Source organism: Hymenobacter bucti, assembly GCF_042681145.1.
Taxonomy (GTDB): Bacteria; Bacteroidota; Bacteroidia; order Cytophagales; family Hymenobacteraceae; genus Hymenobacter; species Hymenobacter bucti.
Map to the genome: position 1 here is coordinate 229,784 of NZ_JBHUFD010000003.1, position 54,364 is coordinate 284,147.

At 62.2% G+C, this 54,364-nt stretch carries 57 protein-coding genes (2 of these 57 cut by a window edge); 29 read left to right on the forward strand and 28 right to left on the reverse strand.

The window, feature by feature from the left end:
• From ACFSDX_RS08660 to hemG, 5 genes are all read right to left on the reverse strand, one after another.
• On the reverse strand, positions 1–877 hold the 5' portion of the coding sequence (locus ACFSDX_RS08660; protein ID WP_382312928.1) for an MATE family efflux transporter. Its footprint begins 506 nt before the window's first position; the window shows 877 of its 1,383 coding nt (coding positions 1–877); the start codon lies at positions 875–877; the stop codon falls past the left edge of the window.
• Positions 878–1,045: 168 nt separating this feature from the next.
• Positions 1,046–2,008 carry an L-histidine N(alpha)-methyltransferase gene (egtD, locus tag ACFSDX_RS08665; RefSeq protein WP_382312929.1) on the reverse strand — a complete coding sequence of 321 codons (963 nt, stop codon included), beginning with the start codon at positions 2,006–2,008 and terminating at the stop codon, positions 1,046–1,048.
• An 80-nt stretch (positions 2,009–2,088) separates the two neighbouring features.
• On the reverse strand, positions 2,089–3,015 hold the full coding sequence (locus ACFSDX_RS08670; protein ID WP_382312930.1) for a TerC family protein: 927 nt from the start codon (positions 3,013–3,015) through the stop codon (positions 2,089–2,091).
• 102 nt (positions 3,016–3,117) lie between these two features.
• Entirely contained in the window at positions 3,118–3,873 is a 756-nt protein-coding gene (locus ACFSDX_RS08675; protein ID WP_382312931.1) for a polyprenol monophosphomannose synthase, read from the reverse strand.
• 177 nt (positions 3,874–4,050) lie between these two features.
• Entirely contained in the window at positions 4,051–5,415 is a 1,365-nt protein-coding gene (gene hemG / locus ACFSDX_RS08680; RefSeq protein WP_382312932.1) for a protoporphyrinogen oxidase, read from the reverse strand.
• A gap of 96 nt (positions 5,416–5,511) precedes the next feature.
• Between hemG and ACFSDX_RS08685 the strand changes: the two genes are divergently transcribed.
• On the forward strand, positions 5,512–6,015 hold the full coding sequence (locus ACFSDX_RS08685; protein ID WP_382312933.1) for a D-glycero-alpha-D-manno-heptose-1,7-bisphosphate 7-phosphatase: 504 nt from the start codon (positions 5,512–5,514) through the stop codon (positions 6,013–6,015).
• A gap of 78 nt (positions 6,016–6,093) precedes the next feature.
• On the opposite strand, the gene ACFSDX_RS08690 is transcribed toward ACFSDX_RS08685, so the two are convergent.
• From ACFSDX_RS08690 to ACFSDX_RS08700, 3 genes are all read right to left on the reverse strand, one after another.
• On the reverse strand, positions 6,094–7,002 hold the full coding sequence (locus ACFSDX_RS08690) for a TIGR01777 family oxidoreductase (RefSeq protein WP_382312934.1): 909 nt from the start codon (positions 7,000–7,002) through the stop codon (positions 6,094–6,096).
• A gap of 100 nt (positions 7,003–7,102) precedes the next feature.
• Positions 7,103–7,786, reverse strand: a complete 684-nt coding sequence (folE, locus tag ACFSDX_RS08695; protein WP_382312935.1) for a GTP cyclohydrolase I FolE — start codon at positions 7,784–7,786, stop codon at positions 7,103–7,105.
• Positions 7,770–8,186, reverse strand: a complete 417-nt coding sequence (locus ACFSDX_RS08700; protein WP_382312936.1) for a 6-pyruvoyl trahydropterin synthase family protein — start codon at positions 8,184–8,186, stop codon at positions 7,770–7,772. The genes folE and ACFSDX_RS08700 overlap by 17 nt, the downstream gene beginning before the upstream one ends.
• A gap of 222 nt (positions 8,187–8,408) precedes the next feature.
• Here ACFSDX_RS08700 and ACFSDX_RS08705 point away from each other — a divergent pair, with 222 nt between their 5' ends.
• The 3 genes from ACFSDX_RS08705 (at position 8,409) to ACFSDX_RS08715 (ending at position 10,751) form a co-directional block, all read left to right on the forward strand.
• Positions 8,409–9,116, forward strand: a complete 708-nt coding sequence (locus tag ACFSDX_RS08705; RefSeq protein WP_382312937.1) for a hypothetical protein — start codon at positions 8,409–8,411, stop codon at positions 9,114–9,116.
• Between the two features lie 184 nt (positions 9,117–9,300).
• Positions 9,301–9,699 carry a hypothetical protein gene (locus ACFSDX_RS08710; protein ID WP_382312938.1) on the forward strand — a complete coding sequence of 133 codons (399 nt, stop codon included), beginning with the start codon at positions 9,301–9,303 and terminating at the stop codon, positions 9,697–9,699.
• A gap of 116 nt (positions 9,700–9,815) precedes the next feature.
• A complete protein-coding gene (locus ACFSDX_RS08715; protein ID WP_382312939.1) occupies positions 9,816–10,751 on the forward strand; it encodes a D-2-hydroxyacid dehydrogenase in 936 nt (311 codons plus the stop codon).
• A gap of 65 nt (positions 10,752–10,816) precedes the next feature.
• Here ACFSDX_RS08715 and ACFSDX_RS08720 read toward each other — a convergent pair whose 3' ends face one another.
• Positions 10,817–11,344, reverse strand: coding sequence for a hypothetical protein (locus tag ACFSDX_RS08720; RefSeq protein ID WP_382312941.1), 528 nt, complete (start codon positions 11,342–11,344; stop codon positions 10,817–10,819).
• Between the two features lie 255 nt (positions 11,345–11,599).
• On the opposite strand from ACFSDX_RS08720, the gene ACFSDX_RS08725 reads away from it, so the two are divergent.
• The 3 genes from ACFSDX_RS08725 (at position 11,600) to ACFSDX_RS08735 (ending at position 13,981) form a co-directional block, all read left to right on the forward strand.
• Positions 11,600–11,959, forward strand: coding sequence for a hypothetical protein (locus tag ACFSDX_RS08725; RefSeq protein WP_382312943.1), 360 nt, complete (start codon positions 11,600–11,602; stop codon positions 11,957–11,959).
• A 27-nt stretch (positions 11,960–11,986) separates the two neighbouring features.
• Complete coding sequence (locus ACFSDX_RS08730; RefSeq protein WP_382312944.1) at positions 11,987–12,880, forward strand: PAS domain-containing protein; 894 nt, start codon at positions 11,987–11,989, stop codon at positions 12,878–12,880.
• 129 nt (positions 12,881–13,009) lie between these two features.
• The gene (locus ACFSDX_RS08735) at positions 13,010–13,981 is read left to right on the forward strand and encodes an NAD(P)H-quinone oxidoreductase (protein ID WP_382312945.1); all 972 of its coding nucleotides are present in this window, start codon (positions 13,010–13,012) and stop codon (positions 13,979–13,981) included.
• 132 nt (positions 13,982–14,113) lie between these two features.
• Here the strand turns inward: ACFSDX_RS08735 and ACFSDX_RS08740 are convergent, their stop codons facing one another.
• Positions 14,114–14,599: a TlpA family protein disulfide reductase gene (locus tag ACFSDX_RS08740; RefSeq protein ID WP_382312947.1), complete on the reverse strand. Its 486-nt coding sequence runs from the start codon at positions 14,597–14,599 to the stop codon at positions 14,114–14,116.
• 126 nt (positions 14,600–14,725) lie between these two features.
• Here ACFSDX_RS08740 and ispG point away from each other — a divergent pair, with 126 nt between their 5' ends.
• Positions 14,726–16,723 carry a (E)-4-hydroxy-3-methylbut-2-enyl-diphosphate synthase gene (ispG, locus tag ACFSDX_RS08745; protein ID WP_382312949.1) on the forward strand — a complete coding sequence of 666 codons (1,998 nt, stop codon included), beginning with the start codon at positions 14,726–14,728 and terminating at the stop codon, positions 16,721–16,723.
• Between the two features lie 2 nt (positions 16,724–16,725).
• The gene (locus ACFSDX_RS08750; RefSeq protein ID WP_382312951.1) at positions 16,726–17,010 is read left to right on the forward strand and encodes a hypothetical protein; all 285 of its coding nucleotides are present in this window, start codon (positions 16,726–16,728) and stop codon (positions 17,008–17,010) included.
• Between the two features lie 49 nt (positions 17,011–17,059).
• Here ACFSDX_RS08750 and ACFSDX_RS08755 read toward each other — a convergent pair whose 3' ends face one another.
• From ACFSDX_RS08755 to ACFSDX_RS08765, 3 genes are all read right to left on the reverse strand, one after another.
• A complete protein-coding gene (locus tag ACFSDX_RS08755) occupies positions 17,060–17,200 on the reverse strand; it encodes a type II toxin-antitoxin system HicA family toxin (protein ID WP_382312952.1) in 141 nt (46 codons plus the stop codon).
• A 5-nt stretch (positions 17,201–17,205) separates the two neighbouring features.
• Positions 17,206–17,403, reverse strand: a complete 198-nt coding sequence (locus ACFSDX_RS08760) for a type II toxin-antitoxin system HicB family antitoxin (RefSeq protein ID WP_382312954.1) — start codon at positions 17,401–17,403, stop codon at positions 17,206–17,208.
• A 73-nt stretch (positions 17,404–17,476) separates the two neighbouring features.
• Positions 17,477–17,944 carry a nuclear transport factor 2 family protein gene (locus ACFSDX_RS08765; RefSeq protein WP_382312955.1) on the reverse strand — a complete coding sequence of 156 codons (468 nt, stop codon included), beginning with the start codon at positions 17,942–17,944 and terminating at the stop codon, positions 17,477–17,479.
• Between the two features lie 89 nt (positions 17,945–18,033).
• Between ACFSDX_RS08765 and ACFSDX_RS08770 the strand changes: the two genes are divergently transcribed.
• The 5 genes from ACFSDX_RS08770 to ACFSDX_RS08790 all read left to right on the forward strand — a co-directional run bounded on the left by ACFSDX_RS08770 (position 18,034) and on the right by ACFSDX_RS08790 (position 20,871).
• A complete protein-coding gene (locus ACFSDX_RS08770; protein ID WP_382312956.1) occupies positions 18,034–18,765 on the forward strand; it encodes a phytanoyl-CoA dioxygenase family protein in 732 nt (243 codons plus the stop codon).
• 183 nt (positions 18,766–18,948) lie between these two features.
• The gene (locus tag ACFSDX_RS08775) at positions 18,949–19,125 is read left to right on the forward strand and encodes a DUF6728 family protein (RefSeq protein WP_382312957.1); all 177 of its coding nucleotides are present in this window, start codon (positions 18,949–18,951) and stop codon (positions 19,123–19,125) included.
• Between the two features lie 9 nt (positions 19,126–19,134).
• On the forward strand, positions 19,135–19,506 hold the full coding sequence (locus ACFSDX_RS08780; RefSeq protein WP_382312958.1) for an MmcQ/YjbR family DNA-binding protein: 372 nt from the start codon (positions 19,135–19,137) through the stop codon (positions 19,504–19,506).
• 94 nt (positions 19,507–19,600) lie between these two features.
• Positions 19,601–20,575: a 23S rRNA (adenine(1618)-N(6))-methyltransferase RlmF gene (rlmF, locus tag ACFSDX_RS08785; protein WP_382312959.1), complete on the forward strand. Its 975-nt coding sequence runs from the start codon at positions 19,601–19,603 to the stop codon at positions 20,573–20,575.
• Positions 20,576–20,628: 53 nt separating this feature from the next.
• The gene (locus ACFSDX_RS08790) at positions 20,629–20,871 is read left to right on the forward strand and encodes a hypothetical protein (RefSeq protein WP_382312960.1); all 243 of its coding nucleotides are present in this window, start codon (positions 20,629–20,631) and stop codon (positions 20,869–20,871) included.
• A gap of 200 nt (positions 20,872–21,071) precedes the next feature.
• On the opposite strand, the gene ACFSDX_RS08795 is transcribed toward ACFSDX_RS08790, so the two are convergent.
• Entirely contained in the window at positions 21,072–23,963 is a 2,892-nt protein-coding gene (locus ACFSDX_RS08795) for a leucine--tRNA ligase (RefSeq protein ID WP_382312961.1), read from the reverse strand.
• A 382-nt stretch (positions 23,964–24,345) separates the two neighbouring features.
• Between ACFSDX_RS08795 and ACFSDX_RS08800 the strand changes: the two genes are divergently transcribed.
• On the forward strand, positions 24,346–25,017 hold the full coding sequence (locus ACFSDX_RS08800; RefSeq protein WP_382312962.1) for an LEA type 2 family protein: 672 nt from the start codon (positions 24,346–24,348) through the stop codon (positions 25,015–25,017).
• 604 nt (positions 25,018–25,621) lie between these two features.
• On the opposite strand, the gene ACFSDX_RS08805 is transcribed toward ACFSDX_RS08800, so the two are convergent.
• A complete protein-coding gene (locus tag ACFSDX_RS08805) occupies positions 25,622–26,623 on the reverse strand; it encodes a hypothetical protein (protein WP_382312963.1) in 1,002 nt (333 codons plus the stop codon).
• Between the two features lie 316 nt (positions 26,624–26,939).
• Between ACFSDX_RS08805 and dnaG the strand changes: the two genes are divergently transcribed.
• The 7 genes from dnaG (at position 26,940) to ACFSDX_RS08840 (ending at position 36,215) form a co-directional block, all read left to right on the forward strand.
• The gene (dnaG, locus tag ACFSDX_RS08810) at positions 26,940–29,018 is read left to right on the forward strand and encodes a DNA primase (RefSeq protein WP_382312964.1); all 2,079 of its coding nucleotides are present in this window, start codon (positions 26,940–26,942) and stop codon (positions 29,016–29,018) included.
• A gap of 111 nt (positions 29,019–29,129) precedes the next feature.
• On the forward strand, positions 29,130–30,149 hold the full coding sequence (locus ACFSDX_RS08815; RefSeq protein WP_382312965.1) for a potassium channel family protein: 1,020 nt from the start codon (positions 29,130–29,132) through the stop codon (positions 30,147–30,149).
• 102 nt (positions 30,150–30,251) lie between these two features.
• Positions 30,252–31,418, forward strand: a complete 1,167-nt coding sequence (locus ACFSDX_RS08820; protein WP_382312966.1) for a glycosyltransferase family 4 protein — start codon at positions 30,252–30,254, stop codon at positions 31,416–31,418.
• A 23-nt stretch (positions 31,419–31,441) separates the two neighbouring features.
• Positions 31,442–33,880, forward strand: a complete 2,439-nt coding sequence (locus tag ACFSDX_RS08825) for a glycosyltransferase (RefSeq protein ID WP_382312967.1) — start codon at positions 31,442–31,444, stop codon at positions 33,878–33,880.
• A gap of 85 nt (positions 33,881–33,965) precedes the next feature.
• Complete coding sequence (locus ACFSDX_RS08830; protein WP_382312968.1) at positions 33,966–35,189, forward strand: bifunctional 3,4-dihydroxy-2-butanone-4-phosphate synthase/GTP cyclohydrolase II; 1,224 nt, start codon at positions 33,966–33,968, stop codon at positions 35,187–35,189.
• Between the two features lie 80 nt (positions 35,190–35,269).
• Positions 35,270–36,022: a hypothetical protein gene (locus tag ACFSDX_RS08835; protein WP_382312969.1), complete on the forward strand. Its 753-nt coding sequence runs from the start codon at positions 35,270–35,272 to the stop codon at positions 36,020–36,022.
• Positions 36,023–36,059: 37 nt separating this feature from the next.
• Positions 36,060–36,215, forward strand: a complete 156-nt coding sequence (locus ACFSDX_RS08840) for a BLUF domain-containing protein (protein ID WP_382312970.1) — start codon at positions 36,060–36,062, stop codon at positions 36,213–36,215.
• A 173-nt stretch (positions 36,216–36,388) separates the two neighbouring features.
• On the opposite strand, the gene ACFSDX_RS08845 is transcribed toward ACFSDX_RS08840, so the two are convergent.
• Together ACFSDX_RS08845 and ACFSDX_RS08850 are read right to left on the reverse strand one after the other, a co-directional pair.
• Positions 36,389–36,553 (reverse strand): hypothetical protein, encoded by a 165-nt coding sequence (locus tag ACFSDX_RS08845; protein WP_382312971.1) that lies wholly within the window; start codon positions 36,551–36,553, stop codon positions 36,389–36,391.
• 158 nt (positions 36,554–36,711) lie between these two features.
• Positions 36,712–38,508 carry a M14 family metallopeptidase gene (locus ACFSDX_RS08850; RefSeq protein WP_382312972.1) on the reverse strand — a complete coding sequence of 599 codons (1,797 nt, stop codon included), beginning with the start codon at positions 38,506–38,508 and terminating at the stop codon, positions 36,712–36,714.
• Positions 38,509–38,604: 96 nt separating this feature from the next.
• Here ACFSDX_RS08850 and surE point away from each other — a divergent pair, with 96 nt between their 5' ends.
• The gene (gene surE / locus ACFSDX_RS08855; RefSeq protein ID WP_382312973.1) at positions 38,605–39,465 is read left to right on the forward strand and encodes a 5'/3'-nucleotidase SurE; all 861 of its coding nucleotides are present in this window, start codon (positions 38,605–38,607) and stop codon (positions 39,463–39,465) included.
• A gap of 78 nt (positions 39,466–39,543) precedes the next feature.
• Here surE and ACFSDX_RS08860 read toward each other — a convergent pair whose 3' ends face one another.
• Entirely contained in the window at positions 39,544–39,735 is a 192-nt protein-coding gene (locus tag ACFSDX_RS08860; protein ID WP_382312974.1) for a hypothetical protein, read from the reverse strand.
• A 159-nt stretch (positions 39,736–39,894) separates the two neighbouring features.
• The gene (gene corA / locus ACFSDX_RS08865) at positions 39,895–41,109 is read right to left on the reverse strand and encodes a magnesium/cobalt transporter CorA (RefSeq protein ID WP_382312975.1); all 1,215 of its coding nucleotides are present in this window, start codon (positions 41,107–41,109) and stop codon (positions 39,895–39,897) included.
• A gap of 111 nt (positions 41,110–41,220) precedes the next feature.
• On the opposite strand from corA, the gene ACFSDX_RS08870 reads away from it, so the two are divergent.
• The 3 genes from ACFSDX_RS08870 to ACFSDX_RS08880 all read left to right on the forward strand — a co-directional run bounded on the left by ACFSDX_RS08870 (position 41,221) and on the right by ACFSDX_RS08880 (position 44,545).
• Entirely contained in the window at positions 41,221–42,225 is a 1,005-nt protein-coding gene (locus tag ACFSDX_RS08870; RefSeq protein WP_382312976.1) for a hypothetical protein, read from the forward strand.
• A gap of 17 nt (positions 42,226–42,242) precedes the next feature.
• Positions 42,243–43,520: an MATE family efflux transporter gene (locus tag ACFSDX_RS08875; protein ID WP_382312977.1), complete on the forward strand. Its 1,278-nt coding sequence runs from the start codon at positions 42,243–42,245 to the stop codon at positions 43,518–43,520.
• Positions 43,521–43,636: 116 nt separating this feature from the next.
• Positions 43,637–44,545 (forward strand): glycosyltransferase, encoded by a 909-nt coding sequence (locus tag ACFSDX_RS08880; RefSeq protein ID WP_382313777.1) that lies wholly within the window; start codon positions 43,637–43,639, stop codon positions 44,543–44,545.
• Positions 44,546–44,573: 28 nt separating this feature from the next.
• Here ACFSDX_RS08880 and ACFSDX_RS08885 read toward each other — a convergent pair whose 3' ends face one another.
• On the reverse strand, positions 44,574–44,933 hold the full coding sequence (locus tag ACFSDX_RS08885; protein WP_382312979.1) for an Imm51 family immunity protein: 360 nt from the start codon (positions 44,931–44,933) through the stop codon (positions 44,574–44,576).
• 514 nt (positions 44,934–45,447) lie between these two features.
• Here ACFSDX_RS08885 and ACFSDX_RS08890 point away from each other — a divergent pair.
• Positions 45,448–45,861 (forward strand): hypothetical protein, encoded by a 414-nt coding sequence (locus tag ACFSDX_RS08890; protein WP_382312980.1) that lies wholly within the window; start codon positions 45,448–45,450, stop codon positions 45,859–45,861.
• Between the two features lie 38 nt (positions 45,862–45,899).
• On the opposite strand, the gene ACFSDX_RS08895 is transcribed toward ACFSDX_RS08890, so the two are convergent.
• From ACFSDX_RS08895 to ACFSDX_RS08925, 7 genes are all read right to left on the reverse strand, one after another.
• A complete protein-coding gene (locus ACFSDX_RS08895) occupies positions 45,900–46,409 on the reverse strand; it encodes a hypothetical protein (RefSeq protein WP_382312982.1) in 510 nt (169 codons plus the stop codon).
• A gap of 83 nt (positions 46,410–46,492) precedes the next feature.
• Entirely contained in the window at positions 46,493–47,035 is a 543-nt protein-coding gene (locus ACFSDX_RS08900; protein WP_382312983.1) for an RNA polymerase sigma factor, read from the reverse strand.
• Positions 47,036–47,132: 97 nt separating this feature from the next.
• On the reverse strand, positions 47,133–47,795 hold the full coding sequence (locus ACFSDX_RS08905) for a cytochrome b/b6 domain-containing protein (RefSeq protein WP_382312984.1): 663 nt from the start codon (positions 47,793–47,795) through the stop codon (positions 47,133–47,135).
• A gap of 15 nt (positions 47,796–47,810) precedes the next feature.
• Positions 47,811–49,049 (reverse strand): pyridoxal phosphate-dependent aminotransferase, encoded by a 1,239-nt coding sequence (locus ACFSDX_RS08910; protein ID WP_382312985.1) that lies wholly within the window; start codon positions 49,047–49,049, stop codon positions 47,811–47,813.
• Positions 49,050–49,178: 129 nt separating this feature from the next.
• Positions 49,179–49,811 (reverse strand): bifunctional nuclease family protein, encoded by a 633-nt coding sequence (locus ACFSDX_RS08915; RefSeq protein ID WP_382312986.1) that lies wholly within the window; start codon positions 49,809–49,811, stop codon positions 49,179–49,181.
• A gap of 241 nt (positions 49,812–50,052) precedes the next feature.
• The gene (locus ACFSDX_RS08920; protein WP_382312987.1) at positions 50,053–51,030 is read right to left on the reverse strand and encodes an electron transfer flavoprotein subunit alpha/FixB family protein; all 978 of its coding nucleotides are present in this window, start codon (positions 51,028–51,030) and stop codon (positions 50,053–50,055) included.
• A gap of 115 nt (positions 51,031–51,145) precedes the next feature.
• Entirely contained in the window at positions 51,146–51,886 is a 741-nt protein-coding gene (locus ACFSDX_RS08925; RefSeq protein ID WP_382312988.1) for an electron transfer flavoprotein subunit beta/FixA family protein, read from the reverse strand.
• A 162-nt stretch (positions 51,887–52,048) separates the two neighbouring features.
• Here ACFSDX_RS08925 and ACFSDX_RS08930 point away from each other — a divergent pair, with 162 nt between their 5' ends.
• Both ACFSDX_RS08930 and ACFSDX_RS08935 read left to right on the forward strand, forming a co-directional pair.
• Positions 52,049–52,390: a tetratricopeptide repeat protein gene (locus ACFSDX_RS08930; protein ID WP_382312989.1), complete on the forward strand. Its 342-nt coding sequence runs from the start codon at positions 52,049–52,051 to the stop codon at positions 52,388–52,390.
• 98 nt (positions 52,391–52,488) lie between these two features.
• Complete coding sequence (locus ACFSDX_RS08935; protein WP_382312991.1) at positions 52,489–53,172, forward strand: response regulator transcription factor; 684 nt, start codon at positions 52,489–52,491, stop codon at positions 53,170–53,172.
• A gap of 101 nt (positions 53,173–53,273) precedes the next feature.
• Here ACFSDX_RS08935 and ACFSDX_RS08940 read toward each other — a convergent pair whose 3' ends face one another.
• Positions 53,274–54,364: the 3' portion of a RagB/SusD family nutrient uptake outer membrane protein gene (locus tag ACFSDX_RS08940; protein ID WP_382312993.1), read on the reverse strand. Its footprint extends 442 nt past the window's final position; 1,091 of the gene's 1,533 nt are visible here — the last part of the coding sequence; the start codon falls outside the window, past its right edge — the gene reads right to left on this strand; its stop codon occupies positions 53,274–53,276.

Genomic DNA, 54,364 nt, shown 5'->3' on the forward strand with positions numbered 1-54,364 from the left:
CCGCCGCCGCAATGCCGGTGGCCGCCATATAGGTAACGGAGGCCACGTTGATGGCAATCTGGTGGGCGGCCTGGGGCGTCACGCCAATCCAGCCTATCATCAGGTACGATACGCTGAAGGCGCCCACCTCCAGCATCATTTGCACGCCGATGGGCAGGCCCAGGGCCAGCTGCCCGCGCAACTCGGCCAGGCCCGGCCGCAGCCACTGGCCCGCGTCGGCGGGGCGCCGGCTGCGGAGCTGCTCGCTCCGTAGCACGAACTGCGCCATGAGCACGGCCATGCCGATGCGCGAAACCAGCGTGGCCCAGGCCGCGCCCATCAGCCCCATGGCCGGGGCGCCGAAGTGCCCAAAAATGAGCGCGTAGCACAGCAGCGCGTTCACCACGTTGCCCGCAATGGAAAGCTGCATGGCCTGCTTGGTCAGCCCCAGGCCCTCGGCCCACTCGCGGAAGCCCTGAAACACCATCAGCGGCAGCAGCGACAGACCCACCACGCGCACCCAGGGCGTGGCCAGCGCCACCACCTCGGGCGCCTGCCCCAGGCGGGGCAGCAGCAGCGGCAGCAGCTGGCTGAGGCCCAGCAGCGCCACGCCCACCAGCGTATTCATCCAGACGGTGCCCACCAGCAAGCGGCCCAGAAACTCCTCATCGCCGCGCCCGTTGGCCGCCGCCACCCGCGGCACCGAGCCCATGCTGATGCCCAGGCCCAGCACCAGCAGCAGCGTGGTCACGCTCACGCCCATGCCCACGGCATCGAGCGGCAGCTTGCCCAATTGACCCACCATCACCGAGTCGCACACGCCCACCAGCACGTGGCCGAGCTGGCTGAGCACGACGGGGTAGGCTAGCAGAATGGTAGGGCGAAAGTGCTTTTTCAAAACGGACGTATTTAGATGGAAGTAGCTGTAAACAAACGTGTCATGCTCACGAAGGAAGTATCAGGCATGGGCAGCTAACCTCTAGGTGTAGAAATTGCTGCGCCACGCGAGATGCTTCCTTACGTCAGCATGACACGTTTGTATTATTTCTGAAACTGAAAAGCAAATTTACGCCCGCGCCAGTACCACGTCGGCAAAGTCGCCGGCCTCGTCCTGAAAAACCTCGACCACGCGCAGGCCCGCCGCCAGGGCCAGCGCCGCAATCTGGGGCAGGGTAAACTTGAAGGAGTTTTCGGTGTGAATGGCCTCCCAGGCCGCAAAATCAAACGCCTGCCCACCTAGGGCGGCTACCCGTACGGTTTGGGCGCGGCGGCTCACCAGCCACGAGCGCATGGCCCCGGTGCTGGGGTCGTAGTCGGGGTAGTGCTGCCAGGCATCAAGTTGAAAATCAGCCCCTAGCTCAGCGTTGAAGCGGCGCAGCAGGTTGAGGTTGAACTCAGCCGTGATGCCCTGGGCATCATCATAAGCAGCCCGGATGCGGCGCGGGTCCTTGCAGAGGTCGAAGCCCACCAGCAGGCGGTCGGCGGCTGTGAGCGGGGCGGCCAGCGCTTGTAGGAAGTCACGCTGGTCAGCGGGCCCAAAGTTGCCGATGTTGGACCCCAGGAACAGCACCGCCTTGGCACCCGGCCGCTGGGCCAGCGTGGCGAGGGCGGCGGTGTATTCGGCCGCCAGGGGCTCGGTGGGCAGGGTGGGTAGCTCCTCGCGCAGCGAGGCCACCAGCTCCTCCAGCGCCGAGGGCGAAATATCGACCGGTACGTAGGTGAAGGCGGCCGACTGCGCGAGCAGCTCGCGTAGCAAAATCTTGGTTTTCAGACCATCGCCGGCGCCTAGCTCCACCACAGCCAGCGCTTGGCCGGTGGGCGCATCGGCCGCGCCCGCTTGCAGCGCCCGCACGATGGCCGGGCCCTGCGTTTGGAAAATGGCGAGCTCGGTGCGAGTGGGGTAGTACTCGGGCAGGGCCATTATCTGCTGAAACAGCCGGCTGCCCGCCGCGTCGTAAAAGTACTTGGAAGATAAGGACTTAGGAGTTTGGGCGAAGCCGTGGGCTACGTGGTCGGCCAGGGTGGACAAGGGGAAGGAAGCAGGAGGTGAAACGTCGGCATAGGAAAGCCGCGAAGGGCCGGATATGTTGGGAAAGGTAGCCTAGGTGGCTACGCGGCCGGCTTTTGCGGCCACAACAGCGAGGCCGCCACAGAGCCCAGTAGCAGCACGCCCACTGCACCCAGCGCCACGGGCATCGGAAAGGGGTACACGTCTTCGAGCAGCAGCTTAGCGCCAATAAAAATCAGAATCAGCGCCAGACCATAGTGCAGGTAATGAAAGAGTTGCATGAGGCTGGCCAGTGCAAAGTACAGCGCCCGCAGCCCCAGCAGCGCAAACACGTTGGAAGTGTACACCACGAACGTATCGCGCGAAATGGCCAGAATGGCCGGGATGGAATCGGCCGCGAACACCACGTCCGTGGTTTCTATCAGCACCAGCACCACCAGCAGCGGCGTGGCAAAGCGCACACCCTCGCGCCGCGTAAAAAACTTGCCGCCATCGAGCTGCCGGCTGATGGGAAAGTGCCGGCCCAGGAACCGCACGATGGGGTTGCCCTCGGGGTCAATGTCGGGCTCGCTACTGCTGCTCAGGCCCATCCGCACGCCTGTGTACACCAGGAAGGCACCTAGGACGTAGAGCAAAAAGTGAAATTTGGCCAGCAGTGCCGCGCCTGCTAGAATGAAAATGCCCCGCAGCACCAGCGCCCCCAGCACGCCCCAAAACAGAATGCGGTGCTGGTGCTCAGCGGGGACCTTAAAGTAGGTGAAAATGAGCAGGAACACGAACAGATTGTCCACGCTCAGGGCCTTCTCCACGAGATAGCCCGTGAGCCACTCTACCCCCGCCTGGTGGCCCATGGTGCGGTACACGAAGTAGTTGAAGCACAGCGACAACGTGACCCAAAAAGCGCTCCAGCCCAGCGCCTCCTTCAGTTGGATGGCGTGCGCCCGGCGGTTGAGCACCAGCAAATCGAGCAGCAACAGCCCGATTACGAACAGATTAAAGAGAATCCAGAACAGCGGGGTATTTTCCATACGGCAGGGTCGGTTCTCTTACGAGGAATTAGAAATTATGAATTATAGATTAAAAATTGCTGATTTAATTCAACAAATTTTTAATCTACAATCCCTGATTTTTTAATTCTCCGAAGAAAGCCGCCGCGGCGGGTGCACCCAGCTGCTGAGCTTCATCTGGACGACGCCGAAGAGGGCTTCCTTAAAAATGCCCGACGACATTTTGGAATGCCCCCGCGTGCGGTCGGTAAAAATGATGGGCACTTCCTTGAGCCGAAACTTCAGGCAGTAGGCCAGCCATTTCATCTCAATCTGGAAGGCGTAGCCCACAAAGTGTATTTTGCTGAGGTCGATGGCGCGCAGCACGCGGGCCGCGTAGCATTTGAAGCCGGCCGTGGCATCGTGAATGGGCATGCCCGTGATGCCGCGCACATACTTAGAGGCGAAATAGGACATGAGCACCCGGTTCATGGGCCAGTTCACCACATTCACGCCGTCGCTGTAGCGCGAGCCGATGGCCAGGTCGTAGCCCTGCACGGCGCAGGCCTCGTGCAGGCGCAGCAGGTCCTGGGGGTTGTGCGAGAAGTCGGCATCCATCTCAAAGATAAAGTCGTAGCCGCGCGCTAGGGCCCAGCGAAAGCCGAAAATGTAGGCCGTGCCCAAGCCCTGCTTGCCCGCCCGCTCTTCCAGAAATAAGCGGCCCACAAACTCACCTAGGAGCCCGCGCACGATGGCGCCCGTGCCATCGGGCGAGCCATCATCGATAATCAAGATGTGAAAATTCTTGGGTAGGCCTAACACCGCCCGAATAATCAATTCAACGTTTTCCCGCTCGTTGTACGTCGGAATCAGGACCAGTCCGGCGGCCAGTATACTCATGGCGGGCAAAGATAAGGCGGGTGGGTAGGTGGGTGGTGAAGTACCCGGTACAAGCTTGGCCAGTTTTTGCCGGCATGCGGCAACCAACCGGGCTTTCTGGCGAGTAGCGGAAAGATGCTATAGCAACCAGGAAGATTGCATGGCCGTGCCTTGGCGAAGCAGAAAATAGCCGCTATTTCACGCCACCTGGCCCGCCAGCTCGTCACTCACCCGGCGCGCGTGCTTCACGCAGTCAGGCACGCTCACGCCGGCCTGCCAGTTGGCCACGGCCACGATGCCGGCCGCCGCGAGCGGCGCAAAAGCCGCCCGCGCCGCCTCTAAGTGCTGGTCGAACTGTGGAATGCTGCGTGGCCAGTAGTAGCGCCCCTGCCAGCGCGGCGCCCCCTCAATGCCGTAGAGCCGGCTCAGCTCCTGGTGTACGGCCGCTAGCTGAGTGGCCTCGGGCTCCTGCGCCTGCCGGGCAAATTGCGCCCCGCCCACGAAGCTGGTAAACAGCACCTGCCCGGCGGGCGCCCGGTCGGGAAAGAGCGAGCTGGTCCAGATGGAGCCGGCCGAGTACGTGCCCTCCACCCGCGGGTTCAGCGCCCCGAAGCCCGCCAGCGGGTGCGTCACGGCTGCTCGGTCGTAGGCCGAGTACACGAGCGTCATGGGCGGGTAGCGCACGGCAGCCAGCGCGTCGGCCGCGGCCAGGTGCAGCGGGCGCAGCAGCTCAGCAGCCGCGTAGGCTGGCACTGCCAGCGCCAGGTGCGAGTAGGTAAGCGGTGACAGTTGATTATTGATTGTCAGGCGGTAGTCGGGCGAGTTGAGCTGCTCTTGGCTCCTTGCTAATTGTTCATTGCGCACTGCCGTAATGGGCTGCCCTAGGTGGTAGTGGGTGAGGCGGGCGGCCAGGGCATCGGTGAGCGTTTGCACGCCGCCGCGCAGCGTAATGGTGCGCCGCCGGGCGCCGCTTTTGCCTTTTTGCGACGCCGCGAAGCCCCGCAGCACCGAGCCATATTGCGCTTCCAGCGCGGCTAGCTGCGGAAAGGTGAGCGCCAGCAGCAGCTCCCGAGGGTCTCCGGCGTAGATGCCGGCCACGAAGGGATTGACGGCGTAGTCGACCACTTCAGACCCGAAATGCCGCTCGAAAAACGCCGCGATAGTTTCGCCCGGCACGGGCGGCGCGGGGCGGCGCACCAGCTCGCGGAGCAGCCCTAGCTTGGTTTTTAAGCTGAAAAAAGAGCTGGTTAGCAGCTTGGGGGGCGAGGCGGGCAGCGCCTGGTAGGCGCCGCGGCGCAGCACGTACCGGTGCTGGCTCACGGGCGCCGCCTCCTGAATAGCCTCCTGCAAGCCTAGCTCGGTCAGTAGTTCTTCCAGCTCAGCGCTAAGTAGCAACGAGTTGGGGCCGGCTTCGAGCTGGTAGCCGGCTAGGTTTTGGGGCGAGTGCAGGTTGCCGCCCGGCCGCTCGCTGGCCTCAAACAGGTCGTAGGCCACGCCCGCCTGCTGCAAGTAATAAGCCAGCGTAAGGCCCGTGAGCCCGCCGCCGATAATGGCAATGCGCATATTTTTTAGCTGTTGGCTGATAGCTAGTAGCTGATAGCTTTGCGTTTTGTTTCAAGAAAACCAAAAGCTAGTAGCTGCCAGCTAACGGCCAAAAACATGAACAAAGCCGTATTTCTGGACCGCGACGGAGTCCTCAACGAAGAACTGGGCGACTACGTCTGGGCGCCTGAGCGCTTCCGCATTGTGCCCGGCGTGCCCGAGAGCCTGCGCCGGCTCAAGGCCGCTGGCTACCGCCTTATTGTGGTTACCAACCAGGCGGGCATCGCCAAAGGCCTCTACACCCGCGCCGCGGTGCAGGAGTGCCACAGCCTCTTGCAGCAAGCCTGCGGGCACGTTATCGACGCGCTGTACTTCGCCGAAAACCACCCTTCGGTGAGCGAGTCCATCCTGCGCAAGCCCGATTCGGGGATGCTCGAAAAGGCCATGGCCCGCTTCGCCATCGACCCCGCCGCCAGCTGGATAATCGGCGACCGCGCCCGCGACCTCGAAGCCGGGGCCAGGGTAGGGGTACGCGGCATTCTGGTGGGCCACAGTGAGGCACTGGCGCATTCGCCTCGCGTAGGGGACTTGGCAGCGGCTACCGAGTTGATTCTGGGATAGTACCGCGAACCCTGCGGGTCCGCGTGTGGGTAGCAACGACCAGACGAGACGACGCGCGGACCCGCAGGGGCCGCGGTACTACTCGTAGAACGATTCCAGCGCCGCCCGTAGTTCGGGGTACTCAAACTGGAAGCCCTGGCTCAGCACTTTGTCGGCGCTCACGCGCTGCGAGCCCAGCACAATCTCGCTCATTTCGCCCATGGCCAGCTTCAGGCCAAAGGCAGGCACTTTGGGCAGTACTAGCGGGCGGTGCATCACCTGGGCCAGCGTTTCGGTAAACTCCTGGTTGGTAACCGGGTGGGGCGCCACGGCATTGTACTCGCCTTGCCAGAGCTCGTCTTGCACCATCTGGCGCAGCAGGCGGCACAGGTCGTCGAGGTGAATCCAGCTCATGTACTGCCGGCCCGAGCCCAGCGGGGCACCGGCCCCGTAGCGCACGGTTTTGGCAATGGGCACCAGCGCGCCGCCCTCGGGGCTAAGCACGATGCCGATGCGCGGAAGCACCACCCGCAGGCCCGGCGCCGCAATGGCGCGGGCGCCGGCTTCCCATTGCAACACCACGTCGGCCAAAAAATCGTCAGTGGGCGCGGCCGTGGGCGAGTTTTCGTGCAGTAGCTCATCGCCCCGGTCGCCGTAAATACCAATGGCCGAGGCTGATACTAGCGTGCGTACGTGGTGGCCGGGCTTGGCCAGCTCGCGCTGCAACAGCTCGAGGCCGTCGAGGCGGCTGCGCAGGATTTCGTGCTTGCGGCTAGTCGTCCATTTGCCGTCGGCTACGCTGCTGCCCGCCAAGTTTACCACGTAGTCGGCGTAGGGCACGGCGGCCGGGTCGATGGTGCCGGCCGCGGGGTCCCAGCCAAAGAGGCGATAGTGGCTGCTTTTGCCGGGCTCGCGGGTCAGAAGCGCCACGTCGTGGCCGTGGTCGAGCAGCAGCTCGGCTAAGCGCTGGCCAATCATGCCCGTGCCGCCAGTGATGAGGATTTTCATAGTAATTAAGTCAGGCGGTTGGCTATGGGCTACGGGCTGTTAGCTTCTGAATAACGATGCAATAAACACGAGCGGCGCGAAAAGCTAACAGCTCAAAAGCCTACTTGCCAATCTGCCGCAAAAACTCCGACCGCAGCTGGGCATCTTCCTGAAAGCGGCCGCCGTACTCGCTAGTGAGCGTCGAGCTGCTGGTGTCGTTCACACCACGGCTCATCACGCAGAGGTGGTCGGCCTCGATGAGCACGGCCACGTCGGGGGTACCTAGGCTGTGGCGCAGGTGCTCGGCCACCTGGCGCGTGAGGCGCTCCTGCACCTGCGGCCGGCGGGCGTAGTACTGCACCACGCGGTTGAGCTTGCTGAGGCCCACCACGTGCTTGCCCGGCAGGTAGGCCACGTGCGCCTTGCCGATGATGGGCACGAAGTGGTGCTCGCAACACGAAAACACCGTGATGTCGCGCTCTACCAGCAGCTGCTGGTACTCATAGCGGTTCTCAAACAGGCGCACCTCGGGCCGGTGCTCGGGGTTGAGGCCCTTAAACCACTCCTGCACGTACATTTTGGCTACCCGGCGCGGGGTGCCGGCCAGGCTGTCGTCGGTGAGGTCGAGGCCAAGCTCGTCCATTATAGCCCGGAAGTGGCCGGCAATAGCTTCTATTTTTTCCTCATCGGGCCGCGCAAACGCGTCGGGGCGCAGGGGCGTGCGCAGGCCGGGTGGCAGGTGGTCATCGGGACCAAGGCCGGTGGGGTGCTCGGGGTGGGCCGGCGGGTTAGTCTCCTCCATCATAGTCTACAAAATTACGGTCCGTCTCGTAGAGCGTGACCGCGAGCTTTAGGGTGGCGGGCAGCGCGGGGCGCAGCCGGCGCCAGATAACAACCGCGATATTCTCGGCCGTTGGGTTCAGGTTTTTAAAGTCCGCCACGTCCAGGTTCAGGTTGCGGTGGTCGAAGTGGTCGAGCACTTCGCGCTTCACGAGCGTACCTAGGGCCTTGAGGTCGAAGACGTAGCCCGTTTCGGGGTCGGTGGGGCCGGTGAGGCGCACTATCAGGTTATAGTTGTGGCCGTGGTAGTTAGGGTTGTTGCACTTGCCAAATACTTGCTGGTTGCGAGCCTCGTCCCAGGCGGGGTTGTGCAGGCGGTGGGCCGCGTTGAGATGCTCGGTGCGGCAAATGGTGAGCTCAGGCATAGACGGTTTAAACTAGGGCAACGGATTTTTGTTCGGCGGGCCGAGCCAGGGCGCCGGGCGCAGTGAATAGTATTTAAATAATAAAAAATCGGACTCGTAAAAAAAATTATAGATTTCTTGGTTTTGCACAGATTATAACGCTTAAATTTGACCACTCGAAAGAATTAGCGAGTACTCTACCTTCGTTTTATCACATTTTCTATTTTAATCATTTTAATCGTTATGAACCGAAAAATACTGTTGGTGCTCCTACTGGTACTGGCCGGCCTGCGCGCATCAGCCCAGCGTTCGCCAGTCGATGAAGCCGATATGTCTATCAACAACATTCCGCGCAAAGGCCAGCGCGTAAGCATGCAGCTTGACAACAAGCGGGTCGAAACGTCGTGGGTAAAGCAGCTGACCGAGCAATTTCCGGGGAAGGTAAAAAACAACAAAGGCATAGTGACGATGGATGGCGTGGTCATCCCCGAAATTTCGGCTACCCCGGTGCGCGTTATTAGCCGCGTTGATGCGCTGCCCACCGGCACCGGCGTGTGGTGGAGTATCGACCTCGGCAACGCCTACCTAGGCCGCGAATCGACCCCCAGCCAGTGGAAAGCCGCCGAGAAATACCTCAAGGATTTTGCCCGCTCGATGTACCGCGAAGACCTGATGGCCCAAATCGCTGACGCTGAAAAGGCGCTGGTGAACTCGCAGAACAACAACATGTCGGTTATCGAGAAGTCCAACACCATCAAAAAGGACATCGAGAAGAACAAGGTGCGCAAGGTCGAGATTCAGCAGCAGCTGGCGGCCAACGCGGCCGAATTGCAGCAGTACAACAACATGATTGACACGAACTTGAAGGAGCAGGAAGCCGCCCGCGCCGACATCGTGAACATGCGCGTGGCCCTAGAGGCCGTGAAAGAGCGCATGACGAAGATTGAATAACCTCATAAAATTTACCTTCCGTTTAACTACCAGTAGCTAACATTATTTTACGGTTGATTATCAGGCAGCTGCCGCCCTATTCCGGGGTGGCAGCTGTTGTTTTGGGGGGTGGCCGTAGCCAACCCCAAGGCGGGGCTTTGCGTTTGGGCAAGGCAATACTCCCTCCCCAATTCTCCCCGACCCCATGGAAAAGAAAGAAGTGCAGCACCAGGTTCACCTGGAAAGCGCCGTTAAGTTGCTCACTGGCGACCTGCAAGAAGAGGCCGGCAAAGCAGGCATCGACAACCAGCTGCAGCGCTGGATTGAAGACCTGAAAACCGCCCACAACGCCGAGTTTCACAAGCTGGTAACCGACCTGCAAGCCCTGAAAGCGCTGCTGAACAGCGGCACCTACGACGGCGACCAAACGGGCCGCCTGCTGCACAGCCTAGGTGCTGAAACCGCCCGCGTAGCCTCGTTTGCCGAGGGTAATACCCGCCCGCACGTGGAGAAGCTGAGCGCGGCCCTGGTGGCCGCTGCCAGCCAGCTGCAAGGCAGTAGCACAACGCCCGAGCAAGACCTGAAAAACGCTAAAAATAGCTAGTTTAGGTTGACTGATAGTTTTTTATGGCAGGCACCCGCGAGTAATCGCGGGTGCCTGCTTTAGTTTGATGCCGAGCGGCCAGACTGGCCGGGCACGTGGTAATGTTTCTTGCTACTATGAAGATATTCGTGTTTACGGCCCTCGGCGAAGCGGCGCGTGCTTACCTACGGCAGCAGCTACCCGCCGGGGCGGAGCTGATGTTCAACGCCGACCTGCCCGCCGACCAGGCGCGGGCGGCGCTCCAATCGGCCGAAATCCTGCTGGGCAACCCGCCGCCCGCCTGGCTCACGGAGAGCCCACTGCCGGCGCTAAAATTTTGGCAGATAGACTCGGCAGGTTTTGACCGCTACAAGGGCGTGCGGCTAGCGGTGCCAGTGGCCAACATGGGCGACTTCTTTGCCTGGGGCTGCGCCGAAACGATGGTGGCGGGCCTGCTGGCTCTCTACCGCCGCCTGCCCGAACTGGTACTGTTGCAGGCCAAGCAGCAGTGGGTGGGGGCAGAGGTGCGCGGCCGCCAGGGCCTGCTGCGCGGCAAGCGCGTGGTGATACTTGGCGCGGGCACCATTGGGCAGGCCGTGCGCGAGCAGCTCAGCGGCTTTGGCTGCGCGGTGCAGCTGCTGGCCCGCCGCGACCCGCAGGCGCAGCTGCACTCCAAGGAAGAGTTGGCCGCCGCCCTGCCCGAAACCGACGTGGTAATAAATTGCCTGCCCGGCAGCGCCGACCAGTTTTTCTCGGCTGAGCTGGTGGCGGCCATGCGCCCCGGCAGCATCTACGCCAGCGTGGGCCGCGGCAACACCACCGACGAGCCTGCCCTGCTGGCGGCGCTGCAGGCCGGCCGCCTAGGTGGGGCCGTGCTCGACGTGACGGCTACCGAGCCCATCCCACCTGGCCACTCGCTCTGGACGCTGCCCAACGTGCTGCTAACCCAGCACACCGGTGGCGGCCAGCCCCGCGAAGCGGAAGGCAAAATCGACCAGCTTGTGCGCAATTTGGCGCGCCTAGGTGCCGGCCAGCCACTGGAAAACCCAGTGGCGCTGGAGGCTGGGTATTAGCGCTGTAGCGCAGAGCGCTGCAGGAGTATCCTCGCTGCAACGTGAAGCGGCGCCTGGCGCTACCGCTACTTCTTCGGCGCTGCTGGCTGCTGCGCCAGCAGCGCAGCTGCTTCCTCATCAGTCAGCACTACGGCGCCCGTATCACCGTCGGGGAAGATGAGGCGGGTGGCGGCGTGGCGCAGCTCCTCCACGCGGGCCAGCGTATCGGCCACGGTGGGGTTGGCTTCGAGCTTGGCTAGCAAGCCGCTGGTGCGGGCCGCCTGAAAGAGCTTTTCGAGCACAAACGGCAGCACCCAGCCGACCACGTTGCTCATAAACACGCCGCGCAGGCCTAGGCGCAGCAGCAGGCTCGCCGTCATGCGCTCGAGCAGCAGTACCCGCGCGGCGGGCAACGCTTTATCGGCCAGGAAGTCAACGACTAGCCGGGCGTGGCCGTTCTGAATCTCGGCCCGCAGCACGTCCTGCACCGCGTCGAGCGTGCGCTGCACAAGCTGGCGAAACAGCCGGCCGGTTTGGCCGGCGCGCTGGCCTGCCTGCCGCGCCGCTCGCGCCACCTGGCCTGGTAGCCCCGCCGGAAATGGAAAGTAGTTCATGACGAAAAAAAGCGCCGTGGTTGGCCAGGGTAAGGTAGCGCCCCCTAGGGCCGCTGCTAGCTATACGGCGCGCACAAAATTTAGGCAATCGGCCGCCGGCCGCGCAGCAAGTGGCTGGTAGGAGGCCATAAAGCTGAACTATGCTGAGAAGAACTAGGTTATTATCTGTAGTTCGCCCAAAGCCCGAGCCAACATCTTTGCTATATCTGCGTTACGCGCTTTATTCTGCCGGTAACTTTTGCCGTTTTTCTGCCCATGTCTGATTTGCTACTCGACGTTAACCTACAGCAAGTGCCTGATGACTACCTGGCTGGTGCCTGGCGGGTGGCTCACCGGGTGCTGAACCGGGCCGACCCAGCCAGTGCCCTGGCCCAGGCTACCAATCTGCTGCTGGGTGGCCAAGCACTTGAGCTGCAGGCTCCTGCTCAAAATGAAACCGGCAGCTGGGCTGTGCTGCGCGATGAGCTGCTCAACCGCCCCTACCTGAGCCTGACCTTGCCCACCGAGGACCTGCGCGCCCTCGTTACGCGCCTGCGCCGCACTACCGACGGTGCGCGTAGCCAGCTCAACCTCTATTTCAGTTCGGGGCTCGAAATGCAGCTCGACCGCCCCTAATTTTCTCCAACCGCTTTCCCAGTTCGTATGGCCGTGGACGCCTCTACCGCTAGCCCCAACTCGCCTTCGCTAGTTGAAAATGAGTTTCAGTTTTTGGCTGACTTTATTCCGCAGCTCGTTTGGATAACTGACCCGGCGGGCGACCACATCTATTTTAACAAGCGCTGGGTCGATTACACGGGCTACACGCTGGCCGACAGTGTAGGCCCCGACATGTGGAATAACCTGCTGCACCCCGACGACCGTGCCCGCGCCCGCCAAGTATGGGGGCACTCGCTGGCTTCCGGCGACAACTACGAGATTGAGTACCGCTTCAAGGATAAAGAAGGCGGCTACCGGTGGTTTCTGGGCCAGGCCAGCCCTCGGCGCGATGAAGCGGATGCTATCGTGACGTGGTTTGGCACCTGCACCGACATCCACGACCAGAAGCTAGCCAGCGAGGCCCTGGCCGAGCGCGAGTCGGAGTTCACAACCTTGGCCGACAACGTAGCCCAGCTTTCTTGGATGGCCCGGCCCGACGGCCATATCTACTGGTACAACAAGCGCTGGTACGATTTTACCGGCTCTTCGCCCGAAGAAATGGCGGGCTGGGGCTGGGAGAAAGTGCAGCACCCCGACCACGTTGGCGAAGTGGTTGGTCACGTGAAAGATGCCTGGGAAAAAGGCGAGCCCTGGGAGCTGACGCTGCCGCTAAAGCGCCACGATGGTGAGTACCGCTGGTTTCTGACCCGCGCCGTGCCCGTATACGACGAGCAAGGCCAGCTTGTGCGCTGGCTGGGTACTAACACCGACGTGACCAAGATGCGCGAGCTGCAAGAGCAGCTGCAAAATTCCTACGACGACCTGGAGGCCAAAGTGACTTTCCGTAACCTGGAGCTGGAGCACGAAGTCAAAAATCTCCGCAAGCAGCTGGGCAAGTAGACGTAGCACGAACGTTGTAATTTGCGTTTGCCTGAGTGACTATTAATCAACGCGAGCTGCAAAATGCGCGCCACCGGCGGGGCCGGCTACCTAGGTAGCCGGCCCCGCTTTTTTAGCGTTTAAGCCGGTATGAACGCAATAATCATTCAAAAGCCCGGTGGCCCCGAGGTGCTGCACCCGCAAGAAACCCCGCGCCCCACACCCGGTGCCGGCCAGGTGCTGGTGCGCGTGCACGCCGCCGGTGTCAACCGCCCCGATGTGCTCATGCGCCAGGGCAAATACGCTGGCAGCGGTGACGTAACCGGCCTAGTGCCGGGCCTCGAAATCGCGGGCATCATCGAAGAATGCGGCCCCGACGCCGCCCGCTGGCAGCCCGGCGATGCGGTGTGCGCTCTGCTCGCGGCCGGTGGCTACGCCGACTACGCCGTGGTGGACGCCCGCCACTGCCTGCCCGTGCCCGCCGGCCTAAGCATGGTGGAGGCCGCCGCGCTGCCCGAAACTGTGTTTACGGTGTGGCACAACGTGTTTGAGCGTGGCCATTTGCAGCCCGGCGAAACCTTGCTGGTGCACGGCGGCAGCAGCGGCATCGGCACCACGGCCATTCAGCTGGCGCACGCCCTAGGTAGCCGCGTGGCCGCCACGGCCGGCGACGCGGCCAAGTGCCAGGCCTGCCGCGACCTGGGCGCCGAATGGGCTATTAATTACAAAACCGACGACTTTGAACAGGTGCTGAAAGAAGTCGGCATCGACGTGATTCTGGACATGATAGGCGGCGACTATATCCCCAAAAACCTGCGCCTGCTGCGCGAAGATGGCCGCCTGGTTTTCATCAACGCTATGCAGGGCGCCAAGGCCGAGTTCGACGCCATGCAGGTGATGAGCCGCCGCCTCACCATTACGGGTAGTACGCTGCGCCCCCGCTCCGCCGACTTCAAGGCTGCCCTGGCTGCGGAGATTGAAAAGCACGTGTGGCCGCTTATCGCGGCCGGTAAATTCCGCCCCATCATCGACCGCACCTTCTCGCTGGCGGAGGCCGCCGCCGCCCACCAGCGCATGGAAAGCAGCGCCCACATCGGCAAAATCGTGCTGGAAGTAGCCTAGGCAGCTGTAGCGCGAAACTCCGCTGTGCGTTTCGTTAGATTAGCATTGCGCGGCTCGTCTAATGGAACGCACAGCGGAGCTTCGCGCTACTTCCGTCGGGCTTTCTTTTCTTGCGGAGAGGGGCTGGGGCCGCTACAAAAACTTGCGCAGCTCGGCCGTCAGTTCGGCGGCCGTGAGCGGGTGCTCAAACGTAGCCCGTTTCTTGGCCTGATTATTATAAATCAAGGTGAACGGAATCGAGCCTGACCACTGCCCGTCTACCTTTTGCAGCCAGCTGTTTAGGTCGGGTTCGTCGAGGAGTATTACCTCTGACTTCAGGCCGTGCTTTTGCACGAAGGGCTTCACCTTTTTGTCGAGCAGCGCCGCATAATCGAGGCTCACGAGCAGGAACTTCACTTTTTGGCCGGCCTGCGCGGCGCGCACTTTCTCAAAGCCAGCCATCTCCTGCACGCAGGGTCCGCACCAGGTAGCCCAGAAGTTGACCACGTAAGTCGTGTCGCCGGGGCGGGCCAGCCGCTGCTGCAACGCCGGAAACTTGAGCACCGCTACGCGTTGCGCCAGGCTGGGCGTGGCCAGCAAGAGCCCGACGCCGAGCAGCAAAAAAGAGAACCTAGACATGAGTAGTCAACAAAATGATAACCTAGCCAGACAGACAACCAGGCCCGCCCGGAAGTTGCGCCCGGCAGCCGGCCGTACCTTTGCGACGAGTCGCAACTTTCGCCTTTCGGACGCAGTTTTCAGGTTATGAACAAGACGTATTGCCCCAGCCTCACCGAGTATAAGCGCCGCGTGGCGCGGGTCGTGAACATCGGCGGCGTGCCGATGGGCGGCGACTACCCCATCCGGGTGCAGAGCATGACCACCGTGGACACGATGGACACCCTAGGCTCGGTGGAGCAGACGCTGCGGATGGTGGCGGCTGGCTGCGAATACGTCCGCATCACGGCGCCCAGCACCAAGGAAGCCCAGAACCTACTGGAAATCAAGAAGCAGCTGCGGGCGCGCGGCTGCAACGTGCCGCTCATCGCCGACATCCACTTCACGCCCAACGCCGCTGAGTTGGCCGCCCGCATCGTGGAAAAAGTGCGCGTGAACCCCGGCAACTACGCCGATAAAAAGAAGTTCGAGGAAATCAATTACACCGACGCCAGCTACGCGGCCGAGGTCGAGCGCATCCGCGAGCGGTTTCGGCCGCTGGTCAAAATCTGCAAGCAGTACGGCACCGCCATGCGGATTGGCACCAACCACGGCTCGCTATCGGATAGAATATTAAGCCGTTATGGTGATACGCCGCTCGGCATGGTGGAGTCGGCGCTGGAGTTTTTGCGCCTTTGCGAAGAAGAAAACTACTACGACGTGGTGCTGAGCATGAAGGCCAGCAACACGCAAGTGATGGTGCAGGCCTACCGCCTGCTGGTGCAAAAGCTCGACGAGGAAGGCCTGCAGCCCTACCCCCTGCACCTGGGCGTGACCGAGGCCGGCGAGGCTGAGGACGGCCGCATCAAATCGGCCGTGGGCATCGGCACGCTGCTCGAAGACGGTCTGGGCGACACCGTGCGCGTGAGCCTCACCGAAGCCCCCGAGGCCGAAGCCCCGGTGGCCCGCATGCTCATCGACCGCTACACGAGCCGCGCCGCGCTGGCCCAGCCCATAAAGCCGTTGGAAGGGGAGGAGCCCATCAATCCGTTCCAGTACCACCGCCGCCACACCCACGAAGTAGCCAACTTTGGCGGCCTGAACGTGCCCCGCGTGGTGGCCGACCTGTCGCGCCTGCCGCAGCTGGAATACGCCGACCTGCGCGCCGCCGGGCATCTGTATTCGCCCTTCCTCGACAAGTTTCAGATGTCGGACCTAGGGTCCGATTACATCTATACCGGCGAGCGGCCCGTGCCCTTCATGCTGCCCAACGGCCTGAAGGAAATCGTGAACTACCCCGCCTGGGTCGATGGCGGCCGCCGCCCCGAGCAATACCCGCTGATGACGGCCGACCGCTACATGGCCGACCGCCTGCCAGCCGCTAACCACCCGCAGCTCAATTTCCTGCTGCTGACCCTCGATGCGCTCGATGCCCGCCTGCTCGACCGCCTGCGCCACGACCCCACCGTAGTGCTGGTGCTGCACAGCCTCAATGCGCACGCCATGCCCGAAATGCGCCGCGCCTTCTTTGAACTGATAAACCACGGCATCACCTGCCCGGTACTGCTCGACCACGACTACCCCGCCCAATCGGCTGAGCAAACCCAGCTCGACGCGGCTACCGACCTCGGTGGCCTGCTCATCGATGGCCTCGGTGATGGCATCGTGCTCGGCACCAGCCGCCTGCCCGCGGACTACCCCCAGGCGCAGTGGCTCGACACCATCGACGGCCTCAACCAGCTGAGCTTCGGCATCTTGCAGGCCGCCCGCACCCGCATGAGCAAGACCGAGTACATCAGCTGCCCCAGCTGCGGCCGCACGCTCTTCGACTTGCAGGAAACCACCGCCATGATTCGTAAGCGCACTGACCACCTCAAGGGCATCAAAATCGGCATCATGGGCTGCATCGTGAACGGCCCCGGCGAAATGGCCGACGCCGACTACGGCTACGTGGGCGTGGGCAAAGGCAAAATCGCCCTCTACCGCGGCCAGGACGTCATCAAGAAAGCCGTGCCCGAAGCCCTCGCCGTAGACGAGCTAATCGAGCTCATGCGCGAGGACGGAAAATGGATTGAGAAGGAAGTAGTTGAGCCGGTGGGGGTGTAGGTATGCTGGACTTTTATACCATCCGTGACGACCAAGCCGCTTCTGCCCGAGGCCTTCAGTTGCATCTAATCGGCGGTATCGAAGAGGAGGAATTTGAAGCAGCCGTAGCTGCTGGCGTTATCGAGCCGCACCTAGATTATTACGGTAATTTCCGGTGGTCGAGCAAATTGGTAAATCGCAAGCTTACCTTACTAGAAAAGCTGAATAACAAGCAGTTTGAGAAAACTGTCTCAATATTGGAGCAAGCTAAAGCTGCTGAAAGTGGCTTAATCACTCGGGGCGATTAGCTGCTTACACTTTCGGAATCCCAAGTTGCTTGCAAATCTCCTTGCACTACTACTTGTCAATATTACCGTGGCGGGGCACGCTGGTACGCTTGCCGGTTAGCTCATTTTTGTAGATATCGTGGCGGCTGCCGTGCCGATGCAGCGGGCAATTATGCGCCTCTAGGTGCTTGGTAAACTTGCCGCGTTTCATAGACGCTAGGCGAATTCTACTTCCTCGCGGGCAATAATAGCGTCGTCATCTTCGCGCATATCTTCTAGGTAAAGCGCTAACGCATCCTGAATATTCTCTTTCACTTCTTCCACGGTTTTGCCCTGGGTGAGCACACCGGGAATCTCTTTCAACTGCCCGATTAGCTGGGTTTTGCCTTGGCGAATAAGAAGGGTAAGTTTCATAAAAATGGAAGTTATCTACGATAGGCTAAGGTAACAGCAAACCGCTGCTGCTTGTGCCACGCAGCAATTTCAACTACCTACACTTCTCCTTGCGGCGCGTGTCGATGATGTGCGCGATTTTCCAGCCCTCGGACAGCTTCACCAGTTGAAACGAATCGTAGCCGCAGTGGCTGAATTTGCTGCCCAGGTAGAACTCATACGGCGCCCACACGCTGGCTAGGTTGGCGTCGATGAGGACGCGCTCGAACTGCACGCGCTCGTCCCAGACGTCGGGGTGGGGCGTGCCCACCGCTTTGAGGAAGCCGTTGATACTCTCGGTTTGCAGGGCAGGCGGCTGGCCGGGCTGGCCGCCGATGCCGTGAAACACGGCGCCCGGTGCCAGCGTGCGGCGCACCAGGGTGCTATCGCCCCGGCGCATCCCGTCGAAAAACGAGGTAATAGTTTGCTTTACAGCTTCAGTTTCGGGGCCGGTTTTTTGGGCGAAGGTGGGGCGAATGCTGGCGGCCAGCATAAGTAGGAGCAGGGAAGCGCGGGGATGCATGAGCTGAAAAGAAAGTGACCTAGGGGCCGCAAGTTGCGCCCGAAAGCTGGATAAAAAGCTGAATAAGCGGTGGCGTAGCTTTGCCGCCCATGACCCCAACCGCTACCCCCGCGCTGGCCCACCAACTGGCCGCCACTGGCTACGCCACGCTACCGGCGCTCTACCCCGCCGCGGAGGTAGCGGCGCTGCTCGCCTGCCTCGATGCCGCGCCCGCCGCCGGTCCCAATTTCCGGCGTAGCCAGGACGTGTTTGCCATCCGCAATTTGCTGGGCGAGGTGCCCGCGCTGTGGCCGCTGCTCGACACACCGGCCTTGCGCGGGCTGCTGGGCGAGCTATTTCCCGCGGGCTGCCACCTCACCAAAGGTATTTATTTCGACAAGTCCGCTGGGTCCAACTGGTTGGTGGCCTGGCACCAGGACCTGATGATAAACGTGGACCGCTGCGCCGCCGACCTGCCCGGTTCCGGCCCCTGGACTGCTAAGGCCGGCTGGGTGGCCGTGCAGCCCCCGCCCGAAGTGCTCGCAAGTACCGTCACCATCCGCCTGCACCTCGACGACTGCGACGCCACCAACGGCGCCCTCAAAGTAGTGCCCGGCTCGCACCTGGGCGGCGTGGTGCCGCCCGAAATAATTGCTGCCCACACCGCCACGGCCACCGTGTGCGTCGTGCCCGCCGGCGGGGCCATGCTCATGAAGCCGCTGCTGTTGCATGCCTCCAACCGCAGCAGCAGCGACCGGCCGCGCCGGGTTATTCACCTCGAGTTTTCGGATGTAGAGCTGCCGGAAGGCCTAGTGTGGTGCGAGCGGCGGGAAGTGTTGTAGTTTGGACTCTGCGAGTCCGAGCGCGAGCGCAGCTCGCATCAGCGTAAGCGAACGCCTGCAAGCGTGGATGCGGGCTGCCCCGCGCTCGGACTACAAAGTCCAAGCTACTGCTGAATATTCAGGTTTTGGCGCAATCATTCTGCCGCCCCAGGTGTTAATTTGGTGGCACTAGCCTACACTATTATGAACGGTAAAGACCTTTTTAACTTCGGCCCAGCCTTTGGTTATTTCTTCCGCAAAGCTGACCCGAATCGCAAGGATAATTTCAACCTGCGCACCATGCACTTCATCAATAAGCTGAGCATGACGATGTTTCTGGTCGGCCTAGGGGTGCTGCTGTACCGCTGGTTTATCCGCTAAGCCCGGCCGATGAACATCGAAGAGTATCGTGATTTCTGTCTGAGCCTGCCGGGGGCGACCGAGGAACTGCCCTTTGGTCCCGACACGCTCGTGTTTAAGGTTGGGGGTAAAATATTCGCCCTCACCAGCTTGCAGACGTTCGCGAGTATCAACCTGAAATGTGACCCGGAGCAGGCCGTCGAGCTGCGCGAGCGTTACGACTACGTGCTGCCGGGTTTTCACCAGAATAAAAAGCACTGGAACACGGTGGTCATCGGTAGCGGGGCCACCGTGTTCCAGTTGCAGCAGTGGATAACACACTCGTACCAGCTCGTAGTAGCGTCGCTGCCCAAAGCCCGGCGCGCCGAGCTGGCGGAGGCGGGCAGTAGCGCGGGCTTTTAGTCCGCTAATGAGGGCGCTGGCTACTTGCGGACTAAAAGTCCGCGCTACGGCACCATAGGCGGTCGGCCGCAGGCACGGGCCGTACCTTTGCCCTATGCCTACCCCGCCCAAAGACTTGCTCGCCAGCAAGGACGTGCTGCACCCGCGCAATCCGCACCGCGAACGCTACGATTTCCCCGAACTCATCAAGGCCAGCCCGCCGCTCGCCGCCTTTGTGCAAGTCAACCAGTTTGGCAACGAATCGGTGGATTTTGCCAACCCCGCGGCTGTTACGGCGCTCAACCAGGCGCTGCTCAAGCAGTTTTACGGCATTGCGCATTGGGATATTCCGGCCGGCTACCTGTGCCCACCCATCCCCGGCCGGGCCGACTATCTGCACTACCTGGCTGATTTGCTGGCCGATAGCAACGGCGGCGCGATACCGCGCGGCAAAACCATTTCGGTGCTCGACATCGGCGTGGGGGCCAATTGCATTTACCCCATCATCGGCCATCAGGCCTACGGCTGGCGCTTCGTGGGCTCCGACACCGACTCCGTAGCCTTGGATGCTGCCCGCAATATCGTGGCCGCCAACGACGCCATAAAGGGCAGCGTCGACTGCCGACTTCAGGCCGATGCCAGCAAGCTACTGGCCGGCGTCGTGAAGCGTGGCGAGGTGTTCGACGCTGTAATGTGCAACCCACCCTTCTACGCCTCGCTGGCCGCTGCCACGGCCGGCACCCGCCGCAAAGCCAGTAACCTAGGCAAGGGCCGCGGCCCGGCGCCGGTGCGCAACTTCGGCGGGCAGCCCAGCGAGCTGTGGTACCCCGGCGGCGAAGAAGCCTTCGTGCGCAACCTGGTGAAGGAAAGCCACCAACTGCCCACCAGCAGCTTCTGGTTCACGGCGCTCATCTCGCAAAGCCAAACATTGCCCGGTATTTACAAAGAGCTGCAATGGGCCGAAGCAGTGGAAGTAAAAACCATCGAGATGGCCCAGGGCCAGAAGAAAAGCCGCATCGTGGCCTGGACGTTCCTCTCGCCCGAGCAGCAGGCTGCCCGCCGCGCCTCACGCTGGGCCAAGGCGGTTTAAACTAAAAGCTGTGTACCACTGCTAGTAGTTGTTTAACCAAAAAGCGAAGTAAAATGGATTTTGTAATCAGCATTCCCGATGACAAACTGGACTTCGTTAAGCAATTACTAAAGGAGCTAAAATTGTCCTTGAAACCAATTGAAGCAGCATCGCTCACTATCGCGCATCAGCGGCTTGCTGATGACCTGACTCAATCCCTGCGGGAAGTTGAATTGCATCAGCAGGGGAAAATCAAATTGCAAACAGCTGAGGAGCTTTTTAAAGAACTTGAAGACGCAGATGAGTCTGAGGACTAGTAATAGTGTGAGCTTCTTGCTGTAACAACAGAAACGCCCGCTACACGTGTAGCGGGCGTTTCTGTTGTTACTGTCAGATACATCTGTCATACTGAGCTTGTTGAAGCATCTCTGCCGTACCGTTGAGCGGCCCGGACGGTGCGGTAGAGATGCTTCGACAAGCTCAGCATAACAGACGCGGGGCTAGGCGTCAGCCTTATTTACACCACCACGTTCACCATGCGGCCGGGCACGACGACCACTTTCTTGGCCGCTTTGCCGTCGCCGAAGCGGGTGAGGAAATCCGATTCTAGAATAGCGGCTTCGATTTCGGCGGCGGTGGCGGTGGCGGCAAACTGGCGCTGCTCGCGCACCTTGCCGTTGATGGCGACGGGGTAGGTCACGTTGGCTTCCACCAGGTACTCTTCGCGGAACTCGGGATAGGCGGCGTGGCTTATGCTGCCGGACGCGTGGCCGAGGGCTTCCCACAGCTCTTCGGCGAGGTGGGGGGCGAAGGGCGAGAGCAGCAGCACGAGCGGCTCCAGGATGGCGCGCTTGTGGGTACCGAGGGCCGTGAGCTCGTTCACGGCAATCATGAAGGTGCTGACGCTAGTGTTGAAGCTGAACTTCTCAATGTCCTGGGCTACCTTCTGGATGACGCGGTGCAGAGCCTTGAGCTCGGCGGGGGTGGCGGGCTCGTCGGTTACGGCGAGGGCGCCGTCTTCGGGGTGGAAGAGCCGCCAGAACTTCTTGAGGAACGTGGCTACGCCGCTGATGCCGTTGGTATTCCAGGGCTTGAACTGCTCCAGCGGGCCTAGGAACATTTCGTAGAGGCGCAAGGCGTCGGCGCCGTATTTGTCAGTCAACACGTCGGGATTTACGACGTTGTATTTCGACTTCGACATTTTCTCTATTTCCCAAGCACAGTAAAAATTGCCGTCTTTTTCTGGTAAGAATTTGCAATCTTTTAGCTCGGGAAAAATTTTCAAGTATTCACCGCGACTTACAAATTCCTTTGTGTCAAGAATATCATTGTCAACCATACTGACATCCACATGCCTCTTGAAAAAGAGTGTGCGGACAGGCATATTGGCGATATTCTCGTTGAAATACTGTTGCCCAAACTGATTAATAATAGCTTGGTCTAATTCTTTGCCATGGCCTATTTCGGTAGCCCAGCTTTGCGTTACAAAAAGGTCTGAATCACCGTATTTATACACAAAATTCGACCGGCCCAAAATCATCCCCTGATTTATCAGTTTCTGGAACGGTTCGCTGTGCGTGACCAGGCCCAAGTCCTTCAAAAACAGGTACCAGAAGCGGGAGTAGAGCAGGTGGCCAGTGGCGTGCTCGGCGCCGCCCATGTAGAGGTCTACCTGGCCCCAGTACTGCTCGGCTTCTTCGGATACGAAGCGGTCGGCGTTGTGCGGGTCCATGTAGCGGAGGTAGTACCAGCTGGAGCCAGCCCAGCCGGGCATGGTGCTCAGCTCAAACTCGTACTGGCCCTTGTACTTCCAGGCTTGGGCGCGGCCCAGGGGCGGCTCGCCGGTTTCGGTAGGCTTGTACTCGTCGATTTCGGGGAGCACGAGCGGCAGGTCGGCTTCGGCCACGCCGTAGGCGGTGCCGTCTTTGTAGTAAATCGGGATGGGCTCGCCCCAGTAGCGCTGGCGACCAAAAATGGCGTCGCGCAGGCGGAAATTCACCTTGCCCTTGCCCAGGCCTTTTTCCTCTAAAAAGGCAATGAGGGTGGTGGTGGCTTCCTTATAGCCCAGGCCGTTGACGATGCCCGAGTTGATGTAGCGGCCTTCCTTGGTGGGGTCGGCTTGCTGGTCGAGGTCCTTTTGGGCGTCCGAAATGGCCGGGATGGGCAGGTCGAAGTGCTTGGCGAAGAGGTAGTCGCGCTGGTCGCCGCTGGGCACGGCCATTACGGCGCCGGTGCCGTAGCCGGCCAGCACGTAGTCGGCCAGCCAGATGGGCACGGGCGTGCCATCGACGGGATTTTGGGCGTAGGCGCCGGTGAATACGCCCGACACGGTTTTCACGTCCGACATACGGTCGCGCTCCGAGCGGCGCTTGGTGGCGGCGATGTACTCGTCCACGGCCCCGCGCTGGGCGGGCGTGGTGAGGGTATCGACCAGCTCATGCTCGGGGGCCAGCACCAGGAAGGTAGCGCCGTAGATAGTATCGACGCGGGTGGTATAGACCTTGATATCAGCGCCTTCTTGGCCCTGCACCGGGAAGGTAACCTCGGCCCCAATGCTCTTGCCAATCCAGTTGCGCTGCATCTCCTTCACGGCGTCGGGCCAGTCGAGGGTGTTGAGGCCTTGCAGCAGGCGGTCGGCGTAGGCCGTGATGCGCAGGTTCCACTGCGGCATGAGGCGGCGCTCGACGGGGTAGCCGCCGCGCTCCGAAAGGCCGTCTTTCACCTCATCGTTGCTGAGTACGGTGCCCAGGGCCGCGCACCAGTTCACGTAGGTATCTTGCTGATAGGCTAGCCGGTAGGGGAGGATGGCGGCGAGCTTCTGCTTCTCGCTCATCATCTGCCACTGGCCGGCCGTGAAGTCGTGGCGCTCCTCATCGCCCCCCGCGGCCCGGATGCCGGCGCTGCCGCCCTCGGCAAACTTCTCCTGCAAGGTGCGGATGTGCTCGGCGCGGTCGGTGTCGAGGTTGTACCAGCTATTGAAGAGCTTGAGGAAAATCCACTGCGTCCACTTGTAGTAGTCAGGGTCGGAGGTGCGTACCTCGCGCTCCCAGTCGTAGCTAAAACCCAGCTGCTGCAGCTGCCGGATGTAGGTTTCAATGTTCTTCTCGGTGGTCACGGCCGGGTGCTGGCCGGTCTGGATGGCGTACTGCTCAGCAGGTAGCCCAAACGAGTCGAAGCCCATGGGGTGCAGCACATTACGCCCTTGCAGGCGCTGGTAGCGCGCCACAATATCGGAGGCAATGTAGCCCAGCGGATGCCCCACGTGCAGGCCCGCCCCGGAGGGGTAGGGGAACATGTCGAGTACGTAGTACTTGGGCTTGCTGGACTGGTTGTCGGCGCGAAAGGTATTGTGCTGCTGCCAGTGGTCTTGCCACTTTTTTTCGAGCTCTTGAGGACGGTACGCGGGCATTTTCTTGGCTGGTTGAATCGCGCAAAGGTACGAAAACCTGTAGCGCGGACTCTGCGAGTCCGCGCAGGAAATAGACACTCAGCGCGTCTTGCTATTCGCGGACGCGCACAGCCCGCGCTACACCCTAGTTCTGCCGTACTACACGGGCCTGCGGCTAAATGCTTGAAGCGCATTTTCTCCCGCCGCTTAGCCGATAGGAATGGTTCGCGCTCTTCCCGCTTGAGCTGCTAACTAAGGTCAGCCATCGGGAATTGCGGAAAGACGCGAATTTTCGGTAGCGTAGCGTATGGCCGCCAGTGCGGAGTGAGAAATAATCTTTTGTAATTAGCTCAACCATTTGAATGGATATAAGTAAAAGACAGACATTTTCCCCATTCTTTATATGTTTTTTTCATTCCTACCCAAGCCCCGCGTGGCGGTGCAAGTAGTAGCTGGCCTGGTGGCCATTGCCAGCCTGAGCCAGTGCGGCATTCAGGAGCAAGTGCAACAGGCGAAGGCCTTCAAAAACGTAGACGTGCGCCTGGCCTCCGTAGACCAAGCTACCGTGGGCGGCGTCAACGTGCTGAACATGCGCCAAGCCGGCGACCTAGGCACCGCCGAACGGGCGCTGCTGGCTGCCGCGGCCACCGCCGGCAACCTGCCCCTGCGCATGCGCGTGAACCTGGAGTTCCGCAACCCCAACTCCGAAACCGCCGCCCTCAACGAGTTCGATTACATCGCCCTCATCGATGACAAGGAAGTGGCCAAAGGCCACACTACCCAGCGTATTGAAGTGCCCGCCAACGGTGGCCTTGTTACGGCCCCGATTGAAGTACAGAGCGACCTGCGCAAGGTAATGGGCGAGCAGTCGGGCGAGAGCCTGGCCAACTTCGCCCTCGGCCTCACCGACCGCGACCGCCAGCCCCTGCGTTTCACCCTCAAGCTGAAGCCCACGTTCATCACCAGCAGTGGTAAGCGCATTTCGCCCCCCGGCTATTCTAAGGTTGAAAAGGAGTTTACTCCCGCCCAGGCCCTCGACGCCGTGAGCCGCCCCGACTCGGCCCGCCGCCCCTAGGTGGCGTCGGTAGCCTGGCTACTGCGCGCCTGATTGCGCGCGTGGGTTCTACAAGGCACACTTTCATAAAAGAAGCCCGGTCAAGCAATTGGCCGGGCTTCTTTTATGAAAGTGTGCCGAACTAAGCCGGCCGGGTAAGGCGCGGTGCACTCCATAGTATTGGTACCCTACAACGGTTTTGCAGTCAGGGTACGGTTAAGAAGGAAGCGCTGAAAGGCAAAAACTCAACGTCCCTTTTAACGCGTCTCTTTCAACTAGCCTATGCATGGCCCTGAAAACAGCCCAAGGTCCTGTCCTGCATACCCCGCCGCCACTTAGCCTCGGCAGAAACGACCAGACAGGCGGCAAGGATGCTGGTAAGAGGTAGCAGTATTCAGCAGAGCGCTTCGTTGGCACCGCATGGCGGGTTGAGCCGCCCCACCGGGACCTAGGGGCGGTCAATAAGCGGCTTTTACCGACAGGTTAATGTATATAAGCGCTTGGTTGCATACGATTTATGTGTAGAAAGTGTACCGCAAAAAGAAGCCCGGCCAATTACTTGACCGGGCTTCTTTCACAAATTATCAACTGCAAGGAGCGCCGACCTAGGTCGGCGCTCCCACGGTTAGGCTACTACTACCGATTGCGGTACGGCGCGGCGGCCACCGAAGGCAGCAGCGGCGGCACCCAGACCCAGGCCTAGGGCCATCATCAGGGCTGCCTTGGAAAGGCCAGAGGCAGCGGCATCGCCGGCTTCGCGGGCGGTGGCTTCGGCTTTTACTTTAGCTTCGGCTAGTTTAGCCTGAGCTTGCTTGGCGGTCGAAATCCAGTTGTCAACAATCTGCTCCGACTCGGCGCGGGTCTTGCCAGTGCGCTTCATCACTACGTTCACGGCCGCATCGCGGTCGGCGGCGTTACCAACGCCTTTGGCCTGGTCGCCAAGGCGGTCGATGATATCGTCGAAGTTGTCGTCGGCAGCCTGGGGGTTGGCGGCGCTGCGGCCGGCGGCGTCTTTGGCTTCCTGGCCAGCAGTTTTAGCTTGGCGCTCCAGGTTATCAGGGTTCAATTCTGATTTGCCGGTCTGGCGCAGCAGCTTGCTAGCCTCTTTTTTCAGGTCATTGAGGTCAATGCCTTGGGCTTTCAACTCGCCTTTAATAGCATCGCCGGCCTCCGGAGCTACGGCCGAAACGGCGCTGCCCATGCCCGACAGGGCGCGGCCTGCCACACCCGTAACGCCGCCAATGATGCGGCCCACGGCCGTAGTAAGCAGGTAAAACGTGAGCAGCGTAACCACCGACCACGTGAGCAGGCCGTGCAGCATGCCATCGGTGGGGCGGGGCATGCCCGCCAGGCGGCTGGCCACGGTGGCGCCCAGGTAGAGCGAAATCAGCATGCTAACCACCCACCAGATACCAGCCCCGATGCCGATACCAGCCATGGGATTTTGCTCGGTGAGGGGGTCGATAGTGCCCAGGCCAATGCCCAAGCCCAGCAGGCTCAGGGCAAGCTGAATAACTAAGGCCAGTACAGCGCCGGCCAAAATAGCGCCCCAAGAAATGCGCTTGGTTGCTGCGGCTACTACCGGGGTCGCGGTAGGGTGCAGATGAGAGTCAGAATGAGGTGTCATAACCTTAATAGTGGGGAAATAGCACGGCTAGCCAATGGCTGCCGTATGGTAAGTAAACAAGACTAAATAGTCTTACATGGTGGCCCACTTACGGTAATACGCTGAACAGGTTGGCAAAAAAAAGAATATGTAAGCTGCGCAGTTTATTGATTGAGTATCAAATAGAGTGATTACTGTCGTGTTATAGCTGGCCTTTGAGGGCGTAAACTCAGAATCTAGGACTTGCGCTCAGAAATAGGGCTTAACCCGAAAGCCTGCGCTACGGCCGCGCCGCGCCAGCCGTCGGCCGTAAATTTGACTGCTTTAATTCCGCACCGTGGCCCGCATCCCCAAAGAAACCGTTGACCAGATTATCCACACCGCCGACATCCTGGAGGTGGTGGGCGACTATGTGCAGCTCAAGCGCCAAGGCCAGAACTACTGGGCCTGCTGCCCGTTTCACAACGAAAAATCGCCTTCCTTCTCGGTAAACCCGAGCAAGGGGCTCTACAAGTGTTTCGGCTGCGGCAAGGCCGGCGGCGTGGTGCAGTTCGTGATGGATGTGGAGGGCAGCAGCTACCCCGAAGCGCTGCGCGGCCTGGCCAAAAAATACGGCGTATCGGTGCCCGAGGAAGAGGAGCGCACCCCCGAAGAGCAGCTCGCCCAAAACGAGCGCGACTCACAGTACATCGTATCTAACTGGGCCAAAGACCACTACCACCGCCTGCTCCAAAATACCGAGGAAGGCATGGGCGTGGGCTACGCGTACCTCAAGGAGCGCGGCCTGAACCTAGGCACCATCCAGACCTTCGAGCTGGGCTACTCGCTCGACCAGTGGGACGACCTGCTGAAGTCGGGCGAAAAGGCGGGCTACCAGCTCAAATACCTCGAAAAGACCGGCCTCGTCATCAAGCGCGAAGACGACCAGGGCCACGACACCGGCCGGCGCTACGACCGGTTTCGGGGCCGCGTGATGTTCCCGATTCACAACGTGAGCGGGCGCGTGGTGGGCTTCGGGGCGCGCACCCTGAAGCGCGACGACAAGATGGCGAAGTACCTGAACTCGCCCGAGTCGGAGATTTACCATAAGTCGGATGTGCTCTACGGCCTGTTTCAGGCTCGGCAACCCATCCGGCAGGAGGAGCTGTGCTACCTCGTGGAGGGCTACCTCGACGTGCTTTCGCTGCACCAAGGCGGTATTAAAAACGTGGTGGCCTCGTCGGGTACCTCGCTCACGGAGGGCCAGATTCGCCTCATCAAGCGCTACACCGACAACGTGACGGTGCTGTATGACGGCGACGCGGCGGGCATTAAGGCCAGTTTGCGCGGCATTGACCTGCTGCTCGAAGGTGGCCTGAACGTGCGCGTGGTGCTCTTCCCCGATGGCGACGACCCCGACAGCTACATCCGCAAGGTGGGCGACCAGCGCTTCGCCGCCTACATCGAAAACCAGAGCCAGGACTTCATCGCTTTCAAAACCACGCTCGTGGCCCGCGAGGCCAGCCACGACCCGGTGAAGAAGGCCGAGGCCATCCGCGAAGTGCTCCAGAGCATAGCAAAAGTGCCCGATGGCCTCAAGCGCCAGGTGTTTTTGCAGCAAACGGCTAGCGTGTTTGGCTTCGACGAGCAAGTTATTATCACTGAGTATAACAAGCTGCTCAAAACGGCCAGCCCCGCCAAGGCCCGGCCCACGGAAAGCGGCCCTAGTAGCCCTAGGCCCGCTGCCGCGCCCACGGCCGCCAGCAGCGCGCCCGCCGCCCCGGCGCACCACGAGCTCACGCCCGAGGAGGAGATTGAGATGGCCATGTACGGCTCCATCCACGGCTCGGAGGAGGAGAAAGCGCAGCTCGCTGGCCCCACCGCCGACCCGCACGCGCTGGCCGAGCCGCTCGACGTGCTGATGCAGTGCGAGCAGGCCGTGCTGCGCCTGCTGGTGCTCTACGGCGCCCACGAATTGCAGCCCGAGGTGTCGGTGGCGCACTACTTACTGAGCCAGCTCGAAGGCACGCCGCTGCGCACGCCGCTGTATGCCCAGCTCTGGGGCGAGTGCCGGGCGGCGTTTTTGCAGGGCCAGCTGCCCGACATGCGCCAGCTGGCCCACCACGAAGACGCGGCCATCCGGAGCCTGCTGGCCGACTTTGCCACCGAGCGCTACGACCTCAGCCCCAACTGGCGCATCAAGGACATCTACGTGCCCACCGAGCTCAACCTCTTGCAGTTGGCCTGTGACAACGCCATTCTGCGCCTCAACAAGTGCCACGTGCAGCGCGAGCGCCAGCAGTGCCTGGCCCAAATAAACGACAGCCGCCTCGATGAAAACGAGCAGCTCAACGCGCTATTGCGCTACAATGAATTAACCAAGCTGGACAACCAGCTGGCCCAGATGCTGGGCACGGTAGTAGCGCGCAACGCGTGAGTCAATTATCAGTCATCAATTATCAGTTATCACTCGCTAGTCGGGGGCTGCAAATCGATAAGTGGGGTCACCCGAGTGATAACTGATAATTGATGACTGATAATTGAAAAAATGTTAAAGCAACTCAACCTTTCCCGCCTCTGGCTGGCCCTCGGGCTGCTGGTATTCAGCTTTGCCGTGGGCGTGGCGGGCTTCATGGGCATCGAAAACTACCCGCTGGTCGATGCCTTTTACATGACCGTCATCACCGCCTCCACGGTGGGCTTCGGCGAGGTGCACCCGCTCTCCGATGCGGGGCGGCTGTTTACTTCGTTTTACATTCTCTTCAACCTGTTGGTGGTGGCCTACCTCGTGTCGGTGCTCACCTATTACATCTTCGATGGCGAGCTGCGCCACCTTTTTCGCATGATTCGCGCCGACCAGGAAATCAAGAGCTTCCGCGACCACGTCATCGTCTGCGGCTTTGGGCGCAACGGCTACAAGGCCTACGACGAGCTGCGCCACAGTGGCACCCGCGCCGTGGTAGTCGAGCGCGACCAGCAGCTGCTGGCCGCCGCCAGCGAAGCCGGCCGCCACCAAATACCCGCCGTGCTCGGCGATGCCACTACGGAAGTGGCCCTGCGCCAGGCCGGTATCGAGCACGCCCGCGCCCTCATCACGGCCCTGCCCAAAGATGCCGACAACGTGTTCGTGGCTCTCACCGCCCGCGAGCTCAATCCGCACCTCATCATCATTGCCCGCGCCAGCGCCCGCAGCAGCGTCAGCAAGCTCATTTCGGCCGGCGCCAACTCGGTGGTGATGCCCGACGAAATCGGGGGCTCGCACATGGCCAACCTCATCATCCGCCCCGAGGTCATCCGGTTTCTGGACATGATTTCGGGCCTCGACCCCAACAAGCTGCGCCTCGAAGAGCTGTCCTTCAACGAGCTCAAGCCCACCCTGCGCGGCCAGAGCATCCGCGAGCTCGACGTGCGCTCGCGCACTGGCGCCACCATCATTGCCCTGCGCCGCGGCGCCAGCGGCGAGCTCGAAGTGAGCCCCGCCGCCGACTACCGCACCGCCGCCGGCGACGTGCTGCTCGTGCTTGGCAACGAAAGCCAAATTCAGGCGCTGCACCAGCAGTTTAAGTGAGGTGAAGAGGTGAGGGGGTAAGCAGGTGAGGAGGCTAAAAGCAGTGCTTGTTACCCCTTTCTGCCTTCTCCCCTGCTTACCTCTTCACCTTCTCACCCCAACATGCAAATAGCTGTTACAACAAGATTTCTTCTACCCGGCGGCCACCTCGAAGGCCTAGGGCGTTACACGGCCGAAATCCTGCGTGAGCTAGTGCGCCAGCACCCCGACTGCACGTTTCATTTTCTTTTCGACCGCGCTTATGATGCGCGCTACCTCTTCGGCCCCAACGTGGTGCCGCACGTGTTGCACCCCCCGGCCCGCCACCCGCTACTGATGCTGGCCTGGTACGAGGGTGCCGTGGCGTGGTGGCTGCGGCGGCACCGCCCGGCCGCGCTGCTTTCGCCCGAGGGCTTCACAGTGCTCAGCACTGCGGTGCCCCGCGTGCTGGTGGTGCACGACCTCGTGTACCGGCACCGGCCCCAGGACATGGGCGACTTGATACGGCGCTACTACGCCCACTTTACGCCGCGCTTTGCCCGCGCCGCCGCGCAGCTGGTGGCCGTGTCAGAGGCCACGCGGCAGGACCTAGGTGCGCAGTTTGGCCTTGCGGTTGAGCCTATTAAAGTGGCGTACAATGCGCCGGCCGCGCACTTTCAGCCCCAAGATGCGGCGGCACAAGTAGCCGTGCGCGCGCAGTTCAGCCAGGGGCAGCCGTATTTTCTGTTCGTGGGCGCGTTGCAGCCGCGCAAGAACCTGAGTAATCTGCTGCGCGCCTTTGGCTTGTTTAAGGCGCAGGCCGGCGCCGCGGCGGCCGCGGTACAGCTGCTGCTGGTGGGCCGCGAAGCCTGGCAGGCCGGGCCCATTTTTGAAGCCTACCAGGCTCTGCCTGCGGCGGTGCAGGCGGCGGTGCACTTCACGGGCCGCGTGAGCGAGGAAGATTTGGCGGGCCTCTACGCGGCGGCGCTGGCTACGGCGTACGTGCCTTTCTTCGAAGGCTTTGGCCTGCCCGTGGTGGAGGCGCAGGCCAGCGGCTGCCCGGTGCTCACCTCCAACCTATCGTCCTTGCCTGAGGTGGCGGGTGGCCCGGCCGCGGCTCTGCTCTGCGACCCCTACCAGCCGGCTGCCATCGCGGCGGGGCTCGCGCAGCTGCACCACGATGCGGCCCTGCGCGCCCGCTTGCGGGCGGCAGGACTGGCCAACGTAGCGCGGTTTTCGTGGGCGCGCAGCGCCGAGGTGCTGTGGCAGGCCGTGCAGCAAGCCGCCCAAACGGCCCCGGCGCGAGCCTAGGCTGCGGCTTATCTTCGCCCCCGATGCACATTCTGCAAGTTTGTCCCCGCGTACCCTACCCACCACACGATGGCGGGGCAATGGCCATGTACGAAACGGCGCGGGGCCTCGCCGAAGCTGGCCACCGCGTGACGGTGCTGGCCATCAACACCCCCAAGCACCACCAGCCCGCTGATGCGCTGGCCCACCTAGGGCCCCGCGTGCGCCTCGTGACGGCGGACGTGGACACGCGCCTGCGGCCGCTGGCGGCGCTACGAAATCTGCTGTTTAGCCAGGAGCCCTACAACGTGGCGCGTTTCATCAGCGCGGCCCTGGCAGATAAGTTGGTTGAATTGGTAGCAGCGGAGCCGGTAGATGTAGTGCAGTTTGAGGGCACCTTTGTTGCTCCTTACCGAGCACAGCTGGTGCTGGCGCTAGAAAAACTGGAAATAGTCCGGCCACTGCTGGTGCTGCGTGCCCACAACATCGAGCATACCATCTGGCAAATGCTGGCGGTGCGAGCCAGTAACCCCCTCAAGAAGCGGTATTTGCAAAGCATGGCCCACCGCCTGGCTCGGCTAGAGGGTGAGTTGCTGCCGCGCTTCGATGCCATTGCCGCCATCACGGAGCAGGATGCCACCCGGCTGCGAGCCCTAGGGTGCCGGGCACCCATCGCCTTTATCCCCGCCAGCTACAACCTAGGGCGCCTGCCGGCCGCCGCCACGCCGCCCCAGCCGCGCACGCTGTTCGTTATCGGCTCGCTCAACTGGCTGCCCAACCTCGAAGGGCTCGCCTGGTTTCTGCGCGAAGTGTGGCCCCAGGCCCACGCCGAGCTGCCCGAGCTAGCGCTGCACATCGCGGGCTCGCACCCGCCTGCCGACCTCACCAGCCGCCCGCCCGGCCAGGATAATATCTTCGTGCACGGCTTCGTAGCGTCGGCCCCAGCCTTTATGCAGCAGTACGAGCTGATGCTGGTGCCGCTGCTCAGCGGCGGCGGCATGCGGGTGAAAGTGGTTGAGGGCCTGGCCCTGGGCAAGGCCGTGCTCAGCACCACCCTGGGCGCCGAAGGCATCGCGGCCCGCGATGGCGAAAATATCCTGCTGCGCGACGGGGCCGCCGCCTGGCTGCAAGCCCTGCGTGACTACTACCACGGCCGCCTGCCGCTGGCCGACCTAGGGCAGGCCGCCGCCCGCACCGCCCACGCCGAATACGATACCCGCCAGGTAACCCAGCGGCTGCTAGGTCTTTACGAAACGCTGCTGGCCCCGCCGGTGCCCCAGCCCTATCCTATGCGCCTGCTCGTGCTGCTGTCTCGCTTTCCGCACCCCCTCGACAAGGGCGACAAGCTGCGCGCCTACTACCAGCTGCGCTACCTGGCCGGGCAGGGCCACGACATCTGCCTGCTGGCCCTCAGTGATGAGGCGGTGGGCCCGGCAGCGCTGGCCGCCGTGCGCCCGCTGTGCCGCGGCGGGCTGCACGTGCACCACCTAAGGCGGCCCGCGCAGGCGCTTGGGCTGGCGCGGGCGCTGGCCACGGCCGGGCGGCCCTTGCAGGTCGGCTACTTCTATAGCCCGGCGGCGCAGCAGCTGGTCAATGGCTTGCTGGTCAGCTTCCGGCCCGACCATGTATACTGCCAGCTCATCCGGATGGCCGAGTACCTGCGCGGCTACGCTGGCCCCAAAACGCTGGACTACATGGACGTGTTTTCGGCCGGCATGGCGCGGCGGCAGGCCGCGGCGCCGGCCTGGCAGCGGCCGGTGCTGGCCCTCGAAGCCCACCGCCTGGCCGCCTACGAGGCCGCGGTGCTGAGCTGGTTCGACCACGCCACCATCATCAGCGACCAGGACCGGCAGCTGGTGCAGCACCCGCGGCGCGACCAGATTCACGTGGTGCCCAATGGCATTGCGCTCGATGTTTTTCAGCCCCAGCCCCACGCCGCCAAGTGCTACGACCTGGTGTTTTGCGGCAACATGGGCTACCACCCCAACGTGGACGCCGCCTGCTGGCTAGCCGAAGAAATTCTGCCCCTGGTGCAAGCGCAGCACCCCCAGGCGCGGCTGCTGGTGGCCGGCACCACGCCCGCCCCGCGGGTGCAGGCGCTGGCCCGCCGCCCCGGCGTGGCCGTGAGCGGCTGGCTGCCCGACATCCGCCAAGCCTACGCCGAGGCGCGGGTATTCGTGGCGCCCATGCGGGTGGGCACCGGCTTGCAAAATAAATTGTTGGAGGCCCTGGCCATGCAGCTGCCCTGCGTGACCACGCCGCTCGCCAACAACGCCCTCGGCGGCACGCCCGGCCAGCACCTGCTGGTGGCCGAGGGCGCGCCCGCGCTGGCCGCCGCCATCGGACAGCTGCTGGCCGATGAGGCCGCTGCCGCTGAGCTTGCCCGGCGCGGCCGCACCTTTGTGCGGGCCACTTACGACTGGGCCACTACCACGGCCCAGCTCGAACACTTGTTTGAGCAGCCGGCCCCTAGGTTGCCGTGAACCTTCCGGCCGAAACGAAGTTGCAGTTAACTGGTTATTCTTAGGTAATTAATTTTTTGGTAAGCTGCTGCTTACCGCCCCCTGTATGCTAGACACTATCGAAAGCGCCATTGAGGATATCAAAGCCGGCAAGGTCGTGATTGTGGTCGATGACGAAGACCGCGAAAACGAGGGCGATTTTATCTGCGCCGCCCGCTGCGCCACGCCCGAAGTCATCAACTTTATGGCCACCCACGGCCGCGGCCTCGTGTGCGCGCCCATCACCGCCGAGCGCTGCGACGAGCTAGGCCTCGACCTGATGGTGGGCCGCAACACGGCCCTGCACGCCACGCCCTTTACCGTGTCGGTCGACTTGCTGACCAACGGCGTGACCACCGGCATCTCAGCCTCCGACCGCTCCAAGACCATTCTGGCCCTTATCGACCCGAACACTAAGCCCGAGGACCTAGGCAAGCCCGGCCACATCTTCCCGCTCAAGGCGCGCCCCGAAGGTGTGCTGCGCCGCGCCGGCCACACCGAGGCGGGCGTGGATTTGGCCCGCCTGGCGGGCTTCGAGCCGGCCGGCGTGCTGGTCGAGATTCTGAAGGAAGACGGCGAGATGGCCCGCCTGCCCGACCTCGAGAAAGTGGCCAAGCAGTGGGGTCTGAAGCTGATCTCGGTGCAGGACCTCATCAAGTACCGCCTGGCGCAGGAGAGCCTCATTCAGCGCGAAATCACGGTGAAGATGCCTACCGCGCACGGCGATTTTGACCTCTACGCCTACACCCAGCGCTCGAACGGCGCCCAGCACCTGGCTTTGGTGAAGGGCGATATTTCGGGTCCAGAGCCGGTGCTCATCCGGGTGCATTCGTCGTGCGTGACCGGCGATATCTTCGGCTCGTGCCGTTGCGACTGCGGCCCCCAGCTGCACCAGGCTATGGAGCAGATTGACCGCGAGGGCCGCGGCGTTATCGTGTACATGAACCAGGAGGGCCGCGGCATTGGCCTGCTCAACAAGCTGAAAGCCTACAAGCTCCAGGAAGCCGGCCGCGATACGGTGCAGGCCAACGAGGACCTAGGCTTCCGGGGCGACGAGCGCGACTACGGCGTGGGCGCGGCCATCATCCGCGACCTCGGCATCCGGCAGCTGCGCCTGCTCACCAACAACCCCAAGAAGCGCACCGGCCTCAGCGCTTACGGTATCGAAGTAGTCGAAACCGTGCCCATCGAGATTGTGCCCAATAAGCACAACCAGACCTACCTCACCACCAAGCGCGACAAGATGGGCCATGACATTTTGCAGAACATGAAGCCCGAGGCTGCTGCCTAGGGTCCCCGTTTGGCCAACGGCGCAGCGGCGCGGAGCACTGCTCCGCGCCGCTTTTTTGTGGGGTGCTGTATCATTGGGGCATGAAGAAAACCTTGCGGCGCTTCGGCGCCTTGGTGGCCGGCTTGCTGGCGGGCGCCCCCGCCGCCCAGGCCCAGCAGCCGGCCAAGCCGGTGCCCACGGCCGCCGAGCTGAAAAAGAATATCGCCCGCCTTGCCCAGGGCACCGAGGGCGAGAGCGTCGCCTTTGATAAGCTAAACGCCGCGACGGAGCGCCAGCTGGTAGCCTACCTGAAGACGCACGAGGTAACGGCCGCCGCGGCCAAAGCCCTGGGCCTGGGCTACACCGAGTCGAAGGACGCCGACCACCTCAAGGTGTTTACCTACTCGTGCTCCTCGGGCGGCACGCGGGGCACCATCAACCAGCCGGTGTTGCAGTGGCAGAATGCGGCGGGCCAGCGCTTTGCCTACGCCTGCCACGAGGAGTGCGACTTTGGCAAAATTTATAAGCTGGCCAGCCCCGGCCGCACGCTCTACCTGCTGCTAGGTCAGGAAACCGGCGACACCCGCTGCCTCACCAGCCAAGCCTACGTGGTAGAGCTGCGGGGTAATTACCTGCTGCTCGCCCCGGCCTTTGGCACCAGCCCGCTGCTTCGCTTGTGCAACGTAGAAATGGATTTTGATGCTGCCGCCCAGGTGCTGCACCTCGATTTGTCTGACGAGGAGGTACCCGAGTACAACGACGAAAACTTGGCCAAAGTAGGCTTCCGCCGCCAGGCTAGTACCAAGCAGCTGGCTCTGAAATTCAGCGGTGGGCGCTTTGTAAAGAGTCGGTAGGCTCCAGCTCACGGTGGCCCGGCGAGTACTCTAGCTTGTGCAGGTGCTGGAAGGGCCGCGCGGCGAGGTGGCGGCCATCTGCCAAAAAATCGCCCACGACGAGCGCCACAAGCACGCCTTTGTCTTGCCCGAGGGCACGGCGGCCAGCCGCACTCCCGACTGGCGCACGGGGTTTGTGGCGGCCGGCACGTAGGCCCTGCGCGCCACCACCAGCTGCTTGTCGCTGATAGACGAGCCCGGGCAGAGGCGCCGCTTCCTGGCCGATTTTGCTACTGCACGGGTCACGGACGAGTAATGCCTGGCAGCTCACCAAAAAGCCGACTACCTCCTGTGGAGAGCTAGTCGGCTTTTTACGTCCCACTTCCCTTAGCGCTGGGCTATGTCCGGCGCTAGCCAAGTGGCTGCGTAGAGCAGCGGCCCGGCGTAGAGGCACGCACTGCACGGGTGCACGGGCCGCGCCGCAAGGCGATGCGCGTGTGCGCACAGGCTGATGTAAGCCGGCCGCTGGAAGGAGGTAGGACACGTTTTCATAGCGCAAGAAAAGAGTGAGTAGCTAAGTAAGCAGCGCAGTTAAAGCTTGGTAGCTAAAACGTTGCCATGACCTAACTATAACAAATCTCAGCTTTATAAAGCGAAAATGCAATACCTGAAAAAAGGTATTTTCGTTATTTTTTCAGTTGCCAACCGGCCTAGCGCGGCAGCGGCCCAAACCACCGCAGCACGGGGTAGCGGCGGTAGCCGGGCTCGGCATAGGGCGAGTGCTGGTACACCCACTCGAGCTGGGTGGAGCCACTGGCGGCCAGGGTAGGGTCGGCCTTTTTGGCGGCTTCCAGCTGCTGGCGTACGGCGGGGTTCTGGGTCAAGAAATTCGCGGCCAGGTCCTCAAATACGTAGTCGGAGTAGTGTTCCTTCTGCTGTAATACGCTGTCGAAAAAGCCCCAGGCGAAGAACGAGTCGGTGGCCTGCGGCTCCAGGGCCTCTACGAGGTAGCGGCGGGCGGGGCCCTGCTCGGCCAGCACGGCCACATAGTCGCCGGTGTGCAGCGAGGTCGAATGGTGACTGCCGTATTCTGTTACCTGCACTTGGCTGTGTAAGTAATGACCCTCGTAAGGCCGGGTTACTGTCTTGTAGTTTTCGATGTCGTAAGTATGGGCGCTGCCTCCGAAGTTATCGTGATTGAAGCGGCGCAGCACCACACCATTGCGGCACAGATTGTCAAGAACTTCTGCCCAGGCCGCCGGCACGACGTAGGCCGTGGGCGCCTCCACTACCGCCGTGGGGCGGGCCGTGTTGTAGTAAGGTACGGGCCGGGTGTAGGGCTTGGCGCGGTCGTAGTAGAGGCGCGGCTGGCCGCTCACGGCGCTGGGCCGGTGCCCGGCCTCGTAGCCCCGGAACTGCACGGTAGTCGTGGCCGTGTCGCGCAGCGTCCAGGCCAGCGGAAAGCGCGTTTGGGTACCTAGGGCCTGGTCGGCGGCGGCGCGGGCGGCCAGCACGGCCGGCGCCTGCGCCGCCACGGTTTGCAGGTAGGTCACGAGCAGGTCGTAGGTGGCGCGCACGCGGGGCCCGAAGGCCTTGAGCATGTGCGTTTCGGGCATGAAGCCGATGCTGTTGAACAAGGCCGCGTAGCCGGTCGAGTAGCGCGGGCTTTCCAGAAAGTCACGCAGGCCGCTCTCGGGCGTTTCACCCGCAAAATCGACGTAGGGCGTCATGGGCCACTTTTTCTGGGCCATGCCGGCGTAGAGCGCGGGCAGCAGCTGGCCTTGCAAATAGTCCCCTAGGGCCGGCGCCAGCTTGTTGTGCTGCGTTGGAATAAGCGTGATGGTGTACTGATAATCGGCCCCGTTGGAGGTGTGGGTGTCCACGAAAATCTCGGGCCGCCACTTCTGAAACAAGGCCGCAAACGAGCGCGCATTGCGCGAGTCCTGCTTCACAAAGTCGCGGTTGAGGTCGAGGTGGCGCGCATTGCCCCGGAAGCCGTAGGCCTGCGGCCCGTTCTGGTTGGCGCGGGTGGTCGAGTTGCGGTTCAGCATCCCATCAATGTTATAAGCAGGGATGATAACGAGCGTGACTTTAGCGAGCAAAGGCCGTAATTTTTTGTCGCGCAGCACGTCGCGGGCCAGCAGCATGCTGGCGTCGATGCCCTCGGGCTCGCCGGGGTGAATGCCGTTCTGAACAAACAATACCGGCCGGCCCTGGGCCCGGCTGGCGGCGGGCTCGAAGGTGCCATCGGCCGAGAGCACGACCTCGTGTAAGGGCTGGCCGCTGTCGGTGGGGCCAGCCTCGCGCAGCCGCACGGCGGTGGGGTAGGCGGCGGCCAGTTCCTGGTAAAAGGCGATGCATTCGGCGTAGGTGGCCGTGGTGTTGTGCGCCGGGTCGCGCTCGAAGGGCGTGCGCAGCGGCGCGGGCGGGGTGGGGCCCGGGCCCGGGCGGGCACCTAGGGGCAGCGCGGCGAGCAGCGCCGCGGCAAGCAAAGTGGCGAAAAGCATGGGCGCGAAGGTCGGGCCGCCGGCCGGATTGACCTAGGGCCGCCCTTTACCGTACAGGTTGCCTAGGCCGGCTATCGCGCCTTTTCCGAACTCCGCATGTCTGATTCTCCCCGTCCCCTCATTCTCGTTTCCAACGACGACAGCCTCACCGCGCCCGGCATTGCGCACCTGGTGCGCATTCTGCACGAGCTAAATGCCGAAATTGTGGTCGTTGCCCCCGCCGCCCCGCAGTCGGGCATGGGGCACGCCATCACCATCGGCCACCCGTTGCGGCTCGATAAGTCCGACATTTTTGGCTCCGAGGTAGAGGCCTACGCCTGCTCGGGCACCCCGGCCGACTGCGTAAAAATCGCCAAGCACTACGTGCTCAAGAACCGCCGCCCCGACCTCGTGGTGTCGGGCATCAACCATGGTTCCAACTCGTCGGTAAACGTGCTGTACTCGGGCACCATGTCGGCGGCCATCGAGGCGGCCATTGAGGGGCTGCCCGCCATCGGCTTTTCGCTGTGCGAGTACGGCGACCACGCCGATTTTTCGCACGTGGGGCCCTGGGTGCGGCAGGTGTGCGAGCTGGCCTTGGCCCAGGGTATGCCGGCCCACACGGCCCTGAACGTGAACATTCCCAAAAACGCGGCCGGCCCCATCCAGGGCATCCGGCTGGCGCGGCAGGCCGATGCTAAGTGGCAGGAGGAGTTTGATCGCCGCCTCGACCCCTACCAGCGCCCCTATTACTGGCTGCAGGGCGCATTCGCCAACTTCGACCGTGGCCTCGACACCGACGAGGCGGCCCTGGCCGCGGGCTACGTATCGGTAGTGCCCTGCAAGTTTGACCTCACCAACTACGAGGGCCTGCAAGCGCTGGCCACCATGTGGCAGCTGCCGCTGCCCGAGGCCGGCGACGCAGCCACCCCGCCGCAGCCCCTGGCCAGCGAAGACTACGGCCCCGCCGCTGAGTAAAGCAGGTTAGTTAAGAGTTAAGAGGAAAAACTATTTTAACTCTTAACTAACCCGCCCTTGGTGCCGGCTCGTCCGGGCTTACTGGGCCTGGGCGGGCACGGCGCGCACCGTTTTGAGCGCCCGGGCGGCGCTGGGCGAACGGATAATCTGCACCGGGGCCAAGGGCTGCCGTCCCTGGCAGCGGCCCGCGCCCTGCCGCGCCCCGTGCCCCACGGGAGCCAGCAGCGCCGTCAGCAGCAGCACCAATCCAACCAAGCCAAGCAGTTTCATAGGACGTTCAGTTAACGTCTCAAATTACCGCCCGGGCCATGAATAAGGAGTGAATGAGTGAGTTGGCGAAGGGGTAAAGGGATGAGTTGGCGAAAGCGGGAAGGAGTTGTGTATTACTACCCCTATGTCATTCACCAATTCACTCCTTCACCAACTCACTTATTCACTACTCAGCCAGCCTTTGCGCCAGAAGTAAAAGAGCTGCCCCACCACGATGAGGGCCAGGATGCCCAGTAAAACGGGGTAGCCCCAGGGCTCATACAGCTCGGGCATGTTGAGCGGCAGCTTGTGGCCTTGCTGGTCTTCGGGCTGAAAATTCATGCCGTAGAGGCCCACCACGAAGCTGAGCGGTATAAAGATGGAGCTGATGATGGTCAGCACCTTCATCACCTCGTTCATGCGGTTGCTCTGGTCGGAGAGAAAGAGGTCGGCGAGCGACGAAATGTTGTCGCGGTAGCTCTCGGCCAGGTCCAGGGCCTGGATGGCGTGGTCGTAGGCATCGCGGTAGTACGCCTTGAGCTCCTCGGGCACTACTTCGTCGGGCATGCGCAGAATTTCCGCGATTTTATCGCGCTCGGGGTAGACAAGCCGCCGAAAGCGCACCACGTCCTTTTTGATGCGCAGGATGCGATTGAGCAGCCGCCGCTCGCGGCGTTCGGTAAAAATGCGGTCCTCTAGCTCCTCAATGTAGTCGCCGATGGCGGCCATGGTGGGGTAGTAGTGGTCGAGCACCACGTCGGTGAGGGCGTAGGCCAGGTAGCCGCTCGATTTGCGCCGCAGCTGGCTCAGGTTAGCCCGCAGGCGGTTGCGCAGCACTTCCAGGCAGTCGTCGTAGTCATCCTGAAAGCAGAGCACGTAGTTGGGCCCGGTAAAAATGGAGAGCTGGTCGTCGTTGATTTCCAGGTCGGCCGTGAAGTCGGCCATGCGCGAGACCAGAAACAGCCGGTTGTCGTCAAAGATTTCCACCTTGGCCCGCTGGTAGTCGCTGAGCACGTCTTCGAGCTGCAGCGGGTGCAGGCCAAAGTCATTCATTAGGCGCTCCATCAGGGGCAGGTCGCCGTAGCCGCGCACGTCGAGCCAGTGCTTGAGTTCGGGCTGGCTGCGGATGGCCGTCAGCAGCTCGTCGTAGCGGTCGGTAAACTCGTCCTCGGTGTAGCCCTGGTCGTTGTAAGAAAACAAAAACAGGCGCGGCTTGAGGGCGTTGGCCTTCACGCGCAGCGTGCCGGGGCGCTGGCCTACCTCTTGCTCGCGGGCCAGGCGCGTGGCCGCGCGGTCGCTAACGCGGTCGGCGCGGCCACGCATGGCCGCAGTGCTCGCTTGGGCCTCGGCCGGGGTGGGCGGCACCGCCAAAGGCAGCGGGTCGGGAAAATCCATGGAGTAAAAAAGCTGAACTATCCGAAAGATGGGGCCTAAATAGCAAACGGCCGGGCAGCCCGCGGCCCGCGGCCATACGCGGCCCTTGGCGGCCGGTTCTTATTTTTGCCCGTGGCAATTCCTGTTCCTGACTTTTCGCGGCCGGCTACCTGGCGCGTGCACGTGGCCCACACGCCGCCCGGCCAGCCGCCGGCGGCCCCGCGCCTGCCGCTGGCCTTCGAGCCTTTTTTGTTTCTGACGCCCGCCCACCAGGCCTTGCAGCCGCACGGGCTAGCCACGCTGGCGTGCTTTCTAGAAGACGTAGGCGCGGGCTACACCGTAGCGCAGCTCTACGTGGTGCTCGATGCCGCGGGGCCGGGCCTAGCGCGCTCGCCGGGCCAGGCCAGCTTTGGCGGCGTGCAGCTGGCGCCGGGCCTGCCCGCCAGCGCCCTGCTGCCGTTGCTGGAAGCGGCCGAAGCTGCGCTGCGCCAGCACCAGCAAATCCAGTTGGAGCTGCGCGGCTACGCGAGCTGCTACGACCCCGCCGGTGCCGCCGCCCTGGCCGAGGCGCTGGGCGCGCACGGCTACCGCGTGGCGCTAAGCGAGGACAGCTACTACCTGGCTACCGCCCACGACTACGAAACCCACCTGCACCGCTCCGAGCGCCGGCGCTTGCAGCGGTGCCGCCGGGCGGGCCTCGTGGTAGAGCAGGAGCCGCCCTACCTGGTGCCGGCCGCCTACGAGTTCATCGCCGCCTGCCGCCAGGAGCGCGGGCAATCACTGTCGCTGCCGCGCGCACGTATCGAGGCGTTGTTTCGAGCGTTTCCGCGGCAGCATTTTTTGTTTTCGGTGCGTAAGCCGGGTAGCGGCGATTGGGCCGCCCTCTCGGTTGCCATTCAGGTCAATAGCCGGGTGGTGTATAACCTGTACCACGCCAGCCCCCTCAGTGAGAATGACTTGAGCCCCGTGGTGCTCCTCAATGAAGGGCTGCACGCCTACGCCCGGTCCTCCGGGGCCGCCGCCGTCGACCTAGGTACCTCCATGCTGGCGAGTGGCCCCAACGAGCCCTTGCTGCGTTTTAAGCGCAACCTGGGCGGGGTGGCCGACCAGCGCCTAACCTGGCAAAAAACGCTGTAAGCCACCCCGGAATGCTGATGATGCGGTCGCTCCTCACCAGGCTTACTTTGCCCGCCGGAGGCATCTGGCGGAGCTTTGTGCGGGGCTCGCTGGGCACGGGCGTGGCGGTGCTGGCCCGGGCCGTGGGGGCGCTGGTGCTCAACAAGCTGCTGGCCATGTACGGCGGGGCCGGGGGCCTCACCCAGCTGGCGCAGTTCCAAAACCTGATGGGCCTATTCGGCGCCCTGCCCGCCGACGGCATCCAGATAGGCGCCACCACCCGCCTAGCGCCGCTACGGCCCGGCGCCGGGCGCTACCGGGCCTGGCTGGGGGCGGCCGGGGCGCTCACGCTGGGGGCGGTGGGCCTGGGCGGGCTAGTGCTAGGGTTAGCGGGCGGGCGCGAAAGGAACCTAGGGGCAGTGGCGGCTTTCACGCTGGGCATGGCCGCCGTGGCCAGCCAGGCGCTGCTGAGCACGGCCCTGCTGGCGGCGGGCCGCTGGCGCGCCTATGTGGCCCAAGCCGTGGCCCTTAGCCTGGGCGGCACCGGGGCGGCCGCTGGCGCCCTGCTGCTGCACCAGCCCCTGCCGCTGGTGCTGGGCTGCTACCTAGGCGGCCAGGCGCTGGTGCTGGTGCTCACTCTGAGACAGGCGCAGCGGGCCGGCTTGCTGCGGGGGCTGCGCTGGGCGCGGCCCAGCCGCCCGGCCCTGCGCGGCCTGCTGCGCTTCGTGCTGATGGCCAGCGGGCCGCTGCTGTTTGGGCGCGCGGTCGACTACGCGGTGCGGGCCTACCTCATGGGGCATTACTCGCCGGCCAGTACCGATTTGTGGCAGGCCGTGGCCCGGCTCTCCGACCACTACTCGCTGGTGGTGGGGGCGGTGCTGGGTACTGTTTTTTACCCCCGGCTGGCGGCGCTGGCGGCCGTGCCGGCCCAGGCCCGGCACTACCTGCGGGGCGTGCTGGCGCTGCTGGCCGGCGGGCTGGGCGCGGGCCTAGGGCTGGTTTTTGTGCTGCGCGACTGGCTGCTGCCCCTGCTATTTGCCCCGCGCCTGCTGGCCGCCCGCGAGCTGCTGGCCCCACAGCTGCTCGGCGATTGGGCCAAGTTTCTGGTCTGGGTGTTCTTGTACCAGCTGCTGGCCCGCGCCCGGCCGCTGCCCTACCTGGCGGTGCAGGCGGCTTCGGCCGCACTCTATACCGGGTTGCTGGCGGTGCTGCTGCCGCGCCTGGGCCTGGGCGGCGTGGTGTGGGCGCACGCCGCGCGCTACGGCGTGCTGCTGGTGGCGTGTGGGGCCGTGCAGCTGCTCAAGGGTCGGCAATAAGAAAAGCGTAAAACTTGCGCCACGTGCGTGCAATGACTACCGCTTTCAGGCGTCATTCCGAACGCTTGCACACTACCTCCTGCTCATTGTTAATTGCCAATTGCTCATTGAAAAAAGTGCCGCTCGTTACCATCATCGCCCTGTGCTACAATCATGCGTCGTTTTTGCGGCAGGCCCTCGATTCCATCCTGGCCCAGGACTACCCGCACCTAGAGGTGTGGCTGGTCGATGATGCCAGCCAGGACGACAGCCCTGCCATATTGCGCGAATATGCCCGAGCCCACCCCAGCTGGCACCTGCTGCTGCTGCCCCACAACCTGCGCAATTGCCGGGCTTTCAACCAGGCGTTTTTCCAAAGCAAGGGCGCCTACGTGCTCGATTTTGCCACCGACGACGTGCTGCTGCCGCCCCGCATCAGCCAGCAGGTGGCCCTATTCGAGCGCCTAGGTCCTGGGTACGGCATCGTGTACTCCAATGCCGAGCTCATTGATGAGCAGGGCGCGGTGCTGCGCCGGCACCACCGCCCCGATGGGCGCGGGGGGCTGCTGCCCCGGCCGGCCAGCGGCTGGGTGCTGGCCGACGTGCTGGGGCGCTATTTCATTTGCTCGCCCACCATGCTGGTGCGCCGCGAGGTGCTAGTGCGCCTCGGCGGCTACGACGAAGCGCTAACCTTTGAGGACTTCGACCTGTGGGTGCGAGCCAGCCCCGACTGGCAGTTTCACTACCAGGATGCGGTCACGACCCAGCGCCGCCTGCACCCACGCTCCATGTCCACGCGCGCCTACCAGCCCCACGACCCCTACCTGCTCTCCAACATTGCGGTGTGCCGCAAGGCCGTGGCCCTCGTGCGCACGCCCGCCGAGCGCGCCGCCCTAGGCGTGCGCCTGCGCTGGGAGCTGCTGCAAGCTCTGCGCCACCGCCAGTGGTCGGCCGCCCGCGACTTGGCCGATTTGCTGCACCTTGCCGGCCGCCGCCACCCGCTCGATTTTGCGCTGGGCCTGCTGGCCCGCCGGCGCGGCCGGTAAGCGGCGAAACCCCCGACCCAGCGGCCGGCTACTCAAAAAAATCGCTGGGGTCGGCTTGGCTGAGGTATTTCTTCAACTTGCCTAAATCGCCAAAATAGGGGAGTACCCAGTGCATGAACTGCCGCACGGCGTTGAGGTCATCGACATAAACCAGAAAGACATCCTCTTGCTCGTCAAACTCCAGCTGGTCGAGCAAGCCGGGCTGATACTCCTCGATAATAGTCTCGATGTGCTCGCGCCAGGAGGAGCCGTCGCCGCCGTAGCCATAGTCCTCAAACACGTTGAGGTAGTCGTCCAGGGCGTCCGTTTCGGCGAAAATAACAAACTGGTGGGCCGGGTCGGCGCCGGCCTTGGCGGCTGCAACTTTAAAGGGAAACGTAGAAGCCATAGTGAAAGGTGTGTAGAGCAAATAGCCAGTTTAGGGTGCCAGCGCTAGGCTAGCCGGCCGTTGGCGCGTGCGGCAAGCACCATGCGAGGCTTGGCACTGGCTGCACCTAGGTAGGCAGATAAGAAGAGCAGAAATGACACACAAACAGCCAACTAAAAATAAGCCCGACTATAACTGCTGAGACGAAAGTACTACCTAAGTGAAAATAAAGGAAATAAGGCCGCCGCCGGAAGTCGGAATAAGCCCATCGATTTCTTGTGAAAACTGCTGGGGTCGCCTCCCCGCACTTGCCTGGCCCGCGTATTCGTCAATAAGATACCACTTAAAAACCGGGGCGCAAAATGCTTGCCCCAGGCCGGACTGCGCGCTGGTCGGGATAACCCATTGGCTGCCCACGGATTGACGCCGGAAGCCGGGGCCGTGCCCCGGCAGACGGGGGCTGAAAACCAGCCGGGCGGTTTTGCAGGTCCCAACCTTTGCGTAGCTTTAGTGCCACGACCGGTCCATCCCGCCCATGCTTCCCGACCAGTTTTCCACCGACTTTTTGCAAGTCGCCTACCGCCCCGACCTCGGCCAGCTCACGGGCCGCTGGCTGCGCTCGGTCACGGAGCCCGAGCTGCACCAGGGCTACGAAGCCCTGCGCCAGGCTGCCCGGCACCACCGCTGCGGCCACTGGCTCATCGACTCGCGCCGCCGCACCAACCGCAGCTTCAATGGCCCCGAGTGGGTAACCACGCAGTTCTTGCCTAGGGTGCAGCAGGAGCTTGGCACGCCCCTGAGCGTGTGCTTTTTGGTGTTGCCCGACTACCTAAGCAACCTGCCGGCCAGCGCCCACGAGGCAGCTGGCAGCGCGGTGCAGTTTGCTCGCTTTCTGGACGAGGGCGCGGCCAATGCCTGGCTGGCCAGCCGGCAAGTGGCCACCACCTAGACCGCGCGGGCGGGGTGAGGCGCGGTTTAGCCGTTGGCCTAGCCCCGCCGGCGCCAGAAGAACAAGCCCACGCAGGCCGCCGCCAGCCCCAGAATGAGGGCATCGCGCCCGTGCTGGCCGCTTTGCGCGTCGGCCAGGTCGGCGGCCAGGGTGCGTTGGCGCTCGGCGGCTTGCTTCTCGCGCTGTTGGGCATTGAGCAGGTCGTTTTGAAACTCGCTGATGCGCTGCGCGGTCAGGTTGCGGTCGTCGCGGCCGGTGTTTTGCAGGGTGTTGGCCGTAGTTTGGGCCTGCTGGGCCGTCTGGTTGAGTATGGCCACTATCTCCTCGTCCTTGTTCACAATGCCTTGCAGCGCATCTACCACTTCCTGCAAGTCTTTCTTGCTAGGCTTGTCAGTAAGGCCAAATAGGCTGTGGCGCTGCGCGTTAGCTTCGGCATAGCGCTGGGTAAGCACCCGGCGCTCGGCCAGTAGGTGCGTGAGAGGCGAGTCGGGTTGGGCGGTGGCCGTGGCGGCACCTAGCAGCAGGCCTGCCAATAAAGAAATACGCATAGCAAGGGGTAGTAGGACGTGCTGCACCTACGGCCTACCCGCTCGCAATGTTGAACCGCAGCCAGGTGCCTACCGTGGCCTGCTTAGTTCATCACCCGGGCCAAGGTGCGGATAATACGCCCCGCGCGCGACTTAACGGTACCTAGGGGTAGGTGCAGCTCTTCGGCAGCTTCTACTTGGGTGTAGCCTTGCAGATACAGCAAATCAAGCAGTTGCCGGTCGCTTGGGCCCAGCAGCAGCAGCCAGTCACGCACCCCGATGTGCTCGGGCCGGAAGGTGGCCGGCGCGGGCCGGTTGGGCGCGGTTTCCTCAGTGAGCGAGTACGTGCGCTGCGCATCGCGGTAGCGCTGGTCGCGCAGGTGGTCGATGGCTAGGTTACGCGCAATGTTCAGGGCCCAGGTAAAAAGCCGGCCCCGGCCAGCATCATACCTAGGAAAGGCCAGCCAAAACTTGACCATGCTTTCCTGCAAAATGTCTTCGGCTAGCTCATCTTGGCGCACAATACGCCAGATGGTATAATACAAAGCTTTCCCATAATTCTTATAGAAGAGGCCCATCGCTGCCTCGTCCCGGGCGTATAAGCGGCGAACAAGTTCTTCTTCAGCATCTTGCTCCAATAGCTTCATCAGCAGGTCCCAAGTGGTAAGGCAGGACCTACGCTTACCTAGGGGGGGCTGGATTTAGATATTAGCAAGAATAAATAAAATAGGTTTCGGAACCTTTCTAGCTCTTGCCGCTTACCATCCGCGATATCAGGCCGTGGTCTTTGGTAAGCTCGGCCCATACTACGCCCACTACGTGCCCCACCACAAAGGCAATGAGCAAGTACATGGTCACGTTGTGCACTTCCTTCACCGAATGCTCGATGCGGTGCAGCCAAGCCACATCATCAGCCCAGGTAAGGGCCAGGCCCGTAACCACCATTACGCTGATAAACAAGTAGAAAGCGGCGTAAGAAAGCTTAATCAGCAGCTCGTGGCGGGCGTCGGCGTGCCCGGCGGGCGGCACCAGCCGGTAGTGGCGGGCCGCCGCCGCTAGCCGCGCCGTAAAGCGGCGCTCGGGCGGCGCAGTTAGCTGCAGGACCAGCCAGTAGACCCAGAAAGCGGCCAGCGCCAGCCCGATGGCGATGTGCCAGTCCCAGAGGCGCTCACTCATCAGGCGGGCAATGCCCATGCCCTGCGCTTTGGTTAGCGTGCCACCCGCCCGCTGCGCCGCCGCCTGAAACTCAGGTACCAGCGCTTTGGGCTTAACGATAACTTTGATGAATAGAATCGTAATCAGCTGCCCGGCTACCAGCAGCGCATTGCCCCAGTGCCACACCCGCAGCGGCGCCGAATAATCGTGGGTCGAAAGCGGCGCAGCGGCGGGAGTGGTAGTTGGGAGCATACGGGAACGAGGCAGTTAGGCTAGCTGCGCGGCGGGCTCGGCTACTTCGGCCGCCACCGTGCGGCCGGGGTAGGCCAGCAGGGCGTGAGCGAGGCAGGTAAGCGCGGCTGCTAGGTCGGTAAGATTCAGTACGTAAGCAAGACGCACTTGTTGGCGGCCCAGGTCCGGGGTATGGTAAAACCCATTGGCCGGCGACAGCATCAGGGTTTGATTTTCGTAGGTAAAATCGGTGAGCAGCCACTCGCCAAAGCGCTCGGCATCGTCTACGGGCAGGTGGGCCATCACGTAAAAGGCGCCGCCCGGTACCGGGCACTGCACGCCGGGCATAGCCTGCAAGCGCGCCACCGTGAGGTCGCGCCGGGCCTGGTACTCGGCGCGGTTTTCGTCAAAGTAGCTTTCGGGCAGGTCTACGGCGGCCTCGCCCAGCAGCATACCTAGGCCGGGTGGACTGATGCGCATCTGGGCGAAGTGAAACGCGGCCTGGTACACTGCCTTATTGCGCGTGACGAGCGAGCCCACGCGAGCCCCGCAGGCGCTGTAGCGCTTCGAGATGGTATCCATCACCACTGCGTGCGCTTCGCCGCCGGGCAGATTGAGGGCGCTAATGGAGCTAGCCCCGTCGTAGCAGTACTCGCGGTAGGCCTCGTCTGAGAGCAGATACAGCCCGTGGCGCTGGCACAGACCTAGGAGGTCTTCCAGCTCGCGGCGGGTGTACACGTGGCCCGTGGGGTTGCTGGGGTTGCAAAGCAGAATAGCCTTGGTGCGCGGCGTGATAACGTGCTCAAAAGCAGCCAGCGGTGGCAAGGCAAAGCCATCCTCGATGGTGGCCGTCACGGTCACGATGTGCACGCCGGCCGCAATGGCAAAGGCCGAGTACGTGCCGTAGAAGGGTTCGGGTATCACAACCTCATCGCCGGGGTTGAGGCAGGTGAGCAGGGCAAACAAGATGGCTTCGCTGCCCGCCGTAGTCACGAGTATTTCTTCGGTGCTGACCTCGATGCCCGCGCGGTGGTAGTAAGCGGCTAGCTTCTGGCGGTAGCTATCGGTGCCCGCGCCGTGGCTATAGGCCAGCACCCGGATGTCGGCCTTGCGCACGGCTTCAAACAGGCTGGGCGGCGTGGCAATGTCGGGCTGACCAATATTGAGGTGGTATACTTTTTTGCCTTGCTGCTTGGCAGCCTCGGCAAAAGGGGCCAGCTTGCGGAAGGGCGAAGCAGGCATGGCCTGCCCACGCTCCGAGATAGCTAATGACATAAGTTGGGCGGTAATGGGTAACGGATAAAAATCAGGAAAACGTAAAAATACAAAAATGTGAAGCTACCGGCCCAAAATTGACGCGCCGGCAGCTTCACATATTGCGAGTTACGCTTTTTAACCCTAGGGCTAGCCGTTGCGCTTGTTCAATTCATCGCGGATTTTCGCCGCTTTTTCGTAGTCTTCTTTTTCCAGCGCTTGCGACAGCATCTTGCTGAGCTCCTCTACCGGCACTTGGCCGCTCGGCTCTTTGGGCTCGGTGGGGCGGGGGGTAGGCGCGGGGCTGTCGTCCTCGTCGTCCTCATCATCGCGGTCCTGGTCGTCCTCATCCTCTTCGCCAGCCTCGTCGAGGTCAGAAAGAATGATACCGGCCTCACTCAGAACGCTTTCGACCGTGAAAATCGGCACGCCGAAGCGCAGGCCAATGGCAATGGCGTCGGAGGGGCGGGCGTCGATTTCAAACGTGGTGGCCCCGTCGGAGCACACGATGCGCGAGTAGAAGACGCCCTCTTTCAGGTCCGAGATAACTACTTCGATGATAACCACGTGCACGTGCTCGGCGAAGGCCTTGAACAGGTCGTGGGTGAGGGGCCTGTTGGGGCTAATCTTCTCAATTTGAATGGCAATGCTCTGGGCCTCAAACATGCCGATAATAATCGGCAGGCGGCGGTTGCCGTGCTTCTCACCCAAAATGAGGGCGAAGGAGCCGGACTGCGACTGCGAGGAGGATAAGCCCAGGATTTCGAGCGGAATTTTTTTCAAGGGGTCGCGGGGACGTTCAGGTCCGGGAAACTGGTACTAAGGTTCTGTACGACAAAGAAAGCGATGAAGGCCGTAATAGAACGGAGAAATTCGCCTAGAGTGTCGGAAAAGCAAAAATAAGCAAGCGTCATGCGGAGCTTACTGCAGCACCTGAGCAGGTGGCGTTGAAGTAGAATTCCAACGCCACCTGCCTAAGTGCTGCAGTAAGCTCCGCATGACGCTCGTAGTGGGGCAGGCAACGTTAGCTCAGCTCCTTTACGGCCGCCGTCAGTTTGGGCAATACGTCAAATACGTCGCCCACGATGCCGTAGTCGGCGGCTTTGAAGAAGGGCGCCTCGGGGTCTTTATTGATAACGACAATGACCTTCGACGAATTAACGCCCGCCAGGTGCTGGATGGCGCCCGAAATACCGCAGGCAATGTACAGGTTGGGCGATACCGTGATGCCGGTCTGGCCCACGTGCTCGTGGTGGGGGCGCCAGTCCACGTCGCTCACGGGCTTGGAGCAGGCCGTGGCAGCGCCTAGGGCCTTGGCCAGGTCCTCGATGAGGTTCCAGTTTTCGGGGCCTTTCATGCCCCGGCCACCGCTCACGACCAGCGAGGCCTCGGGCAGCAAAATGCCCCCGGCCTGGTCCTGCATCACCACTTGCTGAGGCGCATCGGCAAAGTCGGCATCGCCGAGCTGGGCCGAGAAGGCCGAAACTTCGGCGGTTTTGCCGGCTTCGTGCTGCGCCTCAATCGAGTTTTTCTTCACGGCAATCACCTTGCGGTCGCCGCTCAGCACCACGTCCGAAAACGCCTTGCCCGAGAAGGCGCCGCGCTTCACCGTGAACTGGCCGCCGTCAGTTTTGGGCAGCTCCACCACGTTGGTAGCCAGCGCGGCTTGCAGCCGCACCGACAGGCGCGAGCCCACGGCCGCTCCAATGTTGCTGTTGGCCAGTACGATTACTTTGGCGTCTTCCTGCTGCGCCGCCGTGGCGATGAGCTTGGTGTAGGCATTGTTCACGAAGTCCTTCAGCCGGGGCTCGTTGTCGTAGAGCACCTTCGTGATGCCCTGCTCGCCGAGCTTAGCGAGGCTGGCTTCCGTGGCTTCGCCCACGGCGATGGCCGTGGCGGTGGTGCCCAGCTGGGCGGCTACCTGCGCGCCGTAGGTAGCTACTTCGAGCGACGATTTTTTAACCTCGCCCTTATCACATTCAACTACTACTAAAACAGACATACTATTTCAATTAACAATGAGCAATTAACAATTATCAATGAAGAAAGAGTCGCAATGCCAACGTCGAACGGGCAATTGCTCATTACTCATTACTCATTGTTCATTGCTAATTGATTTAGATTACTTTGGCTTCGTTGCGGAGCAGCTTAATCAGCTCGCCAGCGTTGGCGGCATCAATGAGCTTGACGCCTTGCTTCTTGGGAGGCAGGGCAAACTCGGCTACCTGCGTGCGGGGGGCATCGCCGGTAGCGGGCACTACTTTCAGGGGCTTGGTGCGGGCCGTCATGATGCCGCGCATGTTGGGAATGCGGGGCTCGCACATGGGCTGCTGGCACGAGGCTACAAAGGGCGCCGCAACCTGCACGATTTCCTTACCGCCCTCAATTTCGCGCTCTAGGGTGGCGGTGCTGCCGCTCATATCCAGCTTCATGGCCGGGGCCACGGTGGGGATGCCGAGCAGCTCGCCCACCATGCCGTGCACCTGAAAGCCGTTGTAATCAATGCTTTCCTTGCCCATCAGAATTACGTCGTAGGCGCCGTCCTTGGCGACGGCCGCAATCTGCTGGGCCACGAAAAAGGCATCGGTGGGGGCCGCGTTGACCCGGATGGCATCGTCGGCGCCAATGGCCAGCGCCTTGCGGATGTTGGGCTCGGTGTCGGCCTCGCCCACGTTGAGCACCGTAACGGTGCTGCCGGCGTTGGCTTCTTTCAGCTCGATGGCGCGGGTGAGGGCGTATTCGTCCCAGGGATTAATCACGAACTGCACCCCAGCCTTATTAAACTCCTTGTTATCAGGCGTGAAGGCAATTTTGGTGGTCGTGTCAGGCACGTTGGAAATACAAACCAGAAACTTCATCTAAGCGAAGGTAGAGTGAGAAGATTAATGCAAAAGTACTCGGCTTGCATAACATTCGCCAGCCCTAAAAAGGTTGGCGGCGCCTGTTATAAACCAGAATGCGGCGCGGCGGTCGCAATTTCGCCTCAAATATAGTCCGAACTCCGCCCCTAAGTCCCGTTTATGAGCCCATCTGCCCCCAGCCGCTTGCAGCAATTGCTCGCCTTTTACGAGGAAGACCCCACCGACCCGTTCACCATCTACGCCCTGGCCACCGAGTACCGCGCCGACGACCCCAAGCTCGCCTGGGAGTATTACCAGAAGCTCCTGACCGAGCACCCCGACTACGTGGGCACCTACTACCACGCCGGCAAGCTACTCGAAGGCTTCGGCAAAAAGGACGAGGCCGAGCAAGTGTACCGCAAAGGCTTGGTAGTAAGCCGCAAGGCTGGCCAGCTGCACGCCGCCAGCGAGCTGCAACAGGCGCTGAATAGCTGCCTGGGCATGGATTATGAGGATGACTAAGCCCCGGCCGCGTGCCTTGGAGCCAGCGGGCCTGGGTGAAGCACCCTAGGGCTCTGCGCGGCGGCCGGGCCATGCGCTACTAGTAACAGGAGATTAACATGCCTACTAAAATATTGCTGGTTGAAGACGAGCCCAAAGTATCAGCGTTCATTCGGCGCGGGCTGGAGGAGGAGGGCTACGACGTGCTGGTGGCCTACGACGGCACCTTTGGCCAGCGCTTAGCCCTTAGCGAAAATATTGACCTGCTGATACTCGACGTCATCTTGCCCGGCCAAAGCGGCCTGGACGTGCTGAAGGCCGTGCGCGCCCAAAACCAGGACCTGCCCATTCTCATGCTCACGGCCCTAGGTACTACCCAGGATAAGTTACTGGGCTTCGATGGTGGCGCCGACGACTACCTGGTCAAGCCCTTCGACTTTGCCGAACTGTTGGCGCGGGTGCGCGCCCTCACGCGCCGCCGCGGCCACACCGAGACCAAAGGCAGCCAGCTGCGCCTGGCCGACCTGGTGGTGGACACGGCCGCCAAAACGGTGGTGCGCGCCGGCCAGCCCATCAAGCTCACCGCCCGCGAGTTCAATCTGCTCGAGTTGCTGCTGCGCCACCAGGGCCGGGTGCTCAGCCGCGGCGAAATAGCCGAGCACACCTGGGAGGAGGCCTTTGATGCGGGCTCCAACGTGATTGACGTGTACGTGAATTACCTGCGCAATAAGGTGGATAAAGGCTATGATAAAAAGCTTATTCAGACCGTAGTAGGCATGGGCTATGTGCTGCGCGAGGAGTAGGGTAGATTACAGGTGATGGGTAAAAGCCGCTACATCATTAAAAAGGCTTCCTTATTATAAGGAAGCCTTTTTAAGAGAAATCAACATGTATTAACTGCGCATTAGAGGTTGCGCGTCATGAGTGTGTTGGTAGACAATTCGGAGGACGGAATAGGCCATATGTAGCGCACGTCGGTGGGTACGATAGCTGGTGCAGAGCCCTTGGCTGGAATAGTAGCCCCGAGCCGCAGCAAGTCAGTATTACGCAGGCCTTCCCCTAGAAACTCGATACGTCGCTCAAGCAGCAGTGCGTCCGTCATGGCGCTCACCGAGCCTAGCCCGGCGGCAGTGTACACGCCCGCTGCATTGGAGCGCCCACGCACCGCGTTGAGCAAGGCCAGCGCCTGCGCGTTGATAGTGTTGGTCGAGCGTACCCGGGCCTCGGCCAGGTTGAGTAATACTTCCGAGTAGCGAATAACGGGCGCCTTATCAATAAAGACTGGGCCGGTAAGGTACTTCGTGAGAAAGTAGTTGGTACCTACCTGAGCCACAAAGCTAGTGCGGCGGGTATCGGTAGCAGCCCAGCCAGTATTGGCGTAGATGCTGCCCGCAGCAGTGTTTAGTACGTATTCGGCGCCATTACCATTATAGATGGGGGCCGTGGTAAGAAGCTGCGACGGCAGGTAGTAGGAGGCTAGCGAGTTTTGGCCGCCTGGGGTGTTTTGCGCCGTGAAAGGGAATGACAGAATACTCTCGGTCGTTTCCTGGGGAGTGGCAAAAACGGTGGTAATGGAGGCATTAAGGGCGTTGGCCACGCCACTGGTGGCTGTGAACGGCGCAGCGGTAGCAGTGGCTGGAATAATTTTCTCCGCCTCCCGAATAACGTTATCGTATTGGCCCATGGTCAGGTACACTCGCGTCTTCAGGGCAATGGCCGTGTTGCGGTGCGCCCGCGTCACATTGTCGAAGGAGTTGCCATAGGTCAAGGGCAGGCTTGTTTCGGCAAAGTTCAGGTCAGCGATAATCTGCTTATACACATCGTCTACCGTGCCGCGGGCCAAGTCGTTGCTGCCTTGTCCCGTATCGCTAGTCAGCCGCAGGGGCAAGCCGGGGCGGCTGCCCCCACCATCGGTATAGGGCCGGGCGTAGAACTGAAGCAAAGTATAGTAGCACAGCGCGCGCAACAGCCGGGCCTCGCCCTGATAGTTGATAG

Excerpts from the sequence above, each read along its gene's own strand:
- ACFSDX_RS08670 (WP_382312930.1), bottom strand. The coding sequence starts at position 3,015 with ATGGAAAATACCCCGCTGTTCTGGATTCTCTTTAATCTGTTCGTAATC.
- ACFSDX_RS08675 (WP_382312931.1), bottom strand. The coding sequence starts at position 3,873 with ATGAGTATACTGGCCGCCGGACTGGTCCTGATTCCGACGTACAACGAG.
- hemG (WP_382312932.1), bottom strand. The coding sequence starts at position 5,415 with ATGCGCATTGCCATTATCGGCGGCGGGCTCACGGGCCTTACGCTGGCT.
- ACFSDX_RS08685 (WP_382312933.1), top strand. The coding sequence starts at position 5,512 with ATGAACAAAGCCGTATTTCTGGACCGCGACGGAGTCCTCAACGAAGAA.
- ACFSDX_RS08690 (WP_382312934.1), bottom strand. The coding sequence starts at position 7,002 with ATGAAAATCCTCATCACTGGCGGCACGGGCATGATTGGCCAGCGCTTA.
- folE (WP_382312935.1), bottom strand. The coding sequence starts at position 7,786 with ATGATGGAGGAGACTAACCCGCCGGCCCACCCCGAGCACCCCACCGGC.
- ACFSDX_RS08700 (WP_382312936.1), bottom strand. The coding sequence starts at position 8,186 with ATGCCTGAGCTCACCATTTGCCGCACCGAGCATCTCAACGCGGCCCAC.
- ACFSDX_RS08705 (WP_382312937.1), top strand. The coding sequence starts at position 8,409 with ATGAACCGAAAAATACTGTTGGTGCTCCTACTGGTACTGGCCGGCCTG.
- ACFSDX_RS08710 (WP_382312938.1), top strand. The coding sequence starts at position 9,301 with ATGGAAAAGAAAGAAGTGCAGCACCAGGTTCACCTGGAAAGCGCCGTT.
- ACFSDX_RS08715 (WP_382312939.1), top strand. The coding sequence starts at position 9,816 with ATGAAGATATTCGTGTTTACGGCCCTCGGCGAAGCGGCGCGTGCTTAC.
- ACFSDX_RS08720 (WP_382312941.1), bottom strand. The coding sequence starts at position 11,344 with ATGAACTACTTTCCATTTCCGGCGGGGCTACCAGGCCAGGTGGCGCGA.
- ACFSDX_RS08725 (WP_382312943.1), top strand. The coding sequence starts at position 11,600 with ATGTCTGATTTGCTACTCGACGTTAACCTACAGCAAGTGCCTGATGAC.
- ACFSDX_RS08730 (WP_382312944.1), top strand. The coding sequence starts at position 11,987 with ATGGCCGTGGACGCCTCTACCGCTAGCCCCAACTCGCCTTCGCTAGTT.
- ACFSDX_RS08735 (WP_382312945.1), top strand. The coding sequence starts at position 13,010 with ATGAACGCAATAATCATTCAAAAGCCCGGTGGCCCCGAGGTGCTGCAC.
- ACFSDX_RS08740 (WP_382312947.1), bottom strand. The coding sequence starts at position 14,599 with ATGTCTAGGTTCTCTTTTTTGCTGCTCGGCGTCGGGCTCTTGCTGGCC.
- ispG (WP_382312949.1), top strand. The coding sequence starts at position 14,726 with ATGAACAAGACGTATTGCCCCAGCCTCACCGAGTATAAGCGCCGCGTG.
- ACFSDX_RS08750 (WP_382312951.1), top strand. The coding sequence starts at position 16,726 with ATGCTGGACTTTTATACCATCCGTGACGACCAAGCCGCTTCTGCCCGA.
- ACFSDX_RS08755 (WP_382312952.1), bottom strand. The coding sequence starts at position 17,200 with ATGAAACGCGGCAAGTTTACCAAGCACCTAGAGGCGCATAATTGCCCG.
- ACFSDX_RS08760 (WP_382312954.1), bottom strand. The coding sequence starts at position 17,403 with ATGAAACTTACCCTTCTTATTCGCCAAGGCAAAACCCAGCTAATCGGG.
- ACFSDX_RS08765 (WP_382312955.1), bottom strand. The coding sequence starts at position 17,944 with ATGCATCCCCGCGCTTCCCTGCTCCTACTTATGCTGGCCGCCAGCATT.
- ACFSDX_RS08770 (WP_382312956.1), top strand. The coding sequence starts at position 18,034 with ATGACCCCAACCGCTACCCCCGCGCTGGCCCACCAACTGGCCGCCACT.
- ACFSDX_RS08775 (WP_382312957.1), top strand. The coding sequence starts at position 18,949 with ATGAACGGTAAAGACCTTTTTAACTTCGGCCCAGCCTTTGGTTATTTC.
- ACFSDX_RS08780 (WP_382312958.1), top strand. The coding sequence starts at position 19,135 with ATGAACATCGAAGAGTATCGTGATTTCTGTCTGAGCCTGCCGGGGGCG.
- rlmF (WP_382312959.1), top strand. The coding sequence starts at position 19,601 with ATGCCTACCCCGCCCAAAGACTTGCTCGCCAGCAAGGACGTGCTGCAC.
- ACFSDX_RS08790 (WP_382312960.1), top strand. The coding sequence starts at position 20,629 with ATGGATTTTGTAATCAGCATTCCCGATGACAAACTGGACTTCGTTAAG.
- ACFSDX_RS08795 (WP_382312961.1), bottom strand. The coding sequence starts at position 23,963 with ATGCCCGCGTACCGTCCTCAAGAGCTCGAAAAAAAGTGGCAAGACCAC.
- ACFSDX_RS08800 (WP_382312962.1), top strand. The coding sequence starts at position 24,346 with ATGTTTTTTTCATTCCTACCCAAGCCCCGCGTGGCGGTGCAAGTAGTA.
- ACFSDX_RS08805 (WP_382312963.1), bottom strand. The coding sequence starts at position 26,623 with ATGACACCTCATTCTGACTCTCATCTGCACCCTACCGCGACCCCGGTA.
- ACFSDX_RS08815 (WP_382312965.1), top strand. The coding sequence starts at position 29,130 with ATGTTAAAGCAACTCAACCTTTCCCGCCTCTGGCTGGCCCTCGGGCTG.
- ACFSDX_RS08820 (WP_382312966.1), top strand. The coding sequence starts at position 30,252 with ATGCAAATAGCTGTTACAACAAGATTTCTTCTACCCGGCGGCCACCTC.
- ACFSDX_RS08825 (WP_382312967.1), top strand. The coding sequence starts at position 31,442 with ATGCACATTCTGCAAGTTTGTCCCCGCGTACCCTACCCACCACACGAT.
- ACFSDX_RS08830 (WP_382312968.1), top strand. The coding sequence starts at position 33,966 with ATGCTAGACACTATCGAAAGCGCCATTGAGGATATCAAAGCCGGCAAG.
- ACFSDX_RS08835 (WP_382312969.1), top strand. The coding sequence starts at position 35,270 with ATGAAGAAAACCTTGCGGCGCTTCGGCGCCTTGGTGGCCGGCTTGCTG.
- ACFSDX_RS08845 (WP_382312971.1), bottom strand. The coding sequence starts at position 36,553 with ATGAAAACGTGTCCTACCTCCTTCCAGCGGCCGGCTTACATCAGCCTG.
- ACFSDX_RS08850 (WP_382312972.1), bottom strand. The coding sequence starts at position 38,508 with ATGCTTTTCGCCACTTTGCTTGCCGCGGCGCTGCTCGCCGCGCTGCCC.
- surE (WP_382312973.1), top strand. The coding sequence starts at position 38,605 with ATGTCTGATTCTCCCCGTCCCCTCATTCTCGTTTCCAACGACGACAGC.
- ACFSDX_RS08860 (WP_382312974.1), bottom strand. The coding sequence starts at position 39,735 with ATGAAACTGCTTGGCTTGGTTGGATTGGTGCTGCTGCTGACGGCGCTG.
- corA (WP_382312975.1), bottom strand. The coding sequence starts at position 41,109 with ATGGATTTTCCCGACCCGCTGCCTTTGGCGGTGCCGCCCACCCCGGCC.
- ACFSDX_RS08875 (WP_382312977.1), top strand. The coding sequence starts at position 42,243 with ATGATGCGGTCGCTCCTCACCAGGCTTACTTTGCCCGCCGGAGGCATC.
- ACFSDX_RS08885 (WP_382312979.1), bottom strand. The coding sequence starts at position 44,933 with ATGGCTTCTACGTTTCCCTTTAAAGTTGCAGCCGCCAAGGCCGGCGCC.
- ACFSDX_RS08890 (WP_382312980.1), top strand. The coding sequence starts at position 45,448 with ATGCTTCCCGACCAGTTTTCCACCGACTTTTTGCAAGTCGCCTACCGC.
- ACFSDX_RS08895 (WP_382312982.1), bottom strand. The coding sequence starts at position 46,409 with ATGCGTATTTCTTTATTGGCAGGCCTGCTGCTAGGTGCCGCCACGGCC.
- ACFSDX_RS08900 (WP_382312983.1), bottom strand. The coding sequence starts at position 47,035 with ATGAAGCTATTGGAGCAAGATGCTGAAGAAGAACTTGTTCGCCGCTTA.
- ACFSDX_RS08905 (WP_382312984.1), bottom strand. The coding sequence starts at position 47,795 with ATGCTCCCAACTACCACTCCCGCCGCTGCGCCGCTTTCGACCCACGAT.
- ACFSDX_RS08910 (WP_382312985.1), bottom strand. The coding sequence starts at position 49,049 with ATGTCATTAGCTATCTCGGAGCGTGGGCAGGCCATGCCTGCTTCGCCC.
- ACFSDX_RS08920 (WP_382312987.1), bottom strand. The coding sequence starts at position 51,030 with ATGTCTGTTTTAGTAGTAGTTGAATGTGATAAGGGCGAGGTTAAAAAA.
- ACFSDX_RS08925 (WP_382312988.1), bottom strand. The coding sequence starts at position 51,886 with ATGAAGTTTCTGGTTTGTATTTCCAACGTGCCTGACACGACCACCAAA.
- ACFSDX_RS08930 (WP_382312989.1), top strand. The coding sequence starts at position 52,049 with ATGAGCCCATCTGCCCCCAGCCGCTTGCAGCAATTGCTCGCCTTTTAC.
- ACFSDX_RS08935 (WP_382312991.1), top strand. The coding sequence starts at position 52,489 with ATGCCTACTAAAATATTGCTGGTTGAAGACGAGCCCAAAGTATCAGCG.